Source organism: Polynucleobacter kasalickyi (assembly GCF_900176405.1).
In the GTDB taxonomy this organism is placed as follows: Bacteria; Pseudomonadota; Gammaproteobacteria; order Burkholderiales; family Burkholderiaceae; genus Polynucleobacter; species Polynucleobacter kasalickyi.
The window spans coordinates 57,672-115,342 of record NZ_FWXJ01000005.1 but is presented as its reverse complement, the minus strand read 5'-3'; the positions used below and the strand labels follow the sequence as shown (position 1 = coordinate 115,342).

Genomic DNA, 57,671 nt, shown 5'->3' with positions numbered 1-57,671 from the left:
ACTCTGGAGCGTGTAACGGTTGATTTAGCAGGTGGTGCATTTGCACCAGGTCAAGTTTATGTGGCTTTAAGTCGTTGTACGACACTTGAAGGTATTAATTTAGCGAAGCCAATAAAAACATTGGATGTGCGCAGTAACTCACACATCCAACATTTTTATCGCAGATTAGGTCGATAATCTATTACTTGGTTTTTTTCTTTTTAACCGTTGCTTTATTTGCACTCGTTGACCAATTTTCTAATACTTTATATACCACAGCAGTATCATCTTTTTGATGCCCTAATGCAGCTGCAGCGTGATAAATTGGCATACATGAACTGAACAAAGGAGCTGGGACGTTGTAAGATTTAATCGCCTCGCCAATCAAGTGCATATCTTTTGCCCAAACTTCAATCTTCATAGTTGCTTCATGCCAAGTGCGGTTGGCCATTGAAGGGCCACGTACTTGGAACATTCTTGAACTACCAGCACCATCGCCAATAACTTCCACTACTTGGTTAGCATCTAAGCCCATTTCAGCACCTAATAAGATTGCTTCGGCAGCAGCTACATTGTGAATGGCAACAAGATGATTGGCAACTAATTTCATTTTCATTCCTTGCCCAAATTCACCAACGTTATATCTTGCGCGGGCAAAGCCTTCAAAGACAGCATCCATTTTCGCAATTGCTTTTTTATCACCGCTGGCATAAACAGCTAAGTCTCTAGTTTTTGCTTGTGCACCAGTGCCTGAAAGAGGGCAATCCAATAAGGTAATACCTTTTGTCGCAAGTAATGCGCGGGCAGCTTCTTTGGCATCATGCGGTAATGTACCTAATTCGGCAACGATAGTACCTTTTTTGGCATTCGCAGCAATGTCTTCAGAGACCGCTTTTAAGGCATAAACGGATGGGAGTGATAGTAATAAAAAGTCACATTCTTTCGCTACTTCTGAGACTTGTTGGCAGATCGTGATACCAACTTTTTTTAGTAATTTTTGTTGCTCTTTGCTCGGATCAAAGCCGAAGACAGAAAAGCCTGATGCATGCAGATTGGTAGCGATGGAAGAGCCCATAATGCCCAACCCAACCACACCAACTTTGGTTGGAGCTGGAGTGGCATTAATTGTCTTGGTAGGAGCTTTTTTCGCTACAGATTTTGTTGGAGCCTTTTTGGCAACGGATGTACTTGATTTAGTTGTCATCTTTGAGATCTTTAAAAATTAATAATGAGTTAATCGGAAATTAAAAAATGATTTTTTGTTTAGCTATTGATGAAATGATCAATGGCTGCAAAAAAGGCTTCAGGATCTTGTAATTGTGGAACATGAGCAAGGCCTGGCAAAATATTTAAGCTAGCATTTGGCAATAGACTTGCGAGCTCTTCTGACATAGCAGGAGGGGTGGCCTCATCAAATTCACCGCAAAGTACTAAAGAAGGAATTTGTAAGTCTTTTACCAAGGGTCTTAAGTCCATGGTCGATAGGGCATTGCAAGCACCATGAAACGTCTCTAAATTCATACTTAAGAAACGTTCTTTTCTTTGCGCAATTAATTCTGGATGTTGTTCTTGATAAGCTGGGGCAAACAAACGGCGCATAGCCACATCTGCGATTGCAGTTAAACCATTATTCTTGGCATTTTCTGACATACCACGGAAAGCTGCACGACCCGGTTCAGAAAAACATGCACCACAATCTGCTAGGACTAATTTGGATGCAAGTGAAGGGTGTCTAAGCGCTGTGTTGAGGGCAACAAAGCCACCGTAGCCATTACCAATAAAGATGGGTGCTGGTGATAAATTGAGTGTTTTTAATGAACCCGCAATTTGATCAGCAATGGTATCTAACGCGCCACCAACAAAACTTGAAGATTCGAAGCCCGGTAAACTTAAAACGATGACCTGATGGTTTTTCATTAAACTTGGCAACACTTTTTCAAAACTAGTTTGATCTGCAAGCAAAGAGTGGAATAAGACAATAGCAGGGCCAGTGCCATAAGTTTTGATGCTGAGTTGATGTTGATTAAATTGAATATTGACTGATTCGAAATTGAGTGACATATTAGTTTTCCAAAAATGAGCTGTAAGTGTTTGAAGAGTCTCTTTAATAATAATTTTTCATGATGAATTGCATTTCCGAAAAGATTTATTTATGAATTAAACTTTTTTCAATCGCCTAAATATAGCATAATTACTCCACGATTAATTAGGAGATAAATATGCATCTTAAAAGAAAAACACTAGCTATTCTAATTGCTTCATTAGGCATTGGATTGGGTTCCTTTCAAACAACTTTTGCTGCTTCAACAGATCCGATTAGGGTTGGTTTTTTAACCATCAAATCTGGTGCTTTAGCTGCTGGTGGAATTCAAATGGAAGAGGCTATAAAACTCTTTTTAAAAGAAAGAAACAACACAATTGCTGGTCGAAAAGTGGAGTTATTTACTGGTGACACAGGTGGTCAACCAGCGATTACAAAAGCAAAAATGCAAGAAATGGTTGAAAAGCATAAAGTCCACGTTGTGATTGGGCCTCTTGCGGCTTTTGAAGCGATTGCGGTTGATGACTATATTAAACGCTCTGAAGTACCCACTATTTCGCCATCTGCCGGAGCTGAGGACTTAACCCAACGTAAGCCTAATCCTTGGTTTGTGCGGGCTGTTGGTAGTTCTGCGCAGGCGAACCATCCTCTCGGTGAGTATGCTGCAAAAGAGCTTAAATATAAGCGTATTGCAATCATTGGTGATGATTTTGCCTTTGGCCATGAAAACGTTGGTGGTTTCCAAAGAACCTTTGAAGAAAATGGTGGTAAGGTTGTCCAGAAACTATGGGCTCCTTTAAATACGGCTGATTATGGAGCCTACATTAGTCAAATTAAACCAAATATTGATGCCGTATATGTCGCATTTGCGGGTAGTAATGGCGTGAAGTTTCTTCGTCAGTACAAAGAGTATGGCATGAAAGAAAAATTGCCTGTGATTGCGAATATGACGGCAGTGGATGAGGGAATTTTAGGATCAATGGGAGATGAAGCCTTAGACATCATTTCTTCAGGTTGGTACGCTGAGACAATTAAAAATCCTAACAATGAAAAATTTGCACAGGGTATGATTAAAGACTTCAAACAAGCACCCGGCTATTATTCTGTAGGTGCTTATGGCGCAGCCTTGATGTTAGAAAAAGCTTTAAAAGAAGTAAAAGGAAATATTGAAAATAAAGCTGACTTTATGAGTGCGCTGCGCAATGTTACGGTAAATGATGATCCCCGTGGAAAAATAACCTTAGATGCTTTGGGTAATCCAATCATGAATGTATACATTCGTAAGGTAGTGAGGATTGATGGTCGTTTAACGAATAACATTATTAAAACCTATCCAAACGTAACTCAATTTTGGAATTACAAAACGGCTGAGTTTATTTCTAAACCTGTTTATTCAAGAGACTATCCAGTTTCAAACAATATCGAAAAATAAGCGCTTCCGGAATAACAAAATGCCCTCAGTAAATGAACTGAGGGCATTTTTTTGCATGAAATTTGATGAATATTACTTCATTTTAATTTTCATCATTTTGACAGCATTACCACCTTCAATCAACTTGCGATCGTCAGCAGATAATCTCTTAACGCCTCTGATGGTATCTAATGGATGATCATCAGCCATGTCATATGGGTAGTCAGTTCCAAGCATCACGTGATCTGCACCAAACCGACGGATTAAATTACCAAGCATTTCTGAATCATGCGTGATGGTATCGAAGTAAATCTTTTCTAAATAAGAAGAAGGCTTTTTCTTGATTACTGTGCGGCAATCTTTACGAGCACCCCATGCGTGATCCATACGTGCCCAGTAGTGAGCTAAAAAGCCACCACCGTGAGCAGCGATGAATTTAATTTTTGGATAGCGTTGGATGATGCCATCAAAAATGAGATGGCTAACTGCTACTGTTGTTTCTAAGGGATTACCAATAACGTTATTAAAGTAGTGGTTTCTGAGGCGATCACCTTGTGTAAAGCCCAATGGGTGCATGAAAATGACGCAACCAAGTTCATTTGCTTTGGCAAAAAACTTCTCGAGTCCAAGACTCGGATCAGTTAAATTTTTACCGTTCACATTCGTGCAAATCTCAACACCTTTAAGCCCTAAAGTTTTAACGCAATACTCAAGTTCTTTGACCGCTAATTCGGCATTTTGAAGTGGAACTGAACCAAGTCCAACAAAGCGGTCAGGATTCCCTGCTACTACGTTAGCAATACCATCATTCACGTCACGAGCTAAGCTCGCTCCTAGGCCTGCTTCTGTAAAGTAAAAGTAATGATATGGAGCTGGAGCAACTGCTTGAATATCAACGCCCATTTTGTCCATATCTTTTAAACGCTCATCTACTCCCATTAATTTAGGAGCTCTCGTTTTCATTTGAGCAGTATTCGTTTCATTTGTAATATCTGTAGCAAAAATTACTGTTGGATCATAAGAGGCAGCGTTCAGATGGGCTGTCTTAGCATTAACTTCTGGGTTTAAATAATGGCAGTGAATGTCAACAACCAAATGTTGACCTTTTTTGTTTTTAACCATTTTTTGAGTAGGCGCTAAAACTTTCTTTGCAGGCGTTTTAGTTGCAGTTTTTACAGCACCTTTACTACTGGCAGACGCTTTTTTTGTTGCGCTAGTTGCCATCATCTCTGCAGAGTCAGAAGATCCGTGGTTATGCGCAGGGTTAGAACAAGATGAAGAACAAGTGTAAAACATGATGACCTCTATTTAAAAAGAAAAAGTTAAAAAACACCAAGATGCTTAGTTGCCAACTCAGGGTTCTCGTGAACATCTTTGGCTGGGCCTTGATAGGCAATTTCACCAGTATTTAATACAACTACATTATCCGCTACGCTCATCGCTAATTGAAAGTTTTGCTCAACCAAGATAATCGAAAGGCCTTCATTTTTGATCAACTCAATACCTCTTGCGACTTCAGCAACGATCAACGGGGCAAGACCTTCGGATGGCTCATCGAGTAATAAAACATCGGGATTACCCATAAGAGCACGGCCAATCGCAAGCATCTGTTGTTCGCCACCGGATAACGTGCCAGCACGTTGCTTGATGCGAACTTCAAGTTGGGGAAAAAGTTCATAAACTCTTTTCAAATTCCACATTGCTTTAATTGGACGTTTTTGCTCGGCAACCAGTAAATTCTCTTCTACCGTTAAGCTTGGGAATATGCGGCGCCCCTGAGGTACTAGCCTAACTCCAGCTTTAGCGATAACCTCTGGTTTCTCTTTTGCGATATTTTTTCCAAATAATAATATCTCACCACTCTTTGGCGTTAACAAACCAGAAATGGTTTTCATCAGCGTTGTTTTTCCAGCGCCATTACGACCTAACAGGGCGAGTAAAGTGCCTTCCTCTAGATCAAGTGATAGATCATATAAAACATGGCTATCACCATAGTATGAATTAACATTTTTCAGTTCGAGTGCATTAGTGACCAAGGTACACCTCCTGAACTTTAGGATCATTCACCACCGTATCACGGTCTCCATCAACAATTACTTTGCCATATTGCAATACTAAAATTTTCTCTGCAAATGCAAGAGCTACATCCATATCGTGTTCGATCATTACTATTGCAGTTTCTTTTGAAATTGATTTAATTAAATCAGCCACTAAAACGCGCTCATCTCTTGATAGTCCAGCCAAGGGCTCGTCGAGTAATAGGACCTTTGGTTTTTGGGCTAGTGCTAAAGCGATTTCTACGCGTCTTTGCTCTCCGTAAGAAATCTCGGTAACACGACGATGCGCTTGAGCTTTTAGACCTACGCTATCTAGTAGTTCTATGGCTTCATCATAAATCGGATCATTCGCAGGTAAACCCTTAAAGATTTGATTTTTTCTTTTATGAATACCAAGGAGTGAAAGCACGACGTTATGAGCAAGACTATCCTTTGAGAATAGCGTAATAATTTGATAAGTCCTACTCATGCCAAGGTGGGCTCGATTATGGACTGGTTGGCCAATCATGTTTTTACCATACAAAAACACTTGACCAGAGTCAGGCAGTAAATCACCAGTAATTTGCGCGAAGAGGGTGGTTTTGCCAGCTCCATTAGGGCCGATAATCAGCCTTCTTTCACCAGGCATTACTTGTAAATTGACACTCTGGGTAACAGCTACACCACCAAAGCTTTTTTTAAGATCTTTAACTTCTAGAGCGATGGTCATTTTTTAACTCCAAACAAACGGTTCTTGAGTTGAAGAATTCCAGGAACCATTCCAGTCGGCATAAAGATAACAATAAAGACGAAAATAATTCCTAACAGCATATTCCAACGTTCCACAAAACCAGAAACATAATTTTTTAACATAACAATGAGGATCGATCCTAAAATTGGACCTGCAAGTGTTCCAGCTCCGCCAGCAATCACGCACAATAGAGCCTCAGCCGAAGAGGTGATGGACATCACACTTGGATGGACGTATTTATTAAAGTAAATGTACAAGAGACCAGAGATAGCACCGAAAAAGCTTGAAATAACAAAGCTAACCCAACGAATTTTCCAAACGTTAAATCCTAAGGCACTCATCCGCTTATCTTGATCACGCGTTCCCTTTAAGCTTGCTCCGAAGGGAGAGTTCACAATCAGACCAATAAAAAATAAACAGCCAATCGTAATGATTAATGTAAACCAATAAAAGTTGGTGCTGTTTTCTAGGTCCCAACCGAAAGGAGATGGGCGTGTTAAACCAGATAAGCCGTTATCACCATTGGTGAGAGCTACCCAGCGATAGCCGATTCCCCAAATAATTTGAGATAAGGCCAGAGTCAGCATTAAAAAACTTAAGCCAGAGGCCCGTAGGGAAATCCATCCAAAAATTGCACCAATGACGGTTGTAAAGACAATTGCAATAATGGCTGTAGTGCCGTGGTCCCATCCAGTTTTAAGGAATAACCAGGCAGACGTATAGGCTGATAAACCTAAATAAGTTGCGTGACCTAAGGAAGTGAGACCACCATACCCCACCAAAATATTAAGGCTTGCAGCAAATACTGCCGCAATCATAATTTGGCTTCCTAAATTGACGTAATACTCCCCAAAAAATAATGGTGCAATCGTCAGAATTAATGCAACAGCTAAATAGAAATAATTATTTTTCAAAATCATGCTTTCATCGTCCCAAAAAGCCCGGATGGTCGGAATGCAATTACAAAAACCATCGGTAAAAACAAAATAACGTAGGCAAGATCTGGAACTAGAGCAATACCAAAGGTATAAATAAAACCAATGATGAAACTCGCTACAAAAGTACCAATTAAACTTCCAACTCCACCAAGAATTACTACAATTAGTGCTAATGGAAGCATGTCAGCATCTAGTCCCGGATAGGCATTTAACATTGGACCACCTACTGAGCCACCAAGACCTGCCAAAAGTGCACCAAGGCAGAAGACTACGGTGAACAATAAGGATGCAGGTATGCCTACAGCACGTGCCATTTGCATGTCATCAACTCCAGCGCGAATCATTGCACCAAGACGTGTTCTTTCCATCAATAAATAGAGGCCAATGGCGATCACAATCGACACTACTAAAACCACTAATCGATAGGTCGGGAACATAAAACCAAACATTTCGATCGGTGATCTAAACATTTCAGGAGCGTTGATTGGAATTGGATCACCACCCCAAATCATTAAACATGCATCCGCTGCAACAAAAGATAGACCAAGAGTAGCTAAAACTTGTCCTTGTGAATTATTGCTCAGTGCACGTAATATAAATCGTTCGATTAAACCTCCGATGATCGCAACGCCTACCATCGCTACTATCGCAGCGACAAAAAGGCTGTAGCCTTCTCGCAGTGTGGCAGCAGCTAAATAAGCTCCAATCATAAATAACGAACCATGCGTCAAGTTCGCGATGCGCATTAACCCAAAAATCAACGCAAACCCAGAGGAAAGCATAAATAGCAATCCTCCGAGTGCGAGACTATTAAGGGTTTGAATTACCCAAAATTGCATAAAATTAACCTAATTACTTAATGTGATGATCGATATTGCTTAAGACTCAAGGTTCTTCGCTGGTGGGAAGTCTCTAGAGTAAACAGGATTTGCTAAGAACGCTTTTTGATCATATGTCCAAAATTGGCTTACGTTCGTATAAGTCTTAGTAACTGTATTGACTAAACGACCGTCTTTACGTTCTACTCTTCTGATATAAACGTCACCAACAATATTACCAAAGCTATCAAATTTTACTGGGCCTCGAGCAGTTGGGATATTGGTTTTTTTCAAAGCAGCCATTAAAGCTTCTTTGTTTGCCACATTACCATTCACTTCTCTAATTGCAGCATCCAAAACAGCCGCGTTGGTATAAGTTGCAGCAGCGTAGAAACCAGGGTCATATTTATTCGCAGCACGGAAGGCTGGAGCAAATTTATTATTGATTGGATTGTTTAACTCGGCAGAGTACCAGCAAGCAGTTTCAATACCTAAAGCTTCGTTACCCATGTTCTTTAAAACGGCTTCATCAATTGCTGTCATACCACCCACAATTGCCATTTTGCCATTTAAGCCATATTCATTAAATTGGCGAATAAATCTAAAGCCATTTGAGCCAGCAAACCCTAAGAAAATTGCATCTACTTTTGGATTCAATTGAGCCAAGAAACTACCATAATCAGGCACTGTTAATGGTGAGAAAAGTTTTTGAACAATCTTGCCACCGTTTTCTTCGAATACACGTTGGAAACCGGCATTCATTTCATGACCATATGCAATGTCGTCGGCAATCATGATCATACGTTTGTAACCCTTCACCTTTGCGCAGTATTCTGCCATTGGGTGAGCACATTGTGATGATGTAGATGTCGCTCTAACGAACCATGGATTTGGTTTACGTTGTGTCATATCTTCTGCCGCAGCGACAGATAATGTTGGGATTTTTTGAGCTTTAATATAATCATCCACAGCTAAAGCTTCAAAGGCAGCTAAAGGCCCCATCACTGCATGGACCTTGTTACGCTCATACAATTCTGAAATTTTAGTTTTTGTGTTGGCAGGAACTCCGCCAGTATCGGCAACTGTCAACTCAACTTTTTTACCACCCATCATATTGTTGTTTTCAGCTAACCACTGTTTCAAGCCCAATTCCATGTCAATGCCGCCTGAGGCGAGAGGGCCAGTTTTAACAGTTAACAAACCAATTCTTACAGGCTCATTACTTTGTGCTAGTAAGATGCTAGGAGCTGCTAGGGATAAACCTGCTGCTGCAGTACCTTGTATAAAAGAACGACGATCTAAACTCATGGTGTCTCCTCCAATGTTGAAAAAAGTAATACCTTACTAAAATTCGTAAAAAATTAACCTATTTAACTCACTAATGATTACTTGATCAGTTAAAAAATTGAGACCAAATTTATCAATTATTTAAAGTAACGATCAATCACATTAGGGAGATTAAAGGATTCTATGGCTTTAAAATATAAGGGTATCTACCTATTTTTGAAAAAATTGAACCAAAATGAGGCATTTAGTTGATATCTTTAAACCTCAATCGCTCGTAAAAAAAGATTAAATAATTGAACTTTATTGATTCTTTGATCACTATTAATTATCATTTGAAAAGTCAGCGATAATACAACGCTAAATTGAGATATTTCTAATCATTACTTTATGGAGACTTAGATGAAACTAGGATTAATTGGTACTGGCAAAATGGGTGGAGCGATGGTTGAGCGACTCATTCAATGTGGTCACGAAATGATTATTTGGAATCGATCTTTAGAGAAGACTATTCCTCTAGTAGCTCTTGGCGCAAAAACCGCATCATCTCCAATGGATGTCATCAATCAAGTTGATATTATGATTTCCATGCTGACTGATGCTTCAGCTATTGATTCAGCATATCGCGGCGAACACGGAGTCTTGAAAGCTAATTTAGCTGGCAAGTTAATTATCGAAATGAGTACTGTTCGCCCTTCAACCTCAATTGCATTAGCGGAAGAGGTGAAGACTTTAGGCGGTGAGATTGTCGACTGTCCAGTCGGTGGCACAGTTACGCCGGCTCGTGATGGTAAGTTATTAGGACTCGTGGGCGGTAGTGATTCAGCTGTGGCCCGTGCTCGACCCATCTTAGAGCAACTGTGCCGTCGGGTTGAACATGTCGGCGCCAATGGCTCAGGAGCTACTTTAAAGTTGACTGTTAATTTACCCCTCTTGGTGTTTTGGCAGTCCTTTAGCGAGGCTTTATCTATCTCATCCAAGTTAGATATTTCTCCAGAGCGCTTGATGGATATCTTGTCAGATACATCTGGTGCTCCAAATATGATGAAGGCCAGAGTCCCTGCCTTAGTTTCTTGCTTAAAAGGTGAGCCACAACCTCCAGCAGCCTTTACACTTGATAATATTCGTAAAGATTTAAGAACGATGATTGAAGAAGCGCAATCATTGGGGTGGGATGTCCCTGTCACTCAAGCCGCACTTGCTGAACTAGATAAGACATCTGCTGCAGGACTAGGAAATTCTGATGGAACAGCTGTGCCAGCTTGGTTTATTAATACCTACTGTAAGTAATTTTTATTAATCACATTTAATTTTTTCTTTTAACTTATGTCAAACTCAACTCAATTTCAACTCAATGGAAAGTTATGTGAAGTAACTACCAATGAGAATACCCCATTGTTGTACGTACTCCGGAATGATCTGGACCATAAAGGTTCCCGCTTTGGCTGTGGGAGTGGTAACTGCGGCGCCTGTACAGTGATTGTTGATGGTACTGCTACCCAATCTTGTGACACACCTTTATGGTCAATTAGTCAAAAGGAAGTATTGACGGCCGAAGGTCTTGAGTTAGACCCCATTGGCAAATTGGTTCAAGAAGCTTTTATAAAAGAACAAGCTGCTCAATGTGGTTATTGCATTAATGGCATCATGATGTCGATTACTGCTTTGTTAAAGAAAAATCCAAACCCTAGCAGAGCTGAACAAAATGCAGCACTAGATGCAAATTTATGTCGTTGCGGAACACATGTTCGAATTTTCCGTGCACTTGCTAGCGTCGTTGAGACTTTATCAAAGGAGTCAGTAGTATGAGTACCAACAATCAAACAAATCCTTTACCTACGTATATTCAATCTCATCCGATGTTAGATCAATGGTTTGGTTTAGATCAATTACCATTGTTATCAGTCTTTAGCGGTAAAGTAGAGTTGGGCCAGGGGATACAGACAGCTCTGCAGCAAATTGCCTGTCAAGAACTTGGCATTACCTTAGATCAAATTCATTGGGTTGCAGGTAATACCTTTCATTCGCCAAATGAGTGGTATACCGCAGGTAGTCAATCCATAGAAAATGGTGGGGCCTCATTACGTTGTGCATTGTCACATGCTCGTTGGCTCTTTTTAAATGCGGCGGCTAAAGAACTGGGTGTTGATGTTCAGCAGATTGAAATTAAAGCTGGTATTTTTTCTTGCCCAGGCAAGGAAAAAACAGTTACTTATGCTGAGCTAGCTCCTCAAATTGATATTCATATCAAAGTTCAATCCCTTCCAGAAGCAGTTGCATCTGCATCTCAAGCGAAAGAATCTATTATTGGACAAAGTGTTCCTAGAAAAGACTTAGTAGATAAGTTATCTACGGGCGCATTTATTCATGACGTCGTCTTGCCAGAAATGTTCCATGCCAGAATGATTCGGCATAGTCATGCTCAGTCAACCATTCAATCGGTTGACCTAGAAGCTATTAAAGCTTTAAACGGTGTTGAACAGGTGGTTCACAGTGGTAGTTTTTTAGCGATTTTAGGAAAAAATGAAGCTGCTTTAGTTGCAAGTTTGACAAAAGCCCATCAATGTGTTCAATGGAAATTGCCAGCATTTGTTGAGCGTCAGCGTCCTATTGAAGAAATTTTAACGACTCTACCATCTAGTGATGATATTGTATTTAACCGTGGTGAGTCTGGCACTTCTGTCACCAAGATGTCGGCAAGATACACTAGACCATTTATTGCTCATGCCTCAATTGGACCAGCTTGTGCTTTAGCGCAAATGGTTGATGGACATTTAACTATTTGGTCGCATACTCAAGGTTCACATTTGTTAAGGGATCAAATTGCTGTTGGTCTTCGTCAAGATGCCTCGACCATTGATGTGATTCACTTGCACGGCGCTGGTTGCTACGGGCACAATAGTGCTGATGATGTTGCTTTTGATGCTGCATATATTACACAACAAACTGGGTTGACAGTGCGTGTACAGTGGACCAGAGAGGAAGAATTATCTGCTACGCCTTTTGGCTCTGCAAGTTTGATGCAAATTGATGCTGGTCTAGATCAGGATGGCAGAATTGTTTCTTGGCAATCTGAAGTTTGGTCGCCGACTCATATTGCAAGGCCTGGATGTTGGCAAGGAACGATTAATCTATTAGGTGCTTGGATGATTGATCCTCCTCATCCTGTAGATGCAACCCAAGATGTCCCATTGCCTAATGGTGGTGGTTTAAGAAATGCTGTTGCGATTTACGACTTTGCCCATCAAGAAATTCGTCATCATATGTTGCCCCAAGTGCCAGTAAGAACTTCGGCACTTCGTAGTCTCGGTGCCTATTTAAATACTTATGCCATCGAGTCTTTCTTAGATGAGTTAGCCGAATCGATTGGGCAAGATCCAATTGCACTTCGCTTATCTTATTTATCTGATCCGCGATCGATTGCCATTATTCAACGTGTTGCTGAAATGTCTAATTGGTCGAATCGTGATCAATTACCAGAGGGAACTGCTTTAGGGATTGGTTTCGGAAGGTATAAAAACTTTGGCGCTTATTGTGCCGTAGTTGTTCAGGTTCGTGTAGAAGAAAAAATTTATGTTGAGAAAGTTTGGTCAACTGCCGATGCTGGCAGAATCATCAATCCTGATGGATTATTGAACCAAATTGAAGGGGGTATTATTCAGGCAATTAGTTGGACTCTCAAAGAGCAAGCAACTTGGGATGATTTGAATATTACGTCAAATACTTGGGATACATATCCTATTTTGAACTTCTCTGAGGTGCCTGAAGTCGTAGTGGAGTTACTTGACCAACCCAATGCGCCAAGTCTAGGTGGCGGTGAGGCGGCTGCTGGTCCAACTGGAGCTGCTATTGCTAATGCTCTGAATGCTGCTCTTGGTGTTCGGGCAAGGCATTTGCCATTAAGTGCTGAGCGTTTAGCCCAATTAATTGCTAGCTAATTAAAGCAGTACTTGTTCAATAAAAATGCCCTGAATACAAAGTATTCAGGGCATTTTTAATTTACTTTATCTTAAATTACTTATCGCCAGTATCCGCAACTAAACCTGCTGCAGTTATACCTGCAACTGCGCAGATTTCATCATTAATCGATGTATCGCCAGTGATACCAACAGAACCAATAATTTGACCCTCAGCATTACGGATAAGTACGCCACCAGGAACTGGGACCATTTTGCCACCAGACATTGCATTCAAGGCCACAAAGAAATTTGGCATTTGCTCGGCACGTCTTGCCAACTCACGTCCACCAAACCCCATACCAAGAGCTCCCCACGCCTTACCCATTGCGATATCTTGTCTTAAAATGCTGCAATTATCTTCACGTAATAATGTTTTCGTTTGACCACCAGCATCTAATACGATCACTGTAAGGGGGTGAAACTTCATTTCGCGACCTTTTTCAAGAGCTGTTTTAGCAATTAATAAGGCTTGTTCTAAATTAACGTTTGACATGGGAATCCTTGAATATTTATAAAGTTAGTAATTAAAAATTATTTAGCTATTATGCAACATGGTCCGCTGCAGAGTGATATTTACCCTTCCAGAAAAACAGCGGGGCAGTGTGTTCTGAAGTGTTATAGGAATAGCTTAAAACTTTACCAATGAAGATTAAATGATCGCCACCTTCAACTTCATTTTCTTTGGTGCAAATGAAATGACCAAGAGTGCCATCCAAAATTGGAATGCCATGTTCGTTCAAGTGGTGAGGAATATCTTTAAATTTGTCTTCACTAGGTCTTGCAAAGTGATTTGAAATATCTTTTTGATCTTCCGCCAAAATGTTAACGATGAAATAGGGTGACTCAATAAAAGCTTGATGGCTGGGAGCCGCTTTCACTTGTGACCATAAGACGAGTGGTGGCGACAAAGAAACGGAGTTAAATGAACTCGCCGTAACTCCGTAAACCTTTCCACTTTTATCAATCGTTGTAATCACAGTGACACCAGTTCCAAAATGACCTAAAGCATTTCGAAAATCTCTTGAATCAAATTCGGGGCTTTGTTCTTTGGTATCTTTACTTTGATCCACAGGGCTCATATTAATCTCCTTAATTTTTAATAAATAGTAATCGTTTGATCATTAGAAGTCAATCTGATGAAGGAAAACATTTGTTGTAAATTTTATTGTCGACTGATTTAGGCGGTAAAAACTTCAATCTTATTAGGGAAAACCCATATTACATTAGGGGATTTACTTCATTGTTTGGTTGGATGCTTGTCAAATTCGATTGTCTATATTAAAGTGATCAAACGATCGTTATTTTTTAAAACAATACACAATAAGAGACAGTTATGACTATTACTTCATTTCAATTAGAAGGTTGCAGTAATGCGCCCGTTTTAGTGATCGGCAATTCTTTAGGTGCTAATTATTCCATGTGGGATGATCAAATTGAGGCCTGGAAAAAGGATTTTCTGGTCTTGCGTTACAACTACCGTGGTCATGGTGATACCCCGGCAGTTGGGGCAGTTGCTTCAACTGAAGATTTAGCAAAAGATATTATCGAGTTGGCAGATCAATTAAATATTCAAAAATTTCACTGGTTAGGCTTATCTTTAGGTGCGATGCTTGGTTTGTATATGGCTGCTCACTATACGGATCGTGTTTTAAGTCTTTCAGCAGCATGTTTTAGACACTCACAAACGGATGAGTCAAAAGCTCAATGGTTAACTCGTATCGCAACGGTGAATGAAAAAGGTGTTCAAGCCATCGTGGATGGTACTGCTGATCGCTGGTTAACTGAAGGCTATCGTCTAGCAAATCCAGTGGATGATAAAAAATTACGTCAAATGATTGCAACGACAAGTAACGATGGTTATATGGCTTGCGGTAATGCTGTGATGACTTACGATGCTAGACCTTATGCGGCAAAGATTCAATGCCCGACATTGTTAATCAGTGGTGAATTTGATATGGGTGCTCCGACTGCAGAGGTGGCTTCATTAACTAACCTCATTCCCAATAGCAAGCATGTTATGTTGCCAAGCGCACATATTGCCAATGTCGAATGTAAAAGAGAGTTTGAATCTTTAGTATCAAATTTCGTTAAAAATATTTCTGCTTAATGCGAGAGTAAAATGAATCCTGTAAATGTTGCTGTAATTGGTTATGGTTGGTGGGGAAAAATTATCACTGCTACTCTTCAAGCAAGTGAGTTTTTAAATGTTGTTATGGTGGTTGAAAATGACCCTAAAGTTGCTGTCCAAGCGACCACAGATGGTTCGACCATGGGCTTTGAGGTGGGAGCTGAATTTAAGAATGCGATTGAAAATCCTGCTGTTGAAGCAATCATTTTATGTACGCCACATCAATTTCATGCCAACCAAATTCAATTAGCAGCCAATGCAGGTAAACATGTGTTTTGTGAAAAACCACTATGTCTTACATTTACTGATGCTCAAGCTGCTATCGAAGCATGTAATAAAGCTGGTGTGAAATTAGGTATTGGTCATGAGCGTCGTTTTGAGCCAGCTATTGTAGCTTTGAGAGAAGAAATTGCGAAAGGTACTTTAGGTACTATTTTACAAATAGAAGCGAATTTTTCTCAGGATAAGTTTTTTGCTTTACCAAAAGATAACTGGCGTCTTTCCAATAAATTTGCCCCAGTGGGTCCTTTGACGGCTACTGGCATTCACTTAGTGGATCTCGCTATTGCTATTTTTGGACCGGCCAAAGAGGTTTGGGCACGTCTTGCCACTAGAGGTAGTGATTTTGAAAATGGCGATACTTTAGGGATTATGCTCGCTTTCGAAGGTGGGGCGAATGCACTCATTAGTGCGATTCTGGCTACTCCTTTTGATGGTCGTTTTTGTGTTTATGGCTCACATGGTTGGATTGAAATTAGAGACAATACCCACCCAGAAAATCCAACAGGTTGGAACGTAACCACTCAATTACGTGGTCAAGAACGTACGACACATTTTATGCCGCCAGCACCAACGGTAAGGTTTAACTTAGAGGCTTTTGCTAAAGGTATTCGTGGTGTAAGCCCTTATCCTGTGCAGCAAGCTGAAATGCTTGCTAACGTAGCCGCACTTGAAGCAATTATGAGGTCCGTGGAAACAAAGCAGCTCGAAATTGTGAAACATTAATCTTCGAAAAAGTGACTTTTCAATGGTGAAGGCAAAAGACCTCGTGGTTGATAAACAAATAAGTCCAACCCCTCGGAAGCGTTTAAAACGTGAGGAACGTGATCGAGAAATTGCGGCTGCTGCGGTCGCTTTTTTTGCGGAGGTAGGGTTTGATGGCGATACTAGGGAGTTAGCACGTCGGTTGGGAGTAACTCAGTCACTGATCTTTCGATATTTCCCTAGTAAGGCAGCCTTAATTGAACGCGTCTACCAAGAAGTTTATGTGGGGCGTTGGAATCCTTATTGGGAAACGATTATTGCTGATCGGACTGTTCCCTTAAAAGACCGACTTTTAAGGTTTTATAAGGATTATTCAAAAATATCGCTCACTTACGATTGGGTCAGAATTTTCATGTTCTCTGGCTTAAAAGGTGAAGATATTAATACCAGATATTTGAAATTCTTGAGAAGTAGAATTTTAGAACCAATCGCTATTGAAGTGAGGGCAGAGTTAGGATTGCCAAGTATTCAAGAGATTCCTTTAAAGGAAAGCGAAATTGAATTAGCTTGGGGTATTAATTCAAGAACCTTTTATTTAGGACAGCGACGTTGGATTTTTAATATTCCTCTATCTTTGGATATTGATGAAATTGTTGAACATACGATCATTACTTATTTAGCCGGTGCTAAAACAGTTGTTCCGATGTTAATTAAACAAGATTAAGTTGTTGATTTAATTATTTTATTTTTTAAGCTTTAAAAGAGAAATGGTTTTTTAAATAAGACCATTTGTTTCTGAAGTTAGGGTTTTTACTGATTGAATCGATCTTTTTTTAGGCTTATAAATGATCAATTGATTACTTTGCCTTATAATTTTAGAAGTTTAAGTATTTTGTAACCATTTTATGCAGTTCAATCAAATAATACGGACAAGCAAATGAAAATTAGTACCTTTATGATGCCGATTCATCCTCCAGGAAGAAACTTGGTGGAAACATTTAAAGAAGACAGAGAAGCTGTCATCCTAGCTGATCAACTTGGCTACAGTGAAGCCTATGTGGGTGAGCACGTAACCGATGCAGCTGAGACCATCACGAATTCAATGATTTTTTTAGCAACCTTAATTCATGCTACTAAGCAGATTAAATTAGGTACTGGCACCATTAATTTACCGAACTCTCATCCAGCAGCAATCGCCGCTCAAGCAGCGATGATGGATCACATGTTAGAAGGTAGATTTATTATGGGTATTAGCCCAGGTGGATTAATGTCTGATGCAGAAGTTTTTGGTAACTTTAAATCAGATAGAAATGCTATGTTTGTGGAGAGTATCAATACGATTTTAAAAATCTGGGATGGCGAAGCTCCTTACAACATCGAAGGTGATTACTGGAAAATTTCAACGCAAAATACGATGATTCCAGAAATTGGTCAAGGTTACATCATGAAACCTTATCAAAAGCCTTATCCGTTAATTGTTGGTACAGCGGTTGCTCCATACTCTAAAGGCGTTACAGAAATGGCGAAGCGTGGATGGCAGCCAATTTCTGCAAACTTTTTGATGCCTGAATGGGTTGCAACTCACTGGCCAAAATATGTTGAAGGTCGTGAAGCTGTAGGCGCAGTAGCTCATCCTGATGAGTGGCGTGTTGCCAAGAGTATTTTCGTAGCAGATGATGATGCTACAGCACGCCGTTATGGTTTAGAAGATGGTGGTCCTTATTATGCTTACTTTAAATCACTCAGCCGTAAATTAGTTAATGGCGGCAGAAGTAATTTATTTAAAGTGGATCCCAATATGCCAGACTCAGACGTAACTCCTGAATATGTTACGAATAGATTAGTGATTGCTGGTTCTGTAAACTCAGTAGTTGATCAATTACTTAAGTTTAGAGAAGAAGTTGGCGATTTTGGTAATTTACTCTACGCCTGTCATGATTGGATGGATCCAACTTTAGCAAAACGCTCTATGGAGCTCATGGCGACTGAAGTGATGCCTAGAGTCAATGCAGCTCTTGGTAAGTAATTCTTGAAATAAAAATAACTATCTTTGTAGTTTATCTAAGCCTCTATTTAGAGGCTTTTTTCTTTTTGAATCTGCAATAAAATTTCTTAAATGGTGATTTTTCCGGCTTGAATCACCTCTTTCCATCGCTCGGTATCCTCTTTTATCCATTTCATAGTTTCTTCAGGCGAATCCCCAATCGGTTCAGCACCCATTTCTGCTAATTTCTTCTGCATGTCAGGTGATTTTAAGATGGTGGCGATAGATGTTGATAGTTTATTCACAATAGATGCTGGGGTTTTGGGTGGCGCTACAATGGCAAACCAAGTTGTGGCAATCATCCCTGGAATATACTCATTCAAGGTTGGCGTACTTGGAAATGATTTATTGCGTTTTGGAGTCGTTAGTGCAATGAGTTTTAATTTGTCTGATTTGACATACTGCATCGTTGCACCAATATTACCGAACATCACATCCACATGTCCTGCTAATAAATCAGTAATTGCTGGCGCATCCCCTTTGTAAGGAACATGGAGCATTTTCAAGCCCGTTTTTAGTTTAAATAATTCAGCCGTTAAGTGGGCTGTCGAGCCACTTCCTTGGGAGGCGTAGCTTAATTTATCCGGATTGGCTTTTAAATAATTTAGGAATTCTGGCACAGTATTAAAAGGTAGTGCAGGATTGACGATCAGAGCATTAGGTACCGCCGCTATAACTGTCACTGGGACAAATTGCGCCGCTTGATAACTTAACTTCGGATACAAGTTAGCATTAATGGATAGTGCTGGAGGAGGGGAGGCAAACAAGGTATAACCATCTGCATCTGCATTGAAAATATATTCAGCCGCAATATTGCCAGCCGCACCGGGCTTGTTTTCAACAATAATAGATTGGCCAAGAATCTTCGATAATGGCTCAGCAAGCAGTCGGGGTAGTGCGTCTGCAGTGCCACCTGCAGGATTGGGAACGATGAGTCGGATCGGTTTTTGCGGCCAACTGGTTTGAGAAAAAACAGACCCAGTGATGACTGCGCCAGATACTGCTAAAGATTGTTTGATAATGGTTCTTCGATCAAGATTTATTTTAAACATGAAATGAACATCCTTTAGATAGGAATTACTAATAAGGTTTCAATTGCTCTTGAATCAAACACAAGGTGTCTTTTTGTGAAAAGAGTTGTTTCTTCATCCATGAAGATTAAATCTCTTGCTTGACCTGTAAAAACAATTTGAATCTGTCCATCTAATTCCATCGTTCTGATAATGGAGAAATTTGAAACAACTTCTAATTGCTGGTGTTCTTTCTTTAAGATTTGGATCCCAGAAATCATGTGTCGATAATGATGCGGTTCATAAATATTCGCAATTCGCATGGAAAGGATGCGGTCTCTTAATTGCGCGGGACTATGACAGTCTATGGAGCAATGGGGCAAATTTCTATCCAGATTAAACCGAGACTGAACTGTATATCTGCCACTAGGTGTTAACAAATCGGCAATTTCTTCAACACGATTTTCATCAATCCTTCTGGCCCATTCATAAATTAATTGTTCAACTTGACGATAGTCTGTTGCATGGAAATGAGTATTTTTCATCATTAAAAATCTTTACTTTAAAGGTTCATATCTTGACGGTAGTTGTGCCAAAAGTTCCGGATTGCGCGTTCGGATAATTTACTAGAACCACCAGAAGTAAGATCTACACCACCCATTTCTATAAAGGAGTTACCCACTTGTCCATCTGCAATGGCGCGGTAAGTCATCTCGCAGACTGCCGCGTCCTCCACCGAAATCATTCCGGCTGATCCGGCGAGGTTGATTTGAATCAATCTTCTTTGGGTTGTTTGTTCATCGTCATCTGCAAAGCCAAAATAAGTCCAGACTAGATCACATTGATTTTGTCCTTTTGGCAGGAGTTGTCTAGTTGCTAAACTGTTAGCAATTTGATGAAGCACAAAGGATGGGTAGGCTGACAATATTTGCACACTTACGCCATCACCGATCTCATCCACCCACTTCAAAATTGATGGATCCTCTAACTTCAGTTGATCATTATGTGATCTTAACTCTGAGGTGGTGTTTTGATAATTAGCATCATTTTTTTCAGTTCCTGCTTTGGTATAAAAGCAAGAATGACGCCCCTTCTTATCTAGAACCATTCCCGATTCTTGAGATTGCCTTGATAAGCCAAAAGTGCCATAAAAAGTATGCAAGATATTTGCATGATACGAATCCCTCGGGTTTTCGTGATAGTTTTTCCAATTGGATTTGATTCTCTGCGTATCGTACCCTAAAATTTTTAATGGGCGAGTTAATAATCGTTTAATGCCGTAAGCAACCTCACCAAGCCATTCCTCTAATGGTTCAACCGTCTGACTAAAAGTTGCAAATACTAAGCCACATAATACTTCTGTCCGTAGTTTGGTGAGGCCGTGATTCGCCTTATCAAAATCTTTGGGTAACCCACCTTCACCTCGAATACCTCGGCTAAAAGCAGCATTTTTTAAATTACCCTTTAGGTCGTAGTTCCAAGCGTGATAAACACAATAGAGGGATTCTGCTTTACCGAAAGCATCCCGACAAACCATATTCCCCCTGTGAGCACAGCGGTTCACCATACCATTAATTGAACCGTCCTCAGCCCTGACCATGAGCACAGAAGTATCACCAATGTAAGTAGTTTTGTAATCACCAGTTTCAGGAACCTCTGCATTCATTCCTAAATAATGCCATGCATTTCCTCGAAATATATTTGCTTGTTCCAACAAGTAAATTTCAGGGTCAGTGTATACCCAATAAGGTGCTCTGCTGACCCCTTCAGAGGGCCATGTTTTAAGATTGTTAAGTTTACTTATCGATATGGTTTGCGCTGTCATTGTCATCTCATTCGTTTTGATATCTTTTTTGATTTTAGCAGTGAGTATGCCTACTTTTTGAGAGTTTGAGGAAGCTATATCGGATATTTTAAGTTTCTTAGTGAACTCGATTTTGGATTACCTATCGGTAACATTGGGGAAGCGATCTGGGCCTTAAAAATTCATGAGGAAATTTACATGAATTGGATGGTATTGTCTTAACCATTGATTAAATTGTTAACCGTCATCATATTTAATAGCAATTTCTTTAAAAACATCCTCTTCAGCAATAAATGCATCAACTACTAAAGGATCTAAATGAATGCTTCGTTTTGACATGATTTCTTTCCGAGCCTCTTCATGAGTCCAAGCCTTCTTGTAAATTCGTTTACTTACTAGGGCGTCATACATATCAGCTAATGCCATAATGCGAGCCTCAAGTGGAATTGATTCTCCAGATAATCCACGTGGGTAACCACTACCGTCCCATTTTTCATGGTGACCACCCGCAATTGCGATTGCTATTGAAAATAAATTACAGTCATCATTGATCTCATCATCGGCTGCTTTCAGAATTGATTCACCAATTAAGGTATGCGTTTTCATCACAGCCCATTCTTCCTCTGTAAGTGAGCCATTTTTTAACAAAATACGATCAGGTATTCCAACTTTTCCAATATCGTGAAGTGGGGCAGCACGAAACATCATATTAATATGATGGTCAGATAAACTTTCAACATGATTCTTGTCATTTCGAATTCGTAAGGCTAAAGTTTTGACATAGTTTTGGGTGCGAATAATGTGATTGCCAGTTTCATTATCTCGGGCTTTTGCAAGTGCATTTAGTGAGGTTAAAAAATTTATTTCGGATTGCTCTAGGAGCTTTTTTGCGGCATCTAACTTTATTGCATTGATTTCATCACGTATGCGTGAATTTTCAAAGCCGAGCCTCTCAATTTTAAAGTTGATGATTGCTACATATGATAAGACGATACATCCAAATAAAACGCTCCTTACAGTGCCAGGCAAAAAGTGCTCTTGGTAAATGTGGAGTGTTTTTGGTGGGTCGACAGAATAAATGAGATATAGCCTTAGCACTGTTAGTAAAAGTTCTAATACAATGGTGATATCCAAAAAAATAGAAAAAGGAATATTCTGTCTACGGTTAATTTGTAATTCAGTAATTTGCCATATAAAAAAAATGATGCCCAAAGTGCTAACAAAACTCACACGATTGATAAAACTTCCCCATTGCATTAGGCATACCATTACTACCCCAATGAAAAAAATAGTCAACAGAATTGATAATTTAAATTGGAATGTAAGTGGAGTTCGCTGAGATCGGTAGTATGCCGCCACAAAAATATATCCGGCTAACAAAAACGTATTAGCTAATATAAGAAGTCCCAGGTTTACTGAGGAGGCAATTGAAAATAACGTAAAAGAGCTGGCAGTACAGAGTAATCCCAAGTACCAATATTCACTCGAATAAAAGATTTTTTTAAATTGGATGAAAGATTTTCCACCAATTGCTAATCCCCACATTATTACGGATATTACAATGAAGAACAGTTCGTTTGTTTGCTGCATTTTAAGAGTGTTTATTCATAAATTAGAACAAATAAAAATTGAAGCAAGTTGGGTTAAGTTAAATTAAATAGTTGATGGAGTATAAAAGAAAATTTTTGATAGCCTAAAAAAGTCATTGTCCAGCAGTCCATTGAGGAGGCTTAAATAGACAAGTTGATTTATGCTTTGAGCTAGTGAAAAGAGTTTATGGGCGAAAAATCAAATCTCTGGTTAACTAATGGCCATTGTTTAGTTTGGGTTCAGAAGCAATACCCACTAAAATCATGAATGTGAAATGGTTAATTAAAGGTGTCTATGGAAAATAAAGATAAAAAAATACTCGCCGTAGCGCCCATGATGGATTGGACCGATCGGCATTGTCGGTCATTTCATCGCATTCTTTCTAAGCAGGCTATTCTCTATACGGAAATGATTAATACGGGAGCCATCATTTATGGCGATCGACCTAAGCATTTAGACTTTAATCCGAATGAACATCCGGTCGTTTTACAGTTAGGTGGTAGCGAGCCAGAAGATCTCGCAAAAGCTGCCAAAATTGCTAGTGAATGGGGCTATACGCAAATTGATCTAAATTGTGGTTGTCCCTCAGAGCGAGTTCAACGAGGGTCTTTTGGGGCCTGTCTAATGGCAGAGCCTGATTTAGTTGCCGATTGTGTCAAGGCCATGAAAGATGCTGTAGATCTTCCGATTAGTGTAAAACATCGTCTAGGCTTGAATGACATGGATCCAACCCAGGAGGGTGATTATCAATTTGTGCTTGATTTCATGCTCAAAGCTTGCGCTGCTGGAGCATCACAATTAACGATCCATGCTCGTAATGCGGTCCTTAAGGGCTTATCTCCCAAAGAAAATAGAACGATTCCACCGCTGCGATATGAGGTTGCTAAACAACTGAGATTAGATATCAAGCAACAATTTTCTGAGGTCCATATATTACTGAATGGTGGCCTTGAAACGAATCAAGATATTGTAAATCATTGGGATGATTTCGATGGTTTTATGGTGGGTAGGGCGGCATACCATACCCCTGCTCATTTGTTAGCCTGGGATGACATGATTGACAGTTCCGGTAAAAATTTCGGTTATTTTTTAAATGCCCAGACCTGGAAAAGTGTTGAAGAAAAATTAATTGATTATTCCATTGCTTGGTATCAGTTTTGTCAACAAAGTAATGGCGTTCATGTTTTTAACATTGCAGCCATCACCCGACATGTTTTAGGCTTTGCTCATGGTATCGGAGGATCTAGGTATTGGCGACAAATTTTATCCAATCACCATCTCTTGAATGATGTTCAAGATGAAGCTCAAATTCGTGAATTCTTTGTTTCGGCGAGTCAGTCCTTGCGGATTTTTTCTGATGTGGAAAAAGAATTTATTAACTACGATGATTAATTAGTAGTCTTTAAACAGAATTAAGAGCGTAATCCCGGAATTGCCTTGCATATCCAGTGTTATGCCTTTTACCAGGCTAGGGTGGCTTTTCCTAAATTCTTCTAGTCCTGATAAACCAGGTTTGAGTGCCTCACCATAATATACTTCCGCAATGGCATTGGACCATTTGCCATAATCCATTGCATCGCGAAAAGCTTTCTTTATTTTCCCAGTTTGCCCCGCAGATCCTTGGCCATGAATGACCTTGAGTAGTCGAATACCGGTTTTTTCAAGTCTAGTTAGGTAGTGTTCAAATCTTGAAAATGCCTCATCAATGGTTGGTAGGCCTAACTCTAAATTAATGGTGAAGGCTTTCACTCTAGCTTCTGCATCTGATAAAAAATCACTTTCACCACAATAGGGGCATTCTCGCAATGTAAATTGGCGAGGGTTACCACACATGGCGCAAATTATTTGATGAGTTTTCATGATTTTTAATGGAGCATCAAGGCGTGTGAATAAATGCTTGGCTCATTCTAGTTGAAAACTAAAGTGCCACTCTATCCTTCGATCAAGTGGCTTAGAGCTCCGGTTTAATCTCACCTTTTCTCCGTTGTTCTCTAAATTCCCATGGTGGAGTCGGGTTTTCTTGTATCCATAAGCCTTTTTTAGTTTTTTTTGCGAATTCCTGCGCTAAGTCATAGCGCTTTGCTTCTTCAGCCGGTTGATCTTTTGCATAATGTTTGTAATGCCAAGCAACGCCCTCATGGATGAGATATTCATTAATATCTTCTTCGCCTAATCGAACGATCCCCAAAGTTCTGTTATATCGATCGATGCCTCGAATTTCAACCCTTACCACATTGCCAAAGACTTTTTCACTTAATAGTCTTTTGGCTCTGTTACCAAAGGCCTGATTTTTCTCTGGGCAATCAATCCCAGCCAAGCGAATTTTTAATTGAGAGTTATCGTCATTGAGGAGAGTGATGGTATCGCCATCAGAGATGCCGATCACTTTAGCAACAATAATTTCGTGTTTTTGATGTTTAGGTGCCTCCTTGGCGAGAAGACTTTGTGATAAAAAAGAGAGTGAAAAGCCAAAGAGGATGGAGATTAAGGCATTTTTTCTAAATATGGATGTCATAGCATTTCTTATCAATTTAAAAACCTTTTTAACTTAATCAATTTGAATAACTTAAATGTTTTTAGGTTAATTTCATACTATCTTATAGTAATAACAAATATATGTTTTACATCGATTCTATTAGAATTTTTTTATAGTCGCTGATTGAGGCAATTCTTGGATTGGTAAGGTGACAATGATCTTTTAAGGCACCTTCAATAATTTGATCAAAATCAGCCTCGCTTACTCCGAGGTCTCTTAATCCACTAGGTAGCTTTAATTTTTGCGAAAGCTTGAACATTGCTTCAGGCACTAGTTTTGGGTCAAAAATACCAATAGTCTTGGCAATCTTCATCATCTTTTGTTGGTTCATCACCGAAGGCGCATCTGCGTTAAAGCGAAGTACTGCGGGTAAAAATACGGCATTTAAGGTGCCGTGATGCAGGTGAGGAAACAAACCTCCAATACTGTGGCTCAGGCTATGGATACAACCTAAACCTTTTTGAAATGCCATAGCACCATGCATTGAAGCTGTCATCATTTGTAACCTAGCTTCTGAATTATGGCCTTGTTCAGTCGCTATTTCTATATATTGCCAAGCACGCTCTAAGCCATCGAGTGCAATCGCATCTGCGGTTGGATTGAAGGGGGCATTTAAAAAAGTTTCAACACAATGCGCGATAGCATCCATGCCAGTTGCAGCAGTTAGATGGGGTGGTAAATTCAACGTTAGATCAGGATCACAGATAGCTGATTTGGGGAGGATATGCCAAGAATGGAAACCTAATTTACGACCGTCATTTAAAATCAGAATTGCACCCCTTGCGACCTCACTCCCGGTCCCACTTGTTGTCGGAATGGCAATCAGAGGAGCGACTTGTGCTGTGATTTTGTGAGATCCGCCCTCAATCGTGGCATAGTTTTTCAGGGGTTCAGGATGGGTAGTGATAATGGAGATCACTTTTGCACAATCCATTGAAGAGCCACCGCCTAAAGCAATTAAGCCATCGCAGAGTTTTTTTTCATAAATCTCTTTACCTTTTTCTGCCGCTTGTTGGGTGGGGTTCGATGGAGTTTGATCAAACACAGCGAAGTCGATTCCGATCAAAACCTGTTCGATCGTTGATAGGATGCCAGCAGATCTAATTCCTTGATCCGTAACTATCAATGGCTTTTTGATACCAAGTCGCAGACACTCGGCAGGAATACGTTGAATGGCGCCTGATTCAAGGTAAATTTGGGTTAAATATTGAATCTGTGCCATAAGAATCATCTCTTCAAAATAAGTTATTTCAGATGATTTTTACATAAATAACAGACCAATTAATTTTTTTTTAGAATTACTAGGATTAATTATCCTCAAACTCGAAAATGCTTTGTTTCTCCAAACAAATGTCTTCATGAATTGATAACGGTAAAGTCACTTCTCAAGTGGTTTATTATTGTGTACTTGAGACAATATTTTTTAAGGATGATTCATGAAGTATGTATTTAACCCAGAAGCAATTCCAAGTGTTCCAGTAAAAGGCACCGATGCTTCTTATGCGGTTTCTAGAATTTTTTGTGTTGGGCGCAATTATGCCGCTCATGCCAGAGAGATGGGCTTTGATCCTGATCGTGAGCCACCTTTTTACTTCACTAAACCTGCTAATGCTATTGTTTTGAGTCCCGCGACAACTGCATACGCTCTTGGTACGAATAATTTACATTACGAAATGGAATTAGTGATTGCGATTGGTAAGCCGGCCTTTAGAGTGGCGGTTGAAGATGCTGAAGATTGTGTTTACGGTTACGCCTCAGGCCTTGATATGACACGTCGTGACTTGCAAATTGCGAGCCGTGAAATTGGTCGTCCTTGGGACTTTGGTAAGGCTTTTGAAGAGTCTGCAGTGATTACCGAAATCATTCCTAAATCAGTTACTGGCCCTTTGAATAATGGCAAGATTGAATTAACTGTAAATGGTCAAGTGAAGCAAACGTCTGATTTAAACGCCATGATTTGGAGTGTTGCTGAGATTATTTCTAATCTATCTCAGTACTACCATCTTAAAGAAGGTGATTTAATTTATACCGGCACACCAGAAGGTGTTGGAAAAGTGGATGTTGGCGATCATTTGGTTGGCACGATTGATCAATTACCTACGCTTGAACTCACTATTGGACCTAAGCAATAAATAAGAAATCCTATGATAAATAAAGTTTCAGTAGATATGGACCAGCTTTTTGCTGGTCTAAAAGATGGTGCCACTATTATGATTGGTGGTTTTGGTGGCTCTGGTATTCCTCATGAACTCATTGAGGGACTAGTTGGACAAAATGCTCGTGATTTAGTCATTATTACTAATAATGCAGGTAGTGGTGAAACGGGTATAGCGGCCTTATTAAAAGCCAAAAGGGTCAGAAAGATTATCTGCTCCTATCCCCGCATGGCTGACTCCTATGTATTTGACAATTTGTTTCGTGCCAAAGAAATTGAGTTGGAGTTGACCCCACAAGGCAATTTGGCTGAGCGAATTCGCGCAGAGGGAGCTGGTTTAGGTGGCTTTTTTACCCAAACTGCATATGGAACTCTACTCGCTGAGGGTAAAGAAACCCGAGTAATCAATGGCAAAAACTATGTATTTGAGTCGCCCTTGAGTGCTGATTTTGCTTTAATCAAAGGGAACAAAGGGGATCGTTGGGGTAACTTGGTTTATCGTAAAGCATCTAGAAACTTTGGTCCAATCATGGCGATGGCGGCAAAGAATACGATTGCCCAAGTGAATGAGGTGGTCGAATTGGGTGCGCTTGATCCAGAAAGCATTGTGACACCAGGTATTTTTGTGAAATACGTTGTGCCAATGGGCCAAAAAGGAGAAAAATAATGAGCCAACAATCAGCAGATGTATCTTCATTAAAGCCGGTAACGCGTAATGAAGTTGCCGCAAAAATAGCTTCTTACATACCAGAGGGTGCCTATGTGAATTTGGGTATTGGCATGCCAACCATTGTTGCAAACTACTTACCCGCTGACAAAGAAATATTTTTACATTCTGAGAATGGAATTTTAGGAATGGGGCCAGCACCAGCTAAGGGTGAAGAAGACTGGGATTTGATTAATGCAGGTAAACAACCCGTCACATTATTAACTGGCGGTGCTTATTTTCATCAAGCTGATTCCTTCGCTATTATGCGAGGCGGTCATTTAGATATTTGTGTATTGGGCGCCTATCAAGTTTCTGAGTCAGGGGACTTAGCGAATTGGCATACTGGTGATGCAGATGCGATTCCTGCTGTTGGTGGCGCGATGGATTTGGCTGTTGGGGCCAATAAGACCTTTGTTATGATGGATCACTTAACCAAAGAAGGTAGCAGTAAGTTGGTTAAAAATTGTTCTTATCCACTCACAGGAGTGGCATGTGTTGCGATGATTTTTACTGATTTAGGTGTCTTTGAAGTAGTTCCTGGCGGATTACTTGTACGAGAAATTTTCAATAATATGTCTTTTGAGTTATTGCAATCTGTTACAGAAGCAACACTCTTAAAAAATTAATGGGGTAGCTAAATTGTCAATCGAATTAAAACCAAATACAGCTTATATCTGCGATGCTATTAGAACGCCAATTGGTCGTTATGCAGGCTCTTTATCTAGTGTGAGAGCAGATGATTTAGGTGCAGTACCAATTAAAGCTTTGATGCAACGTAATCCTCAGGTTGATTGGACGCAAGTGGATGAAGTGGTTTATGGTAATGCCAACCAAGCTGGTGAAGATAATCGAAATGTTGCCAGAATGAGTTCTTTGTTAGCTGGTATGCCAGTTGATGTACCTGGTTCAACTGTTAATCGTTTGTGTGGTTCTGGCATGGATGCGATTGGTGTCGTGTCTAGAGGGATTATCTCCGGTCAAATCCATTTGGCAATTGCTGGTGGTGTGGAGAGTATGAGCCGTGCACCATTTGTAATGCCTAAAGCTGATACTGCTTTCTCAAGAAGTAATCAGGTTTTTGATACTACAATCGGTTGGCGTTTTGTGAATCCTTTGATGAAGCAAATGCATGGCGTTGATTCAATGCCAGAAACTGCAGAAAATGTAGCTGGAGATTTTAGTATTTCTAGAGCCGATCAAGATGCATTTGCTCTTCGATCTCAATTTAAGGCATCAGAAGCGCAAAAAAATGGTCGCTTAGCTTTAGAAATTACGCCGGTAACAATTCCTTCTAGAAAAGGTGATCCAGTAGTCGTAACTCAAGATGAACACCCTAGAGCGACGACCATTGAAGCCTTACAAAAATTAAAACCGATCGTCAAGCCTGATGGTACGGTTACAGCTGGCAATGCTTCAGGAGTTAATGATGGTGCCTGTGCCTTATTAATTGCGTCAGCAGATGCCGTATCACAGTTTGCCCTTAAACCAAGAGCCAAAATTCTTGGTCTTGCGACTGCCGGTGTACCGCCAAGAATCATGGGGATTGGACCTGCTCCAGCGAGTAAAAAAGTTTTAAAGATGTTGGGGCTTGATATTTCTCAGATGGATGTGATTGAGTTAAACGAAGCCTTTGCTTCCCAGGGTCTTGCAACGTTAAGAGACCTCGGCGTTGCAGATGATGATGCACGCGTGAATCCGAATGGAGGTGCCATTGCCTTAGGTCATCCATTGGGGATGAGTGGTGCACGCTTGGTTACTACTGCGCTGTATGAACTAGAGCGAATCGGTGGTCGCTATGCGCTTTGTACGATGTGTATCGGTGTTGGTCAAGGGATCGCTATCGTTATTGAACGTGTTTAACTGAATGTGATGACACCCATCTTAGAAACTACCAAAATTGTTGATGAAGTGATGCTGGCAAGGCGCTCCGTAAGGGGCTTCTTGCCGACGCCGGTACCTAGAACAATCATTGAAGATATTCTGAAGGTGTCTGCTAAAGCACCATCGGGATCTAACATACAGCCTTGGAAAGTTTATGTAGTCACTGGTAAACGTAAAGAACAAATTACTGAGGCTGTGTTGGATGTATTTAACGATCCGGAAAAAAATGTTTTGCATCGCCCTGAGTATATTTACTATCCCAAAAATTGGACGGAGCCCTTTCTTGCGAGAAGAAGAAAAGTGGGGTACGACTTGTACGCTCTAGCTGGCATTGCTCGTGGCGAACACCAAAAAATGCATCAATTTCATGGAAAAAACTATGAGTTTTTTGGCGCACCAGTTGCTCTAATGCTTACTATTCCAAGGGTGATGGAGCAGGGTAGTTGGTTGGATTATGGGATGTTTGTTCAGAATATTTTGCTTGCGGCAACCGCTAGGGGACTTGCTAGTTGTCCCCAGGCTGCCTTTATTTCTTATCATCAGATAGTGACGGATATTTTAGAGATTCCGGCTGATGAGCAGTTTGTCATGGCGATTAGCTTAGGCTATGAGGATACAGCGGAAACGGTTAATCAGCTGGTGACCGAGCGGGCAGAAGTAAAAGATTTTGTAAAGTTTTGTGATTAATTTTTCTTCGCTTTCTCATCTAGCCCTTTTAAAAACTTCATTTTTTCCTGAATTTGGATTTCTAAACCACGGTCAGTCGGTTGATACCAATTTGGTGGTGGCATTTTTTCAGGAAGATAGTTTTCTCCTGCAGCATAAGCATTTGGTTCATCATGCGCATAGCGGTATGCATGACCATAGCCCAACTCTTTCATGAGTTTAGTTGGGGCGTTTCGCAGGTGTATCGGTACTTCTCGAGTATGATCATTTTTGACAAATGCCTTTGCTGCATTAAATGCCTTATAACCCGCATTACTTTTTGCAGCCATCGATAAATAAATCACTGCTTGCCCCAAGGCAAGCTCTCCTTCCGGTGAGCCTAGTCGCTCGTAAGTACTAATAGCATCATTGGCAATTTGCATAGCTCTCGGATCTGCTAAACCAATATCTTCCCAAGCCATACGTACGATTCTACGAGCCAGATATAGTGGGTCTGCGCCACCATCGAGCATTCGACATAGCCAATAAAGAGCAGCGTCTGGATTGGATCCTCTAACAGATTTATGTAATGCGGAAATTTGATCATAAAAATATTCTCCACCGTGATCAAATCGACGACTTTTCGTACTGAGCAGATTTTCAGTAAAGGTTAAGGTGATGAGTTTTAGATTGGTAGATTCTGCAGCACGGAAAACTTGTTCGAGAATATTTAAGAAACGTCGTCCATCACCATCCGCAAAGGCACAAATCATCACGATGGCTTCCTCATCCCATGCCATTTCAATAGGAATGAATATTTTTACTTTCTCTAAAAGCTTGAACATATCATGCTGTTCTAGGGACTTTAAAACATAGGTTCGAGATCTAGATAACAATGCTGAATTTACTTCAAAAGAAGGATTTTCAGTAGTGGCACCAATAAAGGTGATTAAGCCGGACTCAACAAATGGTAAAAGAGCATCTTGTTGGCCTTTATTAAATCGGTGAATTTCATCCACAAATAGTAAGGTTCGCCTGCCGAACTGAGCAAGATTCATTTCAGCTTGTTCAATGGCAAGTCGAATTTCTTTGACTCCAGCAAGAACCGCAGAAATGGCAATAAAGTGACAGTCAAAAGCGTCAGCCATTAATCTGGCCAGAGTTGTTTTACCAACCCCAGGAGGTCCCCACAAAATCATGGAATGGGGTTGTTTAGACTCAAATGAAAGTTGTAGAGGTTTACCTTGGGCTAATAAATGTTCTTGACCAACGACTTCATGAATCGACTTTGGCCGAAGTGCTTCAGCTAGGGGGATGTTGGGCCACTGGTTCATAGAGGCCACTTTTGAATCGGGTAATTTGGACATGAATTACATTTAAAACCTTTAGATTTATAATAGAGAGCATATACGAACTTTCTACTGTTATGCAATTTAGGTGATGAATGATTCATCTTCATTTTCTCAGTGGTTGGATTCTCTTTTTTCATCCTAGCGGTAACTCACCTAAAATTACATGAATCAATTAAGTGCCAATCAATCTTTAATCAATGAAAACATTCATCATGCTGGCTATATCTTAACGATTTCTTGCCCTGATCGACCGGGCATTGTCCATGCTGTGAGTGAGTTTTTGCATCTAAAAGGCGCAAATATTCTTGATTCGGCTCAATTTAGTGATACGTTCACTGGTCGTTTCTTTATGCGGGTTCATTTCGTTGAGGCGGAACCTAGTGTAACTTTAAGGGGCTTGGAAGACGAGTTTGCGGTAATAGCTCGACGCTTCTTTATGGAGAGTCATTTTTATGACGCACAAAAAAAACCGAAAGTCCTGGTAATGGTTTCAAAGTTTGGGCATTGTCTCAATGATTTGCTCTTTAGAAGCAATAGTGGTAGTTTGCCCATTGAAATTCAAGGGATTGGTTCTAATCATCATGACTTTGCTGAATTGGCAAAATCCTACAAAGTTCCTTTCCATTATTTCCCCATTACTTCATCACAAGATGAAAAAAAGTCAGATCAAGAAGAGCGTTTATTAGCTTTAATTGAGGAACAAGAAATTGACTTAGTGGTTCTGGCAAGATATATGCAAATTTTGTCGACAAAATTATGTGAAAAATTAACTGGTAAGGTCATTAATATTCACCATTCTTTTTTACCTAGTTTTAAAGGGGCTAAACCCTACTGGCAAGCTCATCAACGAGGTGTCAAGTTAATTGGTGCAACCGCCCATTATGTAACTTCAGACTTAGATGAAGGTCCAATTATTGAACAGGAAGTGCAACGGGTTAATCACTCGATGGATCCTGATCAGTTAGCAGCTGCAGGGCGGGATGCTGAATGTATGGCTCTTGCTAGGGCGGTTAGATGGCATGCTGAACATCGTATTCTATTAAATGGTAAAAGTACTGTAGTCTTCTGATCTGTTTGCAAAGAATCAAGAAATCTAGATTAAAGTGTGCTACCTTGATTGCAAATACACGTAACTTTATTAAGTTTTAATAGTTTGGTATAAATAACTCATCTCCAAAATTTAAACAACCATGCTAATTGTCCTATCCCCTGCTAAATCTTTGGATTTCGAATCCCCAATCCCTGACGTAACTGCTACTTTACCTCGTTATATTGATAAATCCTCGACCCTAGTGAGTCAACTGAAGAAGTTCTCACCAGTGGAGTTATCTGAACTGATGGATATTTCGGATAAGCTTGCGACATTAAATGCTGTGAGGTTTTCGAGTTGGAGTAAGAATTTTTCAAGTGAAAATAGTCGCCCGGCAATCTTTGCTTTTAATGGTGATGTATATGAAGGGTTGGATGCAAATTCCCTGAATCTAAAACAACTCAAGTTTGCTCAAGAACATATCCGAATCCTTTCCGGATTGTATGGAATTTTAAAGCCGCTAGACTTAATGCAACCTTACCGTTTAGAAATGGGTACTTCACTTGCTAACAAATCTGGTCGGGATCTGTATGCTTTTTGGCGCGAAAAACTTACAGAGGATATTCATGATGAGTTATCGAAACACAAACAAGCCTATTTAATTAACTTGGCCTCTGATGAATATTTCAAGGCTATTGATGTGAAAAAATTTGAATACCCAATTATTTCGCCAGTTTTTTTGGATGAAAAAGATGGTAAATATAAGATCATCTCCTTTTATGCAAAAAAGGCTCGGGGCTTAATGGCTCGTTATGTTGTTGAAAACCAAATTAAAACGCCTTCCGAGTTAATCAACTTTGACTCTGATGGGTACCAATATTCCGAGCAGGAATCCACTCCTTTACGTCCAGTTTTTAAGCGTAAATCAACCGTCTAAAGGGCACAGAATGAGTACGCCACGAATGAGAGCGAAGGTAAGAACCTCTCCAGAGGTTGAAAAGCTTGTATCTGAGGTTTTGGCTTTAGCCTCTTCAGGTAGTAAAGTTGAAGACATCTTTTGGGAAGGTAAGATTTTTGATCGTCTATCAAGGCTATTAAAGGGACAGTATCAAACGGTGATTGATACCTCCCTTGATCTTACCTTTAAAAGTCAAACCTCCGCGTTTGAAATCCTTGCAGATGCGGCTGAGACAGCGGCAGAGTCTTTCGTCTATGAGTTCGATGGGAAAATGTATGATGTGTTGTTGATTTCCCTGCCCATCATTGCTCAGACTAAGTACAGTATTCCGTTCGGCGCAATTTCTACCGAAGTTGCAGCTACTATTGTGGATTGCTTGAGTGACTGTGTCATCGCTGGTAATGTCAAGTTGAGTATTGCTCCTTGGCTTTATAGTATTGATCAGATTCCACAGTCTCACTCTCAAACCCGTCAACTATTAGAAAAAATGGCAACCTGTGCCGTTGAACAAACGGATCTGTCTTATGATTTAAAAGAGATGCCAGATACTATCGCCGTATTAGCTGATCCACGTTTTATCCTATGTGCCCTTGCCACTGAAAAAGGTCAACCCTTCTTTATTTGGCAAGAGGATGAGGCAGAGCGGGTAGAGCGTACACAAAGTTTAAAAAACTTACAAGAGTCCATCCAGCCAACTTTAGTGAATTTACTGCCGGGGTGTGAGTTTGAAGTTATGTTACCGGATGCTTTTTATACAAACTGTCGAGATGCAGACAAGCGAGTAAGACCACTGAGTCTGAAGGCTGCCGTAAATTTTTTAGAAACTACTCTAGGTTTACAACCGTCTGAACTCAGTTGTGTTGTTGCTCCTTTTGGCAATGAAATAGCGGATGAATTTCGTATTTCTTTTGCTATAAAAGGACATCCAGAAATTATTTATGGGGTTGTTTGGCCACTATATGATCGTGAAACAGTCTCTAGTGAGGATATTGAGGCTGGCGGAGATAGGGATTTAACGATTCAACTCATCTCTGCCACTCTGGTTGAGGCTGGAGTAGGAGATGTTTTCAAGCATGCCATGTTGTTTACACCTGAAATGTGCGAGGATTGTGGAGTGCCCTTATTTCCTAATCGTTCTGCTGAGGTTGTGCATGCTCAAATGCCAATTGATACCCCTGCACAACAAATACTATTCCACTAATTATTTCATTAAATCTTCTTGATTCATCCGTGGTGAGTTGGCAACTAGTTCAGGCGTTTTGCAGTAATCAAGAACGCGCTGACCTATTTTAAAGTCAAATAGCATTGCTTTATCAGGAATTTCAATCCAATTAAGGTGGTAAGTATCGTTGGTATATCTTTGTACGCCTCGTAGAGCGTCAATCTTACTCATGACATATAGTTTGTTATTCCAAAGCATGAGGTAGCCCTGAGAAGATTCAGCTGTTTTGACAATGACATTATTTTCACAACGCCAAATACTTGCATCAGTTAATTTCATCTCATCAAATTTTTTAGCATCAGATTTATTGCTTGCGGCAGAATTGTTTTTTTGTGTCTTTTTTTCTGCTGCTTGAACTTGCACCATTCCAGTAAGCATTGGAATACATAGCACTACTAAAACAAAGGTCTGATAAAAATAATGAATAGGGAAGGGAGCCTGTTTATGATTGCTCATAGACATAGACGTCACAATTAAAACCATCCTAAATTGGCAATTTCATCTAATTTATTTGGGTGGGATTGGTGGGCCTTTTGTAAAATCATCCAAAAGTACCTAAAGCTTGCTCTATCGTGAAGTTTGCCTTCGTACTGAATAGGACCCCAATTTGCTGCAACAGCACTCTTTAAAATATTGATAGCCTCAGTAATTTGTGCATCACTAGGACTAAAAGCTTTAACAATCAAAGGAATTTGCATTGGGTGAATACTCCACTTACGAGTATAACCATAATGGTTTTTAGCCTGTAAGCTATCACTAGTGACAACCTCTGCGGAGTGGATGTTGGTGCAAACGTTATGTGATGGAGTTTTGCCGTAAGTGTGGCAAGCGGCAGCGATTTCACTCATGGCTCTTGTAACTAGAGGGTGATTGAACTGATCCTGAGCCATGGCATCACTTGGAATTGCACCGTAGTGACCTGAAACAAAATCCATCAAACCAAAACTTAAACACTCTACTTGGGGAATTGCGGCAATTTGGAAGACATCTGCTAAAGCCAAATTGGTTTCAATTAAGACATGGATAGGAATCTCCCTAATGCAGTCTAATTGGTGAGCGAACTCATTAATCTGTTCTATTAGAGCGCTGGTTTGCTTTGCCGAATCAATCTTCGGAATCACAATATAGGCTACTTGGTTACCGACTGTTTGTACAATCTTTTTTACATCATTAATAAAGTGCGGACTTTTAGGGTCGTGTACCCGAACGCCGATACGATTAAATTGATTGGCAGGACTTGCAATTAAATCACATACTAAGGCGGCATGCTCCGTTTCTTGACCAATTGGAGCGCCATCCTCTAAATCAAACGTAATATCAAAACAAGGCCCCATCTCATTCTGAAGACCCATTGCTTTTTTCATCCGTAATTCAGTACCGCAATAATGATCACAAACGGGAATTGTTTTTGGAACAATACCATCAAATAGAACTTCAGAAGGAGTCATGGGAGCCTCAGGTTAAATTAAAGTAGATCTTGAACGCCAGCTTTTTCTTCCAACAACTCATTCAAGGTGAAATCCATTCTTTCACGGGAATAAGCATCAATTTCTAAACCTTGAATCATTTGATATTCGCCGTTTTCACAAGTTACCGGTACACCATAAATGATACCTTCAGGAATACCATAAGAACCATCAGAAGGAATTCCCATGGTTACCCATTTACCATTTGTACCTAAATGCCAATCATGAATATGATCAATGGCTGCATTTGCAGCAGATGCTGCTGATGAGAGTCCGCGTGCTTCAATAATCGCACCGCCACGCTTACCTACAGTTGGGAGGAATACTGTTTTATTCCACTCTTCATCATTAATCATTTCTTTGATCGATTTACCAGCAACATTAGCAAAGCGGTAATCTGGGTACATTGTTGGGCTGTGATTGCCCCAAACTACTAATTTTTCGATATCTGCAACGGCAATATTTGCTTTAGCTGCTAATTGAGATAATGCTCTGTTATGGTCTAAACGCAACATTGCTGTGAAGTTTTTCGCTGGTAGATCTGGCGCTGATTTCATTGCAATATAAGCATTTGTATTCGCTGGATTGCCAACCACTAATGTTTTAACCGTTCTTTTAGCAACAGCATTCAAAGCTTTACCTTGTGCTGTGAAAATTTTTGCATTTGCTTGCAAAAGGTCCTTACGTTCCATTCCTGGGCCACGTGGACGAGCACCAACCAACACTGCGTAGTCGATATCTTTGAATGCAGTCATGGCATCGCCGTGTGCGCTCATGCTGTTTAGCAGCGGAAATGCGCAGTCATCTAATTCCATCATTACGCCTTTGAGGGCATTTTGAGCTTTCTCATCAGGAATCTCAAGCAAGTGAAGATTAACTGGTTGATCTTTGCCAAGCATATCGCCATTGGCAATACGAAATAATAATGAATAGCCGATTTGACCCGCGGCGCCGGTGATTGCAACATTTAAAGGTGCTTTTGCCATGAAATTAACTCCGTTTATCGATAAAAAAGTTGTTGTACTACTAATTATAAATTTATAAAAAATTTTTAATAACTTCTAATGATAAGCACTAATGAAACCTTAACCTATCAAATTTAATGATTCTGAGGCTATTTATTGCCCATTTATCGAGAATTTTTCTAAAAAGATTCGAATTTATTATGAATTTAAGAAGGAAGACAATTTTTTTCAATTTAATTTACAGTTGATTTCATTATTTTATTTACACCAGGATGTTTTCAGTCGAATACCCCAATATTCGCTTCAATTTGGTCTTCAAAGTTTGAATTCAATTCATTCAAGTAAATTTGAAACTTCAAAATACAGTTGTCCAAATCATTGATTTATTTGGATTAATTTTTTTTATTTACTGGATTTCCAAATCTTCTAAAGAATATGACAAAATAGAGCCTGTCAGTTGTTGATGATCAAATGATTTTTTAATGTGGTTGTCAAAAACTGTAATGTAATTAAATATTTACACCCCATGCTTAATACATAAGGTTATTTAATGTCTGAAAATTTAAACCCAAGTGGCCGCAAAGCCCGTCCTCAATTTAAGAATATTGGCTATCTTCAAATTCTGACTTCTTACAAATTGCCGTGGTCTGGAAAAGTATCGATTTTGCATCGCGTAAGTGGCGCATTATTGTTTTTATCTCTACCTTTCATTCTTTATCTCTTTGATAAAAGTGTTACCTCAGAAATTAGTTTTTTGACATTTTCTGATATGGTTTCCAACCCATTGATTAAATTGTTTATTTTGGCTCTCATTTGGGGTTTTTTACATCACTTTTGTGCCGGAATTCGTTTTTTAATGCTCGATACGCACCGTGGTTTAGAAAAACACCAAATTCAAAAATCAGCGATCAGTGTTTTGGTCGTGAGTTTAGCCTTGACCTTAGTTCTTGGCGCTAAATTATTTAATTTGTTTTAAGGAAAATCATGGCTCAAAATAACATTGGATCGAAGCGCCTCGTTGTCGGTGCTCATTATGGCTTGACTGAATGGCTACTTCAAAGAGTAACTGCAGTCATTATGATAGTTTTTACGGTAATCCTTTTAGCGGTATACCTCATTTACGGTAATGCTACTTATGAAGGTTGGGCATCATTGTTTGCTAATCAATTGATGAAGGTATTAACCTTTTTGACCCTCATGTCACTTTTTTATCATGCTTGGGTTGGTATCCGTGATATTTGGATGGATTACATTGGTTCCGCAGGTCTGCGTTTAACATTACAAACCTTAACAGTTTTATGGTTAGTTGGTTGTACTGCTTACGCTGCTCAAATTCTTTGGAGGGTTTAAATGGTTGCGAATAATTCGGCAATTCCACGCCGTCGTTTTGATGTTGTTATTGTTGGTGCTGGTGGCGCAGGTATGCGTGCATCTTTACAATTAGCTGAAGCTGGATTGAACGTTGCTGTTCTTTCAAAGGTTTTCCCAACTCGTTCACATACGGTAGCTGCCCAAGGTGGTATTGGCGCTTCTTTAGGTAACATGAGTGAAGATAATTGGCATTATCATTTTTATGACACGATTAAAGGTTCTGATTGGTTGGGTGACCAAGATGCGATCGAATTTATGTGTCGTGAGGCCCCAAAGGTTGTCTATGAATTAGAACATTTTGGTATGCCATTTGACCGTAATGCTGATGGCACAATTTATCAGCGTCCATTCGGTGGGCACACGGCTAACTATGGTGAGAAGCCTGTTCAACGTGCTTGTGCTGCGGCAGATAGAACTGGTCATGCAATGTTGCACACCTTGTATCAAAGAAACGTTCGTGCAAAAACACATTTCTTTGTTGAGTGGATGGCACTTGACTTAATCCGTGATGCAGACGGTGATGTTGTTGGTGTGACTGCGATGGAAATGGAAACCGGTGAAATCCATATTTTAGAAGCAAAAATCACGATGTTTGCCACCGGTGGTGCTGGTCGTATTTGGCAAGCTTCGACGAATGCCTTCATCAATACTGGCGATGGAATGGGAATGACCGCACGTGCAGGTATTCCGCTCGAAGATATGGAGTTCTGGCAGTTCCATCCGACTGGTGTTGCTGGTGCCGGCGTCTTGTTAACTGAAGGCTGCCGTGGTGAGGGTGGTATTTTAAGAAATAAAGATGGTGAGCGTTTCATGGAACGTTATGCGCCAACTCTGAAAGACTTGGCACCTAGAGATTTCGTATCCCGTTGTATGGACCAAGAAATTAAAGAGGGACGTGGTTGTGGACCGAATGGTGATTATGTGGTGCTTGATCTAACACACATTGGCGCTGAGACAATTCATAAGCGTTTACCTTCTGTATACGAGATTGGCATTAACTTTGCTAACGTTGATGTAACTAAAGAACCAATTCCCGTAGTACCAACGATCCATTATCAAATGGGTGGTATTCCTACCAATATTTATGGTCAAGTTGTGGCGCCAAAAAATGGCAATCCCAATGAGGTTGTGAATGGTTTCTATGCAGTTGGTGAATGTTCATGCGTTTCTGTACACGGTGCAAATCGTCTCGGTACTAACTCATTGCTTGACTTACTAGTATTTGGTCGTGCGGCAGGTAACCATATTGTTGCTTCAGATATTAAGAAAAAAGAGCACAAGCCATTACCTGAAAATGCAGCTGATTATTCATTGGCTCGCGTTGCAAAATTGGATGATTCTACCTCTGGTGAGTACACGCAAGACGTTGCTAATGATATTCGTAATGCAATGCAAAAACATTGTGGCGTATTTAGAACTCAAGCCATTATGGATGAGGGTGTCGCGATGATGGCTGAACTGACTGAGCGTGCAAACCACATTCATTTAAAAGATAAATCTAAGACCTTTAACACTGCGAGGGTAGAGGCGTTAGAGTTGGCTAATTTAGTTGAAGCCGCAAACTCAACCATGATTTCAGCAGCTGCTCGTCAAGAAAGTCGTGGGGCTCACGCTCATGACGACTGCCCTGAGCGTGATGATGTTAATTGGTTGAAACATACTTTATGGTTTAAGGATAATAACCGTCTTGAATATAAGCCTGTAAACCTTAAGCCTTTGACTGCAGAGTCTATTCCACCTAAAGTTAGAACATTCTAAAAGGAATTATTATGAGTGAAATTCGTATATTTGAAGTGTATCGATATGATCCAGATAAGGATGCAGCACCACGCATGCAGACTTATGAATTAGAGTTAGATGGTAGTGAGAGAATGTTGCTTGATGCTCTAATGAAGCTCAAGAAATTAGATGAGACCTTGTCGTTCCGTCGTTCCTGTCGTGAGGGTGTTTGTGGTTCAGATGCCATGAACATTAATGGTAAGAATGGTTTAGCTTGTTTAACCAACATGCTGACTTTGCCGAAGAAAATAACATTACGTCCGCTGCCTGGATTGCCAGTTGTGCGGGACATGATTGTTGATATGACGAACTTCTTCAAACAATACCATTCAATTCGTCCTTATTTGGTAAATGAAACTCCTCCGCCAGAAAAAGAGCGTTTACAGTCTCCGGAAGAAAGAGAAGAGTTGAACGGTTTGTATGAGTGCATTTTATGTGCTTCCTGTTCAACATCTTGCCCATCATTTTGGTGGAATCCTGATAAGTTTGTTGGTCCTGCCGGTCTTTTACAAGCTTATCGCTTTATTGCCGATAGTCGTGATGAGGTAACTAGCGAGCGCTTGGATAACTTAGAAGATCCATACCGTTTATTCCGTTGCCATACCATTATGAATTGCGTTGACGTTTGTCCTAAAGGGCTCAACCCAACTAAAGCGATTGGTAAAATCAAAGAATTGATGGTTCGTAGAGCAGTATGACGGTTGACTCAGGTATTCTTTCTAGGTTGCGATGGAGTGCTCGCAGGGGCTTATTGGAAAACGATTTAATTATCGAAAGATTTTTTAATCGTTTTTCACCAAACTTGACCATGGAAGATGTGTATTCTCTCGATCAGCTATTTGATTTAAGTGATAATGATTTATTGGATTTGTTTTTAAGTCGAACTGAGCCAACTGGTCATTTAAATCAACCAAATGTGATAAAAGTGCTACAACAATTGCGTCAAGTGTAAATAAATACGTTGAAGTTAGAAAATTTTCTCATTGCAACTAACTTCAACTAAAATAAACGAAAAATAACGTAAGGACAAAACAATGACACCCTCTGATATCAAAGCAACCCTATCCTTTTCTGATGGTTCACCAGCTATTGAAATGCCTATTTATAAAGGTACAGTTGGTCCAGATGTAATTGATATTCGTAAGTTATATGGTCAAACAGGTAAATTTACTTATGACCCTGGCTTTATGTCAACTGCATCTTGCAATTCAAAGATTACTTTTATTGATGGTGATAAGGGCGAGTTGCTTTACAGGGGTTATCCAATTGAAGATCTCGCAGTAAATTGCGACTTCTTAGAAACATGTTATTTGCTTCTCAACGGTGAGTTACCATCGCCAGAAGTAAAAAAGGATTTTGCTGATTTAGTGATGCACCACACCATGGTACATGAGCAAATGCAATTTTTCTTGCGTGGTTTCCGTCGCGATGCCCATCCAATGGCCGTTTTAACTGGCTTGGTTGGTGCGATGGCAGCTTTCTATCATGACGGCTTAGACTACTCGGATGCTAGAATTCGCGAAATTGCTCAGATTCGTTTGATTGCTAAAATGCCTACCTTGGTCGCGATGTCCTACAAGTATTCCGTAGGTCAACCATTTATTTATCCAAAAAATGACCTTTCTTATACTGCTAATTTCATGCGTATGTTGTTTGCAACACCGTGTGAAGAGTATGTTGTGAATGAAGTATTAGTTAGAGCGCTAGACAGAATCTTTATTTTGCACGCAGATCATGAGCAAAATGCTTCAACTTCAACAGTTCGTTTAGCTGGCTCTTCTGGCACTAATCCATTTGCTGCAATTGCCGCTGGTGTTGCTTGTTTATGGGGTCCTGCCCATGGCGGTGCAAATGAAGCTTGCTTACAAATGTTAGAAGATATTCAAAAAAATGGTGGCGTTGAAAAGATCGGTGAGTTCATTGCCAAAGTGAAAGATAAAGATTCTGGCGTTCGTTTGATGGGTTTTGGACATCGTGTTTATAAAAACTTCGATCCAAGAGCAAAATTAATGCGTGAAACTTGTTACGAGGTATTGAATGAACTCGGCCTTGGTGACGACCCACTCTTTAAATTAGCGATGACTTTAGAAAAAATTGCCTTAGAAGATGAGTATTTTGTTAGCCGTAAGCTCTATCCTAACGTTGATTTCTACTCAGGTATTGTGCAACGTGCATTAGGTATTCCTACCGATATGTTCACTTGTGTATTTGCTTTAGCAAGAACTGTTGGATGGATTGCACAGTGGGAAGAAATGATTACTGATGCTGAATACAAAATTGGTCGTCCACGTCAATTATTCAACGGTTATACTACTCGGTCAGTTAAATAGAAAAATAGAATTAAATCAATACTAGGAGAATCCATGGCACGTACCTTATATGACAAACTTTGGGACGACCATGTGGTTCATACAGAAGAGGATGGCACTGCCATTCTCTATATTGATCGGCATTTATTACATGAAGTAACCAGTCCTCAAGCTTTTGAAGGACTTGATATTGCCCATCGATCCATTTGGCGTAATTCTGCCAATTTGGCTGTATCTGACCACAATGTCCCCACCACTGATCGCACTAATGGTATTACTGATGCGGTTTCAAAATTGCAAGTTGATACCCTAGATAAAAACTGTGATCGGTTTGGCATTACTCAATACAAGATGAACGACTTACGTCAAGGTATCGTTCACGTCATTGGCCCTGAACAGGGAGCGGTTTTACCCGGCATGACTGTGGTTTGTGGTGATTCACATACTAGTACTCACGGTGCATTTGGGGCATTAGCTTTTGGTATTGGGACCTCCGAAGTTGAGCACACCTTAGCAACGCAAACGATTCTCATGAAGAAGAGTAAAAATATGCTTGTGAAGGTAGATGGTAAATTACCTTTGGGTTGCTCTGCAAAAGATATCGTGTTAGCAATTATTGGCAAGATTGGAACCGCTGGTGCTACTGGTCATACAATTGAGTTCGCTGGAGAAGCTATTTCTCAATTGTCAATGGAAGGTCGAATGACTCTCTGTAATATGGCTATTGAAGCTGGCGCTAGGGCAGGTTTAGTCGGGGTTGATGAAAAGACGATTGAATATGTTCAAAACCGTCCTTACTCACCTAGTGGACAATCTTGGAACTTAGCGATTCAGTATTGGCGTAATTTACACACTGATCCTGGCGCTACTTTTGACCAGGTAGTGACTTTACGTGCTGAGGAAATTAAACCTCAGGTTAGTTGGGGCACCTCGCCTGAGATGGTTTTACCAATTGATGATCGTGTACCAGATCCTGATAAAGAAAAAGATGCCAACAAACGATCTGCCATTGAACGTGCGCTCGTCTATATGGGCCTAGAGCCCAATATGCCGATTGAATCAATTCAAGTAGATAAAGTTTTTATTGGTTCATGTACCAACAGTCGTATTGAAGATATTCGTAGTGCTGCTAGAGTTGTTGAGCGAATTGGGAAGAAAGTTGCCTCGAACGTGAAGTTAGCCTTGGTAGTACCTGGTTCAGGCTTAGTAAAAGCACAAGCTGAAAAAGAAGGGCTGGACAAAGTATTCAAGGCGGCTGGATTTGAATGGCGTGAGCCTGGTTGCTCGATGTGTTTAGCGATGAATGCTGATCGTCTTGAACCTGGAGAACGCTGTGCTTCGACTTCTAACCGCAACTTTGAAGGTCGCCAAGGTGCTGGTGGTCGTACACATTTAGTGAGTCCTGCAATGGCTGCTGCAGCGGCGATTGAAGGTCACTTTGTAGATGTTAGAAAGATTTCTTGATACGTCGAGGACTGAATGGGAACTATGAAAATTAACAATTCTCTACTCAAAATATTGGGATTAACTTTAACCTTGTCTTTTACCTCTTGTTCAACGATTGAGGGGATTGGTAAAGATGTGCAAGGACTCGGTCGTGTGATTGAAAAAACTTCTTCCTCTGTATCTGGAAAAAGTTCAACCACTCCTCTAACACCTTTAGAGAATAACCAGCCTGCGACTAGTGGTGCTGTTGTTACACCTGTTAGATAAGATAGAAAGATTTTTATGCAAGCTTTTAAAGTTCATCAAGGTATCGTAATTCCATTAGATCGCGAGAACGTTGATACGGATGCGATTATTCCAAAGCAATTTTTAAAGTCGATTGCCAGGACTGGTTTTGGACAAAATTTATTCGATGAATGGCGTTATCTTGACTTAGGTGAACCTGGACAAGACTGCTCAACTCGTCCTATCAATCCTGATTTTGTATTAAATCAACCAAGGTATAAACAGGGCAGTATTTTATTGGCAAGAAAGAATTTCGGCTGTGGTAGTTCAAGAGAGCATGCACCGTGGGCTCTGAGCCAATATGGTATTCGTGCATTGATTGCTCCCAGTTACGCTGATATTTTCATGAATAACTGTTTTAAGAATGGTATTTTGCCGATTGTATTAACGGATTCAGAAGTGGATCGTTTATTTAATGAAACATTTGCTTTTAACGGTTTTCAACTCACCATTGATTTAGAAAAACAGTTAGTGATCGTGGGTGATGGAACTAGTTACTCTTTTGACGTTACGCCTTTCAGAAAATACTGTTTATTGAATGGTTTTGATGATATTGGCTTGACTCTGTTGCACTCGGACAAAATTAAGGCTTACGAAGCAGAGCGCATTTTAAAGATGCCTTGGCTAGACACTAAATTACCTTAATTTTAAACTCTGAAACCTATAAAGAACGATAGAAAGTTGTTATGAAAATTGCTGTTTTACCTGGTGATGGTATTGGTCCAGAAATTATTGCTGAAGCAAAATTAGTCTTAGATGCTTTAGGTGAATCTTTTGAGATAGAGGAAGCGCCAGTTGGTGGAGCAGGGTATAAGGCCTCTGGACACCCACTTCCTGATGCAACATTAAAGCTGGCTAAAGAAGCCGATGCAATTTTATTTGGCTCTGTTGGTGATTTTCAGTTTGATAATTTACCGAGAGAGTTAAGACCTGAACAAGCTATTCTTGGTTTGCGTAAACATTTATCCTTATTTGCGAACTTACGTCCGGCTATTTGCTACAAAGAACTGACAGCGGCATCATCCTTAAAGCCTGAAATCGTTGCTGGCCTTGATATCTTAATTGTTAGAGAGCTCAATGGTGACGTGTATTTTGGTTCGCCAAAAGGGATTAGAACCTCGACTGATGGTCTATTCCCTGGCACCAGAGAGGGTTTTGACACGATGCGCTACAGTGAGCCTGAAGTCATTCGGATTGGTCATGTTGCGTTTAATGCGGCTAGAAAACGTCAACGTCGTTTGTGTAGCGTTGATAAGTCAAATGTTTTAGAAACATCACAATTATGGCGTGATGTTATGACTGAATTAGGTAAAGAGTACCCTGATGTAGAGTTAACCCACATGTATGTTGACAACGCTGCGATGCAGTTGGTAAGAGCACCGAAAGCATTCGATGTCGTCGTAACAGGTAACTTATTTGGTGACATCCTCTCTGATGAAGCCTCCATGTTAACCGGTTCTATCGGTATGCTACCGTCTGCATCTTTAGATGCAAACAACAAAGGCTTATATGAACCAAGTCATGGTTCTGCTCCTGACATCGCGGGAAAAGGTATCGCAAATCCTTTAGCAACGATTCTTTCCGCTGCCATGATGTTGAGATATACATTAGGTCTGGAAGCGCAAGCTGCACGTATTGAAAATGCTGTGCAAACTGTTCTTTCACAAGGGTATCGTACAGGTGATATTTTTACCGAAGGTACTAAAAAAGTTGGTACACGAGAAATGGGCCAAGCCGTTTTGAATGCACTCGCTGATTAAATTTCTTTAGCCCGAGGCTAGTCTCTAAGAGATCAGCTCAGGGTTTAAACCTCATTCTACTGACAATTCAGCTGAAAAATTAGGGAATTTGTCGTTTTATTCCCTAATTTAAAGGGTCCAACGTGACTCTACCGTTAAAATAGTCTCTCTTCTCATTTTTTTAAGGAATGTTGTTGTATGTCATTGCCATTATTAGGTCTAGTTGGTTGGCGCGGGATGGTTGGTAGCGTCCTCATGGAGCGTATGATTGCTGAAAAAGATTTCGACTATGTTGAGCCGATTTTTTTTAGTACCAGTAACGTTGGTGGCGATGTTCCTTTAATTAATGGACAGGTCCTAACAAAAAATGAAAAAAAATTAAAAGATGCTTATGATATCGTCGCTTTGCAACAGTGCGACTATATCGTTTCATGTCAGGGTGGTGACTATACGAAAGAAGTGTTTGGTCAATTAAGAAATGCCGGATGGAATGGGCATTGGATTGATGCCGCTAGTACCTTGAGAATGGCCGAGGACGCTGTAATTGTCCTTGACCCAGTGAACCGCTCTGTTATCAATCAAGCAATAGTTGATGGTAGAAATAATTGGATTGGTGGTAACTGCACAGTGAGTTTGATGCTGATGGGACTTGGCGGTTTATTTAATGCCAATCTCGTTGAGTGGGTCTCAGCAATGACCTATCAAGCTGCCTCTGGGGCAGGTGCCCAGAATATGCGTGAATTATTAAATCAAATGGGAGCACTTTATCAAAGTGTTCAAGACGATTTAAATACGCCAAGTTCAGCAATTTTAGACATTGATCGTAAAGTAACGCAAACCCTAAGATCTGATACCTTCCCTAAAGCCAATTTTAGAAATACTGCTTTAGCTGGTAGTTTAATTCCCTGGATTGATGTTCCCGTTGAGAATGGGCAAAGTAAAGAGGAATGGAAAGGTGGTGCTGAGTGCAACAAGATTTTAGGATTACCTGCATTTAGACAACCCGGTAGCATTCCAATTGATGGCTTGTGTGTTCGGGTAGGTGCGATGCGTTGTCATTCCCAAGGTTTGACAATTAAATTAAAAAAACATGTTGCGATTAACGATGTGGAGCAGATTCTTGCTTCTGCGAATGATTGGGTAAAAGTTGTCCCGAACGATCGTGAACAATCAGAAAAATTCTTAACTCCTGCCGCCGTTAGCGGTACGATGCAAGTTCCTGTGGGTAGGTTGCACCATCTCGCGATGGGGCCAGAGTATTTAGGTGCCTTTACAGTCGGAGATCAATTGCTCTGGGGTGCTGCAGAACCTCTTCGAAGAATTTTACGTATTTTGTTAGAGGCATAAATTGACAATCAAACCACTCTGGTTCATTAAATCTCTACTTTTAGTAGGCTTATGGTTGAGCTCGAGTGTGTGGGGTCTAACACTTGGTAATATTAATGTTATTTCAGGTTTAAGTGAGCCATTTAAAGCTCGGATAGCTATTTTAGGAAGTAATCAAGAGTTAAGTAAGCTTTCTAATCTCAAGGTGCAATTTCCATCTCAGCTTGTATTTGATAAATATGGATTGAAAGTACCAGATGCTCAGAATAACTACTTACTATCAATAGAAAAATCGACAAATGGCCTGCCAGTAAGCATCTTTCTGAAAACTGAAAATGTTATTCCTGAGCAAGAACTTTTTAATGATTTATTGATTGAAGTGAGTTGGACGGGTGGAAAACTGATCAGGGCCTATACCATTCTTAATGTGAACAAAATGGTCATCACCGTTAATCCAGGTGATAACTTGTCAAGCATTACTCAATCATTAATGCCTGAACTACCCCAAGCTAGCTTTGAGCAGGTCCTGACTGCCATTTTTAGGTTAAATCCAAAAGCCTTTATAGCTGGGAATATTCATCGCCTGAGGGCAGGGGCCCCACTTGATATTCCAAGCAAAGCAATGGTGGAGTCCATTCCTGTAGATGAAGCAAGTACTTTTACTAAAAACGTACAAGAAAATTTTCAAAAAAAACTATTCACTGAGTCATCAGAGAAGTATTTTGATACTTCCTCATCAACCTCAGACCGACTCTTATTAAGCTCATCGGAAAATGTAACTGAGAAAAAACTACTAGAAACCAAGCTTGAAGAAGAGTTAATTGCCCAAAAGAAAATTATTGAACAAGCACAAGCGCGCGTGCTTGAGATTCAAAAAAATATCGTTGATTTAAATAAGCAGGTTGAGCCCCCATCTATTTATTCAAAAATAAGTTCTTTCCTACATTACCAATCTGTTGGGATGTGGGAGTTCGTTGCGTTAGTTGCCTTATTGATTGTTTTTATTTATGGCAACTTTATTCGCGTCGGTACATCCTTTTCAGTAAGGCCTGCTCAAAGTACAAGTTCTGATGACATTCCTGCTTTTGCAAAAAATATTTTTGCAACCCTTGATTTAAATTTAGATGATCAAGGAACCTCAACGCCTACTAATTCGTTGAATATCATTGCTAAAAGTGAAGATCACGGTATTGCAATTAATAACGTTAAACCTCACCGAAATATTCCAAGCGTCGCAGATCAAAAATTACGTCTAAATCTTGCTAAGTCCTATATCAAAATTCATGACTATCCCACAGCGAAAATATTATTACAAGAAATTGTTAGCTTAGGCGCTAATGGTAGCTCTGATGTGGTTCGCGACGCGCAAAAATATTTACTGCAAATAGCCTGAACTTTAGAGATCGGATGGAAGATCATTTTTATCGGATTGCTCTAGGTATTCAGTATGATGGTGCTAGCTTTCTAGGCTGGCAAAGTCAGGTTCAAAAAAATACGGTGCAGGATGTCTTGCAGCACGCCATTCAAAAGTTCATTGGTGGCGAAATCACTGATACTTTTCGTGTAGTAGTTGCTGGTAGAACAGATACTGGGGTTCATGCTATTGGTCAAGTTGTTCACTTTGATACGAATGTCATTCGGCCAATATGGTCCTGGATCAGAGGAATTAACACCTATTTGCCTGCCAGTATCAGTGTTGAGTGGGCTAAGGAAGTATCTCTTGATTTTCATGCGCGATTTAGTGCGTATGAGAGGTCTTATGCGTATGTTTTAATATCCTCACCTGTTAAGCTCCCTTTACTGAATAAAAAAGTAGGTTATGTCATGCAACCTACTGGTAAAAATTTGGATATACAAGCGATGCGAGAAGGTGCTAGCTATTTGATTGGCGAGCAAGATTTTAGCTGTTTTAGATCTGCAGAGTGTCAAAGTAAAACCCCAATTAAGACAATGTATCAAGTCCAGATCGTAGAAGAGGATACGAGAGTCTATATTTTTTTAAGGGCTAATGCTTTCTTGCATCATATGGTCCGGAATATTGTGGGAAGTTTGCTCGAGGTTGGTAAAGGCAGGGAGTCTCCATCCTGGATTGCCCACCTCATTGAGCAAAAAAGTCGTAAGATTGCAGCACCTACCTTTTCAGCTGATGGTCTCTATTTAGTCAAAGTGCAGTATCCTGAGGCTTTCGAAATACCAGAGCCAAACTTCGGATATAGTGTAATTCCGCCACACTTGTTAGAAGATGCATTTTCAAAATGTAAAAATCCTTAAAATATCGAGTAAAGGACTTAACCATGGGGCTTCTCAATCACCAAAATAGTTATACAAACATTAAGATTTGTGGCTTAAGTAAAGAGCAGGATATCTTGGTAGCAAATTCTTTAGCCATCGAAGCGATTGGTTTTGTTTTTTATCCACCGAGTCCAAGATACGTAAGCCCTCAACAAGCATTACAATTAGGAAATATATTGAGTGATGAGATACAAATTGTTGCTCTTGTTGTTGATCCAAGTGATGAGTTAATACAAGAGATTCGTTCTCAAGTTCGAGTTGATATTTGGCAGTTTCATGGCGACGAGTCACCAGCAAGGTGTGCAGAAATTGCCCAAGCAACTCCTTGGATGAAAGCAGCAAGAATTGACGATCAGTTTGTTTTGCAGGATTTTTGTCTTCAATATAGTGCAAGTGCTGCATGGATTCTTGACGCTGTTGTCGAGGGTTTTGGCGGTGGTGGGCAAACCTTTAATTGGCAATTAATACCGGATATATGGATAAAAGAAAACGCTCATCGGGTCGTTTTGAGTGGTGGATTGAACTCTCACAATGTAGCTGAGGCGATTGCCCATTTTCGACCATTAGGCGTAGATATATCAAGTGGTGTAGAAGCGAGTCGAGGGAATAAAGAGCCTAATTTAATGCAGCAATTTGTCGATGCAGTGCGTTCAACAGATCAATATAATTCAATTAAAGGTAGTTAATATGTACGATTTTCCAGATCAACGTGGTCATTTTGGTCCTTATGGTGGTGTTTTTGTTTCAGAAACATTAATGTACGCTTTGGAGGAGTTAAAAGAGACTTATGCCAAATTCCAACATGACCCAGAGTTTATTGCTGAGTTCAATAGTGAACTAAAGCATTTCGTGGGTAGGCCGAGTCCAATTTATCATGCAAAAAGATGGAGCGATGAAATTGGTGGTGCTCAAATATATTTTAAAAGAGAAGATTTAAATCATACAGGGGCCCACAAGATCAACAATGTGATTGGCCAAGCCTTACTAGCAAAGCGTATGGGCAAGCCCCGTATCATTGCCGAAACGGGAGCTGGTCAGCATGGTGTTGCCACCGCAACGATTTGTGCTCGCTTTGGACTTGAGTGCATTATTTATATGGGTAGCGTTGATGTAGAGCGTCAAGCGCAAAATATTTATAGAATGCGACTGTTAGGTGCTACTGTTGTACCAGTAGAGTCTGGTTCTAAGACCTTGAAGGATGCTTTAAATGAAGCGATGCGTGATTGGGTTACTAACGTAGAAAACACCTTTTATATTATTGGTACTGTTGCTGGCCCTCATCCTTATCCTGCGATGGTTAGAGATTTTCAGAGTGTAATTGGCACGGAGTGTATCACTCAGATGCCTGAAATGACGGGTAGACAACCAGACTATGTATTAGCTTGTGTTGGTGGTGGTTCCAATGCCATGGGGATTTTCTATCCTTACATTAACTATCCTGATGTCAAATTGATTGGTGTCGAAGCTGCAGGGGATGGTATTGCAACTGGTAGACATGCGGCAGCTCTTTGTGCAGGTACCCCTGGAGTGCTTCATGGTAATCGTACGTATTTAATCCAAGATGCGAATGGCCAAATTATGGAAACACACTCTGTCTCTGCCGGCCTTGACTATCCAGGAGTAGGTCCAGAGCATGCCTGGTTAAAAGACATCAATCGAGCACAATATACTGCAGTAACAGATGATGATGCCCTAGAAGCATTTCATAACTGTTGTCGTATCGAAGGAATTATTCCGGCACTAGAAACTAGTCATGCGATTGCTTACGCATGCCAATTGGCAAAAACATTACCGAAGGATCAAACGATTCTCGTCAATCTTTCAGGTCGTGGTGATAAGGATATGCACACTGTTGCTCAGCATACTAAAGTGAAACTGTAATTTTTAAAAACGAAAATAAAAAATCCATGTCTAGAATAAAACAAGTATTTGAAAATTTAGCTAAGAACCAAAAAAAAGGATTAATCCCTTTTATTACAGCTGGTGACCCAGATCCTGAAATGACTGTTGAAATGATGCATGTTTTAGTGGATGCTGGTGCTGATGTAATCGAATTAGGAATTCCTTTTTCTGACCCGATGGCCGATGGTCCAGTCATTCAAAGAGCCTCTGAGAGGGCTCTGGTGAAAGGTGTTAATCTCGAGAAGTGTGTTGGTATGGTGAAAGAGTTTCGTTTAACAAACCAACATACACCGATTGTTTTAATGGGTTATGCCAATCCTATCGAACGAATGGGGTGGAAACATTTTGCGGAAATCGCTTCAAGTGCTGGGGTTGATGGTGTTTTAATTGTCGATTACCCTCCTGAGGAGTGTGTTGAATTTACTGATGAATTGAAGAAGGTTGGGATTGATCCGATCTTTTTGTTGGCACCAACTTCAACGATGAGTCGTATTGAGCAAGTGGCTCACTCTGCGCAGGGTTATATTTACTATGTTTCTCTAAAAGGGGTGACGGGTGCTGCTAATTTAAATACCACAAATATTAGTTCAATTATTGGTGATATTCGTGAAAAAACCAGTACTCCAATTGCTGTTGGTTTTGGGATTAGAGATGCAAAAACGGCTAAGGCAGTTAGTCAAACAGCCGATGCGGTTGTAATTGGCAGTGCGATTGTGCAATTATTAGAGTCAGCCCCTCCACAAACAGGGTTAAAATTGCTCAAAGAATTTTTAAGTGAAATTCGTAGTGCACTTGATGCATAACTTTTTTTTAGGATGATTAAATGAGTTGGATCGACAAACTACTACCCCCCCAAATCCAACCAAGCAATCCCAGTCAAAGGAAGTCTGTTCCTGAGGGATTATGGGTTAAATGTCCATCATGCGAGGCTGTTTTATACAGAGCGGATATTGAGGCAAATTTGTCAGTCTGCCCTAAATGTAGTCATCATATGCGGATCAAAGCACGTGCCCGTTTAGATTTCTTACTTGACCCGGAGGGACGTTATGAGATCGGTCAAGAAGTTCTCCCGGTAGACTCTTTAAAGTTTAAAGACACTAAAAAATACCCTGATCGCCTTAAAGATGCGATGGAGTCAAGTGGTGAAACTGATGCAATGGTTGTTTTTGGTGGCACGATGCATGGTTTACCAGTTGTGATTGCTTGTTTTGAGTTTGAGTTTATGGGTGGTTCCATGGGCTCTGTAGTTGGTGAGCGGTTTGCACGTGGAGTACAAATGGCGATTGAACAGAAAGTGCCATTTATTTGTATTTCTTCCACTGGTGGCGCCAGAATGCAAGAAAGCCTTTTATCATTGATGCAAATGGCTAAAACCAACTCCATGTTAACCCTTTTATCAAAAGCTAAACTGCCATATATTAGTGTTTTAACGGATCCTACCATGGGTGGAATTTCTGCTAGTTTTGCCTTTATGGGTGATGTGGTTATGGCTGAGCCAAAGGCCTTGATTGGTTTTGCTGGTCCACGAGTGATTGAGCAAACTGTTCGTGAAAAACTACCAGAGGGCTTTCAAAGAGCTGAATTTTTGATGCAAAAAGGTGGCATTGACATGATTGTAGATAGGAGAGAACTGCGTTCAGAGATCGCCAAAATTTTGACTCTTTTGCTCAAACAACCTCAAGAATTGATTGATTAATGGACCGAGAAGTTGTTGAACTGTTTTCCAACCTGTTATGAGTGCCGCCCTCCCAATGTATTTTGATGATTTAGATTCATGGCTCACTTATTTAGAGTCAGCCCACCCTGTTGGTATAGATATGGGGCTTACTCGTATCAATCAAGTTAAAGATAAACTGAATCTCGCATTCAACGTCCCGGTAATCACCGTTGGAGGTACTAACGGAAAGGGTTCAACTTGCGCTTTTTTAGAGTCAATTTTCTCAAATGCAGGATATAAAGTTGCTTGTCATACTTCCCCGCATTTATCAGTGTTTAATGAACGAGCCAGAATTAATCTAGAAAATGTTGATTCTTCGACCTTATTAAATTATTTTCGACAAGTTGAGCAGGCTAGGGCAAGCCTTGACCCAGCAGTAACTTTGACTTATTTTGAGTTCACCACATTAGCTATTCTTTTATGTTTTTCGATGGCTCCTGTCGATGTTGTGATTCTTGAAGTTGGTTTGGGAGGGCGTTTAGATGCGGTTAACATAATTGATGCCGATTGTTCAATTGTTACTAGTATTGATATTGATCATCAACATTTTCTAGGGAATACTCGTGAGGCAATTGGCTTAGAAAAGGCGGGAATTTATCGTGCTGGTAAGCCTGCTATCTGTTCAGACCCCGTGCCACCCAAAAGCTTAATTGATTATGCAAAATCAATTGGCGCTGACCTTTGGCAACCTGGAGTAGATTTTAATTTTCAAGGTGACCAGCAACAATGGGCCTGGAATGGTCGTGGTAAAAGATTTTCTGGTCTTGGCTATCCGGCTCTTCGAGGGGCAAATCAATTATTAAATGCTTCAGGCGTTTTAGCAGCTTTGTGCGCACTCAGGGACAAACTCCCTGTTAGTGTTCAAGATATTCGAAATGGTTTTGCCATGGTTGAGCTACCTGGTCGATTCCAAATTATTCCGGGTCAGCCAACCATTGTGCTTGATGTTGCCCACAATCCACATGCTAGTGCCACGTTATCTAAAGGTCTGGATAAGATGGGCTATTTTCCTTATACCTATGCAATTTTCGGAGTAATGCAAGATAAGGACATCGATGCAGTAATTAAGCCTATGCTTGAAATAGTAGATTATTGGTACTGTGTTGACTTGCCAACACCACGTGCTGCAACTGCAGAGAACCTATCCCAGCGTCTCAGAGAGTTGGGTGTTAAAGATACTGATATTTCTGGGATTGATATTTTCACTTCTCCATCACTTGCATATGAAAAAAGCCTCAATAAGGTCAGTCAAAATGATAGAATTGTGGTGTTTGGATCTTTCTTCACGGTATCTGGCGTACTAGATTATCGTAAGAGCAAAAAACATTAATTGACTAATAAGCTTGTAAGTAAGCGTTCAAAAATAGGTATTGGAAAATTTTGTTAATGATTAAAAAAGCTGTTTTATTTGCTAATGTGATGTTCGGCCATCTAACCGCATGATTTCTTTACCCTCTTTTTTTAAAAGTAAATTACCTCCTCCGGAGCAACCGAAGGTTGAGCCTAGTTTTAGGTCGCGCCAATCCAAAGTAGACCTAGAAAAAGAAGATGTTTTGACAGAAAACCCGGAGGTTCAGAGAGCTAGACATCGCTTGATAGGCGCTGGATTTTTGTTATTAATTGCGGTAATTGGTTTGCCAAGATTGTTTGATGCACAACCCAAGAAAATAAATAATGATGTAGTTGTGAAAGTGGTTCAATCTGTCACGAATAATCCTAGTACTGGGAATGTCTCAACGGTTGAAGAAAAAGTGATTTCATCAACCGGTTCTGATTTGACTGCATCCGTTAGTCCAACGAAGTCTTCTCCTCCTGATACGAGCTTGCCTCCTGTGGTATCCCAGGAAAAAGCTAAAGGTCCAACTGATAGTAGTTCCTCTGCAAGTCTTGCCAATAAGAAGGAGAAGGGGAGTCTTCAAACTGACCCTGGTGAGGTAATTGTTAATCCCCAAAGTATCAATGCTTCTAAGCCATTATCGAAAGATGCTACAAAAGAAACGAGTGCGAATAAAGCCGATGCCAAAGGGTCAAAGTACATCGTACAAATAGCTGCATTGTCTAGTACTGAGCGTGTAAAAAATTTGACAGTAAAAATTAAAGATCTAAACATTACTACCTATGTGATTGAGAAAAAACGAGATGCGCCTGAATCGCCTGTAATTTTTTTAGTAAGGGCCGGTCCTTTTAACTCGAAAGAAGAAGCTGTAAATGCGGAGAAAAAAATTAGTGCCTTGGGTATGGGGCTCTCCCCAACAATTGTTGAAATCAACAAATAAAGCATATGAGTAATATTGCCTTCACAACCATCGATTTTTTTGTAATAGGAATTGTGTTGCTTTCAATTCTTGTTGGGTTGTCGCGTGGTTTTATTAAAGAAGCATTGTCATTGGTATTCTTTGTATTAGCCATTTATCTGTCAGGTGTTTATTACCAAAAAGTCATTGATTTAGGGCTTCACTCGCTGGGAGTAGGTCACACGATTCAAGTGATACTGGCGTACTTATTAATTTTTTTAGGCTCCTTAATCTTGGGGCGAGTTCTTACTAGCTTTATTAGTAAAGTGATATCCTCGGTAGGATTGTCACTGTTTGATCGTTTGTTAGGTGGAGCTTTTGGGACTTTTAGAGGAGTTCTCATTGTGGTTGTTATCTCTACTTTAGTAGCTTTAACAGACCTTCCAAAATCAACTGAATGGCAAGATGCTTTAACAAGGCCAGCTATTGAAACACTCGTAGGAGTTCTTCATAGCTGGCTTCCTGAGGATTGGGCGAATCAATTGTTAAATTCTACTGATATTCGAAAATCCAAATAAATCTGAAAGTTAACTATGTGTGGAATTGTCGGTTTTGTAGCAAATGAACCAGTAAACCAATTGATTTACGATGCTTTATTGCTCTTACAACATCGTGGTCAAGATGCCGCAGGAATTGCCACGACGAATGGTCGTTCCTTTTATATGCATAAAGCAAATGGTTTGGTGAGGGACGTCTTCCGAACTAGAAATATGCGTAGTCTAATTGGTAAAGCGGGTATCGGACAAGTTCGTTACCCAACAGCTGGTTCTGCTAGTAGCGAGGAAGAGGCACAACCTTTTTACGTAAATGCTCCATTTGGAATTGTCTTAGCACATAACGGCAACCTTACTAATGCTGGGGTACTACGTGAAGAGATGTTCTACCGTGATCGTCGTCATATCAACACGAGCTCTGATACCGAAGTGTTACTCAACGTTCTAGCCGATGAAATTCAGCACTCGACGGAAGGAATTGCTTTAGATGCTAACTCTGCATTTACCGCTTTAGAGAAAGTCTATAGTCGTTTACAAGGTTCTTTCGCGGTAGTCAGTATGATTGCTGGATATGGGCTACTTGCTTTTCGTGATGCCAATGGTATCCGTCCGTTGTGTATTGGTCGAATGGATATTGGTCAAGGTAAGACGCAATGGATGGTGAGTTCCGAGTCGGTTGCGATTGAGGGTATTGGTTATGAGTTCGTTCGAGATGTGGCTCCTGGAGAAGCAATTTTTGTTGATTTAGATGGTAATTTTGCAAGTCGTCAAATTGTTGCTGATGCTGAATTGAATCCATGTATTTTTGAGTATGTGTATTTAGCCAGACCCGACTCTTTCATGGATGGTGTGTCGGTATTTGACGTACGTATGAGAATGGGCGACTATTTAGCGAAGAAAATTAGTCGAGAAACAGACATTAATGATATTGATGTCGTCATGCCGATTCCTGACTCAAGTCGACCAGCTGCAATGCAAGTAGCAAAGCATTTAGGTATTGAGTACCGCGAAGGTTTTTTCA

At 40.2% G+C, this 57,671-nt stretch carries 60 protein-coding genes (2 of these 60 cut by a window edge); 39 read left to right on the top strand and 21 right to left on the bottom strand.

The annotated features are described in order from the left end of the window. Positions 1–177: the 3' end of an ATP-dependent DNA helicase gene (locus B8983_RS06145; protein ID WP_159460832.1), read on the top strand. 1,134 nt of this gene lie to the left of the window's left edge; the window shows 177 of its 1,311 coding nt (coding positions 1,135–1,311); the start codon falls outside the window, past its left edge; the stop codon is at positions 175–177. Positions 178–181: 4 nt separating this feature from the next. On the opposite strand, the gene B8983_RS06140 is transcribed toward B8983_RS06145, so the two are convergent. Together B8983_RS06140 and B8983_RS06135 are read right to left on the bottom strand one after the other, a co-directional pair. Next, positions 182–1,183, bottom strand: coding sequence for an NAD(P)-dependent oxidoreductase (locus B8983_RS06140; protein ID WP_084283264.1), 1,002 nt, complete (start codon positions 1,181–1,183; stop codon positions 182–184). Positions 1,184–1,242: 59 nt separating this feature from the next. Further along, a complete protein-coding gene (locus B8983_RS06135; RefSeq protein ID WP_084283263.1) occupies positions 1,243–2,040 on the bottom strand; it encodes an alpha/beta fold hydrolase in 798 nt (265 codons plus the stop codon). A 158-nt stretch (positions 2,041–2,198) separates the two neighbouring features. On the opposite strand from B8983_RS06135, the gene B8983_RS06130 reads away from it, so the two are divergent. After that, positions 2,199–3,452, top strand: a complete 1,254-nt coding sequence (locus B8983_RS06130) for an ABC transporter substrate-binding protein (RefSeq protein ID WP_084283262.1) — start codon at positions 2,199–2,201, stop codon at positions 3,450–3,452. Between the two features lie 72 nt (positions 3,453–3,524). On the opposite strand, the gene B8983_RS06125 is transcribed toward B8983_RS06130, so the two are convergent. From B8983_RS06125 to B8983_RS06100, 6 genes are read right to left on the bottom strand one after another with little or no spacing between them, the layout of a single operon-like run. Further along, positions 3,525–4,727, bottom strand: a complete 1,203-nt coding sequence (locus tag B8983_RS06125; protein ID WP_084283261.1) for an amidohydrolase family protein — start codon at positions 4,725–4,727, stop codon at positions 3,525–3,527. Positions 4,728–4,753: 26 nt separating this feature from the next. Further along, a complete protein-coding gene (locus B8983_RS06120; RefSeq protein WP_234986913.1) occupies positions 4,754–5,467 on the bottom strand; it encodes an ABC transporter ATP-binding protein in 714 nt (237 codons plus the stop codon). Further along, positions 5,457–6,197, bottom strand: coding sequence for an ABC transporter ATP-binding protein (locus tag B8983_RS06115; RefSeq protein WP_084283259.1), 741 nt, complete (start codon positions 6,195–6,197; stop codon positions 5,457–5,459). Before B8983_RS06115 ends, B8983_RS06120 begins: the two co-directional genes overlap by 11 nt. After that, on the bottom strand, positions 6,194–7,138 hold the full coding sequence (locus B8983_RS06110; protein ID WP_084283258.1) for a branched-chain amino acid ABC transporter permease: 945 nt from the start codon (positions 7,136–7,138) through the stop codon (positions 6,194–6,196). Before B8983_RS06110 ends, B8983_RS06115 begins: the two co-directional genes overlap by 4 nt. Then, the gene (locus B8983_RS06105) at positions 7,135–7,995 is read right to left on the bottom strand and encodes a branched-chain amino acid ABC transporter permease (protein ID WP_084283257.1); all 861 of its coding nucleotides are present in this window, start codon (positions 7,993–7,995) and stop codon (positions 7,135–7,137) included. The genes B8983_RS06110 and B8983_RS06105 overlap by 4 nt, the downstream gene beginning before the upstream one ends. Positions 7,996–8,034: 39 nt before the next feature. After that, complete coding sequence (locus B8983_RS06100) at positions 8,035–9,282, bottom strand: ABC transporter substrate-binding protein (RefSeq protein WP_143736114.1); 1,248 nt, start codon at positions 9,280–9,282, stop codon at positions 8,035–8,037. 378 nt (positions 9,283–9,660) lie between these two features. On the opposite strand from B8983_RS06100, the gene B8983_RS06095 reads away from it, so the two are divergent. Genes B8983_RS06095 through B8983_RS06085 form a run of 3 tightly spaced genes read left to right on the top strand, consistent with a single transcriptional unit; the run spans position 9,661 to position 13,196 of the window. After that, entirely contained in the window at positions 9,661–10,548 is an 888-nt protein-coding gene (locus B8983_RS06095) for an NAD(P)-dependent oxidoreductase (RefSeq protein WP_084283256.1), read from the top strand. Positions 10,549–10,584: 36 nt separating this feature from the next. Next, entirely contained in the window at positions 10,585–11,067 is a 483-nt protein-coding gene (locus B8983_RS06090) for a (2Fe-2S)-binding protein (protein WP_084283255.1), read from the top strand. Beyond that, positions 11,064–13,196: a xanthine dehydrogenase family protein molybdopterin-binding subunit gene (locus B8983_RS06085; protein WP_084283254.1), complete on the top strand. Its 2,133-nt coding sequence runs from the start codon at positions 11,064–11,066 to the stop codon at positions 13,194–13,196. Before B8983_RS06090 ends, B8983_RS06085 begins: the two co-directional genes overlap by 4 nt. Before the next feature lie 76 nt (positions 13,197–13,272). Here B8983_RS06085 and B8983_RS06080 read toward each other — a convergent pair whose 3' ends face one another. Then, positions 13,273–13,710 carry a GlcG/HbpS family heme-binding protein gene (locus B8983_RS06080; protein WP_084283253.1) on the bottom strand — a complete coding sequence of 146 codons (438 nt, stop codon included), beginning with the start codon at positions 13,708–13,710 and terminating at the stop codon, positions 13,273–13,275. A 49-nt stretch (positions 13,711–13,759) separates the two neighbouring features. After that, complete coding sequence (locus B8983_RS06075) at positions 13,760–14,296, bottom strand: flavin reductase family protein (protein ID WP_084283252.1); 537 nt, start codon at positions 14,294–14,296, stop codon at positions 13,760–13,762. Positions 14,297–14,550: 254 nt separating this feature from the next. Here B8983_RS06075 and B8983_RS06070 point away from each other — a divergent pair, with 254 nt between their 5' ends. The 4 genes from B8983_RS06070 to B8983_RS06055 all read left to right on the top strand — a co-directional run bounded on the left by B8983_RS06070 (position 14,551) and on the right by B8983_RS06055 (position 18,355). Beyond that, complete coding sequence (locus tag B8983_RS06070; protein ID WP_084283251.1) at positions 14,551–15,324, top strand: alpha/beta fold hydrolase; 774 nt, start codon at positions 14,551–14,553, stop codon at positions 15,322–15,324. Positions 15,325–15,336: 12 nt separating this feature from the next. Next, complete coding sequence (locus B8983_RS06065; RefSeq protein ID WP_084283250.1) at positions 15,337–16,350, top strand: Gfo/Idh/MocA family protein; 1,014 nt, start codon at positions 15,337–15,339, stop codon at positions 16,348–16,350. A 22-nt stretch (positions 16,351–16,372) separates the two neighbouring features. Beyond that, positions 16,373–17,053, top strand: coding sequence for a TetR/AcrR family transcriptional regulator (locus B8983_RS06060; protein ID WP_084283249.1), 681 nt, complete (start codon positions 16,373–16,375; stop codon positions 17,051–17,053). A gap of 213 nt (positions 17,054–17,266) precedes the next feature. Continuing rightward, positions 17,267–18,355, top strand: a complete 1,089-nt coding sequence (locus B8983_RS06055; protein ID WP_084283248.1) for an LLM class flavin-dependent oxidoreductase — start codon at positions 17,267–17,269, stop codon at positions 18,353–18,355. Between the two features lie 86 nt (positions 18,356–18,441). Here the strand turns inward: B8983_RS06055 and B8983_RS06050 are convergent, their stop codons facing one another. The 4 genes from B8983_RS06050 to B8983_RS06035 form a co-directional block, all read right to left on the bottom strand. Further along, positions 18,442–19,425 carry a Bug family tripartite tricarboxylate transporter substrate binding protein gene (locus B8983_RS06050; RefSeq protein ID WP_084283247.1) on the bottom strand — a complete coding sequence of 328 codons (984 nt, stop codon included), beginning with the start codon at positions 19,423–19,425 and terminating at the stop codon, positions 18,442–18,444. Positions 19,426–19,439: 14 nt separating this feature from the next. Then, on the bottom strand, positions 19,440–19,931 hold the full coding sequence (locus B8983_RS06045; protein WP_084283246.1) for an aromatic-ring-hydroxylating dioxygenase subunit beta: 492 nt from the start codon (positions 19,929–19,931) through the stop codon (positions 19,440–19,442). A 14-nt stretch (positions 19,932–19,945) separates the two neighbouring features. After that, positions 19,946–21,208 (bottom strand): SRPBCC family protein, encoded by a 1,263-nt coding sequence (locus tag B8983_RS06040; protein ID WP_159460831.1) that lies wholly within the window; start codon positions 21,206–21,208, stop codon positions 19,946–19,948. A 216-nt stretch (positions 21,209–21,424) separates the two neighbouring features. Beyond that, positions 21,425–22,777 (bottom strand): HD-GYP domain-containing protein, encoded by a 1,353-nt coding sequence (locus B8983_RS06035; protein WP_084283244.1) that lies wholly within the window; start codon positions 22,775–22,777, stop codon positions 21,425–21,427. Positions 22,778–23,071: 294 nt separating this feature from the next. Between B8983_RS06035 and dusA the strand changes: the two genes are divergently transcribed. Next, positions 23,072–24,169, top strand: coding sequence for a tRNA dihydrouridine(20/20a) synthase DusA (gene dusA, locus B8983_RS06030; RefSeq protein WP_084283243.1), 1,098 nt, complete (start codon positions 23,072–23,074; stop codon positions 24,167–24,169). Here dusA and B8983_RS06025 read toward each other — a convergent pair whose 3' ends face one another. The 3 genes from B8983_RS06025 to gbd all read right to left on the bottom strand — a co-directional run bounded on the left by B8983_RS06025 (position 24,170) and on the right by gbd (position 26,535). Continuing rightward, positions 24,170–24,637, bottom strand: a complete 468-nt coding sequence (locus tag B8983_RS06025; protein WP_143736113.1) for a Smr/MutS family protein — start codon at positions 24,635–24,637, stop codon at positions 24,170–24,172. 91 nt (positions 24,638–24,728) lie between these two features. After that, positions 24,729–25,292, bottom strand: a complete 564-nt coding sequence (locus tag B8983_RS06020) for a thermonuclease family protein (RefSeq protein WP_084283241.1) — start codon at positions 25,290–25,292, stop codon at positions 24,729–24,731. A 106-nt stretch (positions 25,293–25,398) separates the two neighbouring features. After that, positions 25,399–26,535, bottom strand: coding sequence for a 4-hydroxybutyrate dehydrogenase (gene gbd, locus B8983_RS06015; RefSeq protein ID WP_084283240.1), 1,137 nt, complete (start codon positions 26,533–26,535; stop codon positions 25,399–25,401). A 214-nt stretch (positions 26,536–26,749) separates the two neighbouring features. Here gbd and B8983_RS06010 point away from each other — a divergent pair, with 214 nt between their 5' ends. Genes B8983_RS06010 through B8983_RS05990 form a run of 5 tightly spaced genes read left to right on the top strand, consistent with a single transcriptional unit; the run spans position 26,750 to position 30,745 of the window. Beyond that, the gene (locus B8983_RS06010) at positions 26,750–27,445 is read left to right on the top strand and encodes a fumarylacetoacetate hydrolase family protein (RefSeq protein WP_084283239.1); all 696 of its coding nucleotides are present in this window, start codon (positions 26,750–26,752) and stop codon (positions 27,443–27,445) included. A 12-nt stretch (positions 27,446–27,457) separates the two neighbouring features. Continuing rightward, positions 27,458–28,135: a 3-oxoacid CoA-transferase subunit A gene (locus tag B8983_RS06005; protein WP_084283238.1), complete on the top strand. Its 678-nt coding sequence runs from the start codon at positions 27,458–27,460 to the stop codon at positions 28,133–28,135. After that, a complete protein-coding gene (locus tag B8983_RS06000) occupies positions 28,135–28,803 on the top strand; it encodes a 3-oxoacid CoA-transferase subunit B (protein ID WP_084283237.1) in 669 nt (222 codons plus the stop codon). Before B8983_RS06005 ends, B8983_RS06000 begins: the two co-directional genes overlap by 1 nt. Positions 28,804–28,822: 19 nt before the next feature. Continuing rightward, positions 28,823–30,037: a 3-oxoadipyl-CoA thiolase gene (pcaF, locus tag B8983_RS05995; RefSeq protein WP_084283334.1), complete on the top strand. Its 1,215-nt coding sequence runs from the start codon at positions 28,823–28,825 to the stop codon at positions 30,035–30,037. A gap of 9 nt (positions 30,038–30,046) precedes the next feature. Then, on the top strand, positions 30,047–30,745 hold the full coding sequence (locus B8983_RS05990) for a nitroreductase (RefSeq protein WP_084283236.1): 699 nt from the start codon (positions 30,047–30,049) through the stop codon (positions 30,743–30,745). Here B8983_RS05990 and B8983_RS05985 read toward each other — a convergent pair. Continuing rightward, positions 30,742–32,037: a replication-associated recombination protein A gene (locus B8983_RS05985; RefSeq protein ID WP_084283333.1), complete on the bottom strand. Its 1,296-nt coding sequence runs from the start codon at positions 32,035–32,037 to the stop codon at positions 30,742–30,744. The two genes, B8983_RS05990 and B8983_RS05985, sit on opposite strands and share 4 nt — an antisense overlap. A 223-nt stretch (positions 32,038–32,260) precedes the next feature. On the opposite strand from B8983_RS05985, the gene purU reads away from it, so the two are divergent. From purU to B8983_RS05970, 3 genes are all read left to right on the top strand, one after another. Next, complete coding sequence (gene purU, locus B8983_RS05980) at positions 32,261–33,124, top strand: formyltetrahydrofolate deformylase (RefSeq protein WP_084283332.1); 864 nt, start codon at positions 32,261–32,263, stop codon at positions 33,122–33,124. 121 nt (positions 33,125–33,245) lie between these two features. Further along, on the top strand, positions 33,246–34,022 hold the full coding sequence (gene yaaA / locus B8983_RS05975) for a peroxide stress protein YaaA (RefSeq protein ID WP_084283235.1): 777 nt from the start codon (positions 33,246–33,248) through the stop codon (positions 34,020–34,022). Positions 34,023–34,032: 10 nt separating this feature from the next. Next, positions 34,033–35,244, top strand: a complete 1,212-nt coding sequence (locus B8983_RS05970) for a DUF2863 family protein (protein ID WP_084283234.1) — start codon at positions 34,033–34,035, stop codon at positions 35,242–35,244. Here the strand turns inward: B8983_RS05970 and B8983_RS05965 are convergent, their stop codons facing one another. From B8983_RS05965 to B8983_RS05955, 3 genes are read right to left on the bottom strand one after another with little or no spacing between them, the layout of a single operon-like run. Next, on the bottom strand, positions 35,245–35,721 hold the full coding sequence (locus B8983_RS05965; protein WP_143736112.1) for a hypothetical protein: 477 nt from the start codon (positions 35,719–35,721) through the stop codon (positions 35,245–35,247). 17 nt (positions 35,722–35,738) lie between these two features. Beyond that, positions 35,739–36,713, bottom strand: a complete 975-nt coding sequence (locus tag B8983_RS05960; protein ID WP_084283232.1) for an HpcH/HpaI aldolase/citrate lyase family protein — start codon at positions 36,711–36,713, stop codon at positions 35,739–35,741. A gap of 17 nt (positions 36,714–36,730) precedes the next feature. Further along, complete coding sequence (locus B8983_RS05955; RefSeq protein WP_084283231.1) at positions 36,731–37,717, bottom strand: malate dehydrogenase; 987 nt, start codon at positions 37,715–37,717, stop codon at positions 36,731–36,733. Positions 37,718–38,246: 529 nt separating this feature from the next. Here B8983_RS05955 and sdhC point away from each other — a divergent pair. The 21 genes from sdhC to purF all read left to right on the top strand — a co-directional run. Further along, positions 38,247–38,672, top strand: coding sequence for a succinate dehydrogenase, cytochrome b556 subunit (sdhC, locus tag B8983_RS05950; RefSeq protein ID WP_084283230.1), 426 nt, complete (start codon positions 38,247–38,249; stop codon positions 38,670–38,672). Positions 38,673–38,680: 8 nt separating this feature from the next. Then, positions 38,681–39,046, top strand: a complete 366-nt coding sequence (sdhD, locus tag B8983_RS05945; protein ID WP_084283229.1) for a succinate dehydrogenase, hydrophobic membrane anchor protein — start codon at positions 38,681–38,683, stop codon at positions 39,044–39,046. Then, on the top strand, positions 39,047–40,825 hold the full coding sequence (sdhA, locus tag B8983_RS05940; RefSeq protein WP_084283228.1) for a succinate dehydrogenase flavoprotein subunit: 1,779 nt from the start codon (positions 39,047–39,049) through the stop codon (positions 40,823–40,825). Positions 40,826–40,836: 11 nt separating this feature from the next. After that, positions 40,837–41,544 (top strand): succinate dehydrogenase iron-sulfur subunit, encoded by a 708-nt coding sequence (locus B8983_RS05935; RefSeq protein WP_084283227.1) that lies wholly within the window; start codon positions 40,837–40,839, stop codon positions 41,542–41,544. Continuing rightward, positions 41,541–41,798 carry an FAD assembly factor SdhE gene (locus B8983_RS05930; protein ID WP_084283226.1) on the top strand — a complete coding sequence of 86 codons (258 nt, stop codon included), beginning with the start codon at positions 41,541–41,543 and terminating at the stop codon, positions 41,796–41,798. The genes B8983_RS05935 and B8983_RS05930 overlap by 4 nt, the downstream gene beginning before the upstream one ends. Positions 41,799–41,880: 82 nt before the next feature. After that, a complete protein-coding gene (gene gltA, locus B8983_RS05925; protein ID WP_084283225.1) occupies positions 41,881–43,176 on the top strand; it encodes a citrate synthase in 1,296 nt (431 codons plus the stop codon). Positions 43,177–43,209: 33 nt separating this feature from the next. Further along, entirely contained in the window at positions 43,210–44,619 is a 1,410-nt protein-coding gene (leuC, locus tag B8983_RS05920; protein WP_084283224.1) for a 3-isopropylmalate dehydratase large subunit, read from the top strand. 24 nt (positions 44,620–44,643) lie between these two features. Continuing rightward, positions 44,644–44,868, top strand: a complete 225-nt coding sequence (locus tag B8983_RS14100) for a hypothetical protein (protein ID WP_084283223.1) — start codon at positions 44,644–44,646, stop codon at positions 44,866–44,868. 15 nt (positions 44,869–44,883) lie between these two features. Beyond that, positions 44,884–45,531, top strand: coding sequence for a 3-isopropylmalate dehydratase small subunit (leuD, locus tag B8983_RS05910; RefSeq protein ID WP_084283222.1), 648 nt, complete (start codon positions 44,884–44,886; stop codon positions 45,529–45,531). A 41-nt stretch (positions 45,532–45,572) separates the two neighbouring features. Further along, a complete protein-coding gene (gene leuB, locus B8983_RS05905; RefSeq protein ID WP_084283221.1) occupies positions 45,573–46,646 on the top strand; it encodes a 3-isopropylmalate dehydrogenase in 1,074 nt (357 codons plus the stop codon). Positions 46,647–46,823: 177 nt separating this feature from the next. Further along, positions 46,824–47,972: an aspartate-semialdehyde dehydrogenase gene (asd, locus tag B8983_RS05900; protein ID WP_084283220.1), complete on the top strand. Its 1,149-nt coding sequence runs from the start codon at positions 46,824–46,826 to the stop codon at positions 47,970–47,972. A gap of 1 nt (position 47,973) precedes the next feature. After that, positions 47,974–49,344, top strand: a complete 1,371-nt coding sequence (locus B8983_RS05895) for a FimV/HubP family polar landmark protein (protein ID WP_084283219.1) — start codon at positions 47,974–47,976, stop codon at positions 49,342–49,344. 14 nt (positions 49,345–49,358) lie between these two features. Next, positions 49,359–50,222 (top strand): tRNA pseudouridine(38-40) synthase TruA, encoded by an 864-nt coding sequence (truA, locus tag B8983_RS05890; RefSeq protein WP_084283218.1) that lies wholly within the window; start codon positions 49,359–49,361, stop codon positions 50,220–50,222. 23 nt (positions 50,223–50,245) lie between these two features. Then, a complete protein-coding gene (locus tag B8983_RS05885) occupies positions 50,246–50,929 on the top strand; it encodes a phosphoribosylanthranilate isomerase (RefSeq protein WP_084283217.1) in 684 nt (227 codons plus the stop codon). Position 50,930: 1 nt separating this feature from the next. Continuing rightward, entirely contained in the window at positions 50,931–52,124 is a 1,194-nt protein-coding gene (gene trpB, locus B8983_RS05880; RefSeq protein ID WP_084283216.1) for a tryptophan synthase subunit beta, read from the top strand. A 26-nt stretch (positions 52,125–52,150) separates the two neighbouring features. Beyond that, entirely contained in the window at positions 52,151–52,948 is a 798-nt protein-coding gene (gene trpA, locus B8983_RS05875; RefSeq protein WP_084283215.1) for a tryptophan synthase subunit alpha, read from the top strand. A gap of 20 nt (positions 52,949–52,968) precedes the next feature. Then, positions 52,969–53,841 carry an acetyl-CoA carboxylase, carboxyltransferase subunit beta gene (gene accD, locus B8983_RS05870; protein WP_084283214.1) on the top strand — a complete coding sequence of 291 codons (873 nt, stop codon included), beginning with the start codon at positions 52,969–52,971 and terminating at the stop codon, positions 53,839–53,841. A gap of 37 nt (positions 53,842–53,878) precedes the next feature. Next, positions 53,879–55,192, top strand: a complete 1,314-nt coding sequence (gene folC, locus B8983_RS05865; protein ID WP_084283213.1) for a bifunctional tetrahydrofolate synthase/dihydrofolate synthase — start codon at positions 53,879–53,881, stop codon at positions 55,190–55,192. A 109-nt stretch (positions 55,193–55,301) separates the two neighbouring features. Then, positions 55,302–56,138, top strand: a complete 837-nt coding sequence (locus B8983_RS05860; protein ID WP_084283212.1) for an SPOR domain-containing protein — start codon at positions 55,302–55,304, stop codon at positions 56,136–56,138. A gap of 5 nt (positions 56,139–56,143) precedes the next feature. Then, positions 56,144–56,674, top strand: a complete 531-nt coding sequence (locus B8983_RS05855) for a CvpA family protein (RefSeq protein ID WP_084283211.1) — start codon at positions 56,144–56,146, stop codon at positions 56,672–56,674. Between the two features lie 15 nt (positions 56,675–56,689). Further along, a protein-coding gene (purF, locus tag B8983_RS05850; protein ID WP_084283210.1) for an amidophosphoribosyltransferase crosses the window boundary here: on the top strand, positions 56,690–57,671 show its 5' portion. The gene runs 560 nt beyond the window's last position; 982 of the gene's 1,542 nt are visible here — the first part of the coding sequence; it begins with the start codon at positions 56,690–56,692; its stop codon lies off the right edge, out of view.

Excerpts from the sequence above, each read along its gene's own strand:
- B8983_RS06125 (WP_084283261.1), bottom strand. The coding sequence starts at position 4,727 with ATGTTTTACACTTGTTCTTCATCTTGTTCTAACCCTGCGCATAACCAC.
- B8983_RS05985 (WP_084283333.1), bottom strand. The coding sequence starts at position 32,037 with ATGAACCAGTGGCCCAACATCCCCCTAGCTGAAGCACTTCGGCCAAAG.
- B8983_RS06115 (WP_084283259.1), bottom strand. The coding sequence starts at position 6,197 with ATGACCATCGCTCTAGAAGTTAAAGATCTTAAAAAAAGCTTTGGTGGT.
- B8983_RS05930 (WP_084283226.1), top strand. The coding sequence starts at position 41,541 with ATGACGGTTGACTCAGGTATTCTTTCTAGGTTGCGATGGAGTGCTCGC.
- B8983_RS05990 (WP_084283236.1), top strand. The coding sequence starts at position 30,047 with ATGACACCCATCTTAGAAACTACCAAAATTGTTGATGAAGTGATGCTG.
- B8983_RS05965 (WP_143736112.1), bottom strand. The coding sequence starts at position 35,721 with ATGAGCAATCATAAACAGGCTCCCTTCCCTATTCATTATTTTTATCAG.
- B8983_RS05960 (WP_084283232.1), bottom strand. The coding sequence starts at position 36,713 with ATGACTCCTTCTGAAGTTCTATTTGATGGTATTGTTCCAAAAACAATT.
- B8983_RS06025 (WP_143736113.1), bottom strand. The coding sequence starts at position 24,637 with ATGAAAACTCATCAAATAATTTGCGCCATGTGTGGTAACCCTCGCCAA.
- B8983_RS06055 (WP_084283248.1), top strand. The coding sequence starts at position 17,267 with ATGAAAATTAGTACCTTTATGATGCCGATTCATCCTCCAGGAAGAAAC.
- B8983_RS06045 (WP_084283246.1), bottom strand. The coding sequence starts at position 19,931 with ATGATGAAAAATACTCATTTCCATGCAACAGACTATCGTCAAGTTGAA.
- B8983_RS06085 (WP_084283254.1), top strand. The coding sequence starts at position 11,064 with ATGAGTACCAACAATCAAACAAATCCTTTACCTACGTATATTCAATCT.
- leuD (WP_084283222.1), top strand. The coding sequence starts at position 44,884 with ATGCAAGCTTTTAAAGTTCATCAAGGTATCGTAATTCCATTAGATCGC.
- B8983_RS06035 (WP_084283244.1), bottom strand. The coding sequence starts at position 22,777 with ATGCAGCAAACAAACGAACTGTTCTTCATTGTAATATCCGTAATAATG.
- B8983_RS06130 (WP_084283262.1), top strand. The coding sequence starts at position 2,199 with ATGCATCTTAAAAGAAAAACACTAGCTATTCTAATTGCTTCATTAGGC.
- B8983_RS06000 (WP_084283237.1), top strand. The coding sequence starts at position 28,135 with ATGAGCCAACAATCAGCAGATGTATCTTCATTAAAGCCGGTAACGCGT.
- B8983_RS06110 (WP_084283258.1), bottom strand. The coding sequence starts at position 7,138 with ATGATTTTGAAAAATAATTATTTCTATTTAGCTGTTGCATTAATTCTG.
- B8983_RS06070 (WP_084283251.1), top strand. The coding sequence starts at position 14,551 with ATGACTATTACTTCATTTCAATTAGAAGGTTGCAGTAATGCGCCCGTT.
- folC (WP_084283213.1), top strand. The coding sequence starts at position 53,879 with ATGAGTGCCGCCCTCCCAATGTATTTTGATGATTTAGATTCATGGCTC.
- trpB (WP_084283216.1), top strand. The coding sequence starts at position 50,931 with ATGTACGATTTTCCAGATCAACGTGGTCATTTTGGTCCTTATGGTGGT.
- yaaA (WP_084283235.1), top strand. The coding sequence starts at position 33,246 with ATGCTAATTGTCCTATCCCCTGCTAAATCTTTGGATTTCGAATCCCCA.
- B8983_RS06075 (WP_084283252.1), bottom strand. The coding sequence starts at position 14,296 with ATGAGCCCTGTGGATCAAAGTAAAGATACCAAAGAACAAAGCCCCGAA.
- B8983_RS05860 (WP_084283212.1), top strand. The coding sequence starts at position 55,302 with ATGATTTCTTTACCCTCTTTTTTTAAAAGTAAATTACCTCCTCCGGAG.
- B8983_RS06050 (WP_084283247.1), bottom strand. The coding sequence starts at position 19,425 with ATGTTTAAAATAAATCTTGATCGAAGAACCATTATCAAACAATCTTTA.
- B8983_RS05955 (WP_084283231.1), bottom strand. The coding sequence starts at position 37,717 with ATGGCAAAAGCACCTTTAAATGTTGCAATCACCGGCGCCGCGGGTCAA.
- sdhD (WP_084283229.1), top strand. The coding sequence starts at position 38,681 with ATGGCTCAAAATAACATTGGATCGAAGCGCCTCGTTGTCGGTGCTCAT.
- trpA (WP_084283215.1), top strand. The coding sequence starts at position 52,151 with ATGTCTAGAATAAAACAAGTATTTGAAAATTTAGCTAAGAACCAAAAA.
- B8983_RS06060 (WP_084283249.1), top strand. The coding sequence starts at position 16,373 with ATGGTGAAGGCAAAAGACCTCGTGGTTGATAAACAAATAAGTCCAACC.
- B8983_RS05885 (WP_084283217.1), top strand. The coding sequence starts at position 50,246 with ATGGGGCTTCTCAATCACCAAAATAGTTATACAAACATTAAGATTTGT.
- leuC (WP_084283224.1), top strand. The coding sequence starts at position 43,210 with ATGGCACGTACCTTATATGACAAACTTTGGGACGACCATGTGGTTCAT.
- B8983_RS06135 (WP_084283263.1), bottom strand. The coding sequence starts at position 2,040 with ATGTCACTCAATTTCGAATCAGTCAATATTCAATTTAATCAACATCAA.
- B8983_RS05855 (WP_084283211.1), top strand. The coding sequence starts at position 56,144 with ATGAGTAATATTGCCTTCACAACCATCGATTTTTTTGTAATAGGAATT.
- accD (WP_084283214.1), top strand. The coding sequence starts at position 52,969 with ATGAGTTGGATCGACAAACTACTACCCCCCCAAATCCAACCAAGCAAT.
- B8983_RS06065 (WP_084283250.1), top strand. The coding sequence starts at position 15,337 with ATGAATCCTGTAAATGTTGCTGTAATTGGTTATGGTTGGTGGGGAAAA.
- truA (WP_084283218.1), top strand. The coding sequence starts at position 49,359 with ATGGAAGATCATTTTTATCGGATTGCTCTAGGTATTCAGTATGATGGT.
- B8983_RS06010 (WP_084283239.1), top strand. The coding sequence starts at position 26,750 with ATGAAGTATGTATTTAACCCAGAAGCAATTCCAAGTGTTCCAGTAAAA.
- B8983_RS06040 (WP_159460831.1), bottom strand. The coding sequence starts at position 21,208 with ATGACAGCGCAAACCATATCGATAAGTAAACTTAACAATCTTAAAACA.
- B8983_RS06140 (WP_084283264.1), bottom strand. The coding sequence starts at position 1,183 with ATGACAACTAAATCAAGTACATCCGTTGCCAAAAAGGCTCCAACAAAA.
- B8983_RS06100 (WP_143736114.1), bottom strand. The coding sequence starts at position 9,282 with ATGAGTTTAGATCGTCGTTCTTTTATACAAGGTACTGCAGCAGCAGGT.
- B8983_RS06080 (WP_084283253.1), bottom strand. The coding sequence starts at position 13,710 with ATGTCAAACGTTAATTTAGAACAAGCCTTATTAATTGCTAAAACAGCT.
- B8983_RS06105 (WP_084283257.1), bottom strand. The coding sequence starts at position 7,995 with ATGCAATTTTGGGTAATTCAAACCCTTAATAGTCTCGCACTCGGAGGA.
- gltA (WP_084283225.1), top strand. The coding sequence starts at position 41,881 with ATGACACCCTCTGATATCAAAGCAACCCTATCCTTTTCTGATGGTTCA.
- dusA (WP_084283243.1), top strand. The coding sequence starts at position 23,072 with ATGGAAAATAAAGATAAAAAAATACTCGCCGTAGCGCCCATGATGGAT.
- B8983_RS06005 (WP_084283238.1), top strand. The coding sequence starts at position 27,458 with ATGATAAATAAAGTTTCAGTAGATATGGACCAGCTTTTTGCTGGTCTA.
- B8983_RS05935 (WP_084283227.1), top strand. The coding sequence starts at position 40,837 with ATGAGTGAAATTCGTATATTTGAAGTGTATCGATATGATCCAGATAAG.
- sdhA (WP_084283228.1), top strand. The coding sequence starts at position 39,047 with ATGGTTGCGAATAATTCGGCAATTCCACGCCGTCGTTTTGATGTTGTT.
- B8983_RS06095 (WP_084283256.1), top strand. The coding sequence starts at position 9,661 with ATGAAACTAGGATTAATTGGTACTGGCAAAATGGGTGGAGCGATGGTT.
- B8983_RS05970 (WP_084283234.1), top strand. The coding sequence starts at position 34,033 with ATGAGTACGCCACGAATGAGAGCGAAGGTAAGAACCTCTCCAGAGGTT.
- B8983_RS06020 (WP_084283241.1), bottom strand. The coding sequence starts at position 25,292 with ATGACATCCATATTTAGAAAAAATGCCTTAATCTCCATCCTCTTTGGC.
- B8983_RS14100 (WP_084283223.1), top strand. The coding sequence starts at position 44,644 with ATGAAAATTAACAATTCTCTACTCAAAATATTGGGATTAACTTTAACC.
- B8983_RS06090 (WP_084283255.1), top strand. The coding sequence starts at position 10,585 with ATGTCAAACTCAACTCAATTTCAACTCAATGGAAAGTTATGTGAAGTA.
- gbd (WP_084283240.1), bottom strand. The coding sequence starts at position 26,535 with ATGGCACAGATTCAATATTTAACCCAAATTTACCTTGAATCAGGCGCC.
- leuB (WP_084283221.1), top strand. The coding sequence starts at position 45,573 with ATGAAAATTGCTGTTTTACCTGGTGATGGTATTGGTCCAGAAATTATT.
- asd (WP_084283220.1), top strand. The coding sequence starts at position 46,824 with ATGTCATTGCCATTATTAGGTCTAGTTGGTTGGCGCGGGATGGTTGGT.
- sdhC (WP_084283230.1), top strand. The coding sequence starts at position 38,247 with ATGTCTGAAAATTTAAACCCAAGTGGCCGCAAAGCCCGTCCTCAATTT.